This window comes from Actinomadura spongiicola, assembly GCF_003432485.1.
GTDB classification, from domain to species: Bacteria; Actinomycetota; Actinomycetes; order Streptosporangiales; family Streptosporangiaceae; genus Spirillospora; species Spirillospora spongiicola.
Genome location: NZ_QVNQ01000002.1, coordinates 802076 through 858641, shown reverse-complemented (window position 1 = coordinate 858641; position 56566 = coordinate 802076). Strand labels below are relative to the sequence as shown.

The following is a 56566-nucleotide window of genomic DNA, read 5'->3' as shown; positions in this document are numbered from 1 at the left end:
GCGTCCGGATGCCAGATCGTCCGGGTGGCGGTGCCGTCGGCGGACGACGCCGAGGCGCTGCCGCAGATCGCCCGCAAGTCGCAGATCCCGGTGGTGGCCGACATCCACTTCCAGCCCCGGTACGTGTTCGCGGCGATCGACGCCGGTTGCGCGGCGGTGCGGGTGAACCCGGGGAACATCAAGGCGTTCGACGACCGGGTGGCGGAGATCGCGAAGGCGGCGGCCGACGCGCGGGTGCCGATCCGGATCGGGGTGAACGCGGGGTCGCTCGACAAGCGGCTGCTGGCCAAGCACGGCAGCGCGACGCCGGACGCCCTGGTGGAGTCGGCGCTGTGGGAGTGCTCGCTGTTCGAGGAGCACGGCTTCCAGGACCTGAAGATCTCCGTCAAGCACCACGACCCGGTCGTGATGATCGCCGCGTACCGGAAACTGGCGGCGGCGTGCGACTACCCGCTGCACCTGGGGGTGACGGAGGCGGGCCCGCAGTTCCAGGGCACGGTGAAGTCGGCCGTGGCGTTCGGCGCGCTGCTCGCGGAGGGCATCGGCGACACGATCCGGGTGTCGCTGTCGGCGCCGCCCGCCGAGGAGGTCAAGGTCGGCATCGCGATCCTGGAGTCGCTCGCGCTGCGGGAACGCCGCCTGGAGATCGTGTCGTGCCCCTCGTGCGGCCGCGCGCAGGTGGACGTGTACAAGCTCGCGGACGAGGTCACGGCCGGGCTGGACGGTCTGGACGTGCCGCTGCGGGTCGCGGTGATGGGCTGTGTCGTCAACGGCCCCGGCGAGGCCCGCGAGGCCGACCTCGGCGTCGCCTCCGGCAACGGCAAGGGCCAGATCTTCGTGAAGGGCAAGGTCGTCACGACCGTCCCCGAGTCCAAGATCGTCGAGACCCTCATCGACGAGGCCCTGCGCCTCGCCGAGGAGACGACCCGCGACGGCCAGGTCACCACGGGCAAACCGGAAGTCATCACCCTCTGACCGAGGGACGACCCAAAAGGAGAGCAGCCATGTCGAGATACGACTGGGACGACACCGATCCGGCCATCGAAAGGCTCAAGCAGGCCGTGGAGTCGGCCCGCGACAAGGTGATCGGCCACCCGCTGTACCAGCGACTGAACACCCAGGACGCGGTGGTGACGTTCATGGAGCACCACGTCTTCGCCGTCTGGGACTTCATGTCCTTGCTGAAGTCCCTCCAGCGCAGCCTGACCTGCGTCCAGGTGCCCTGGGTGCCCACCGGGCCGACGGTCAGCCGGCGGCTCATCAACGACATCACGCTGGTCGAGGAGAGCGACGAACTCGACGACGGCTTCATCAGCCACTTCGAGCTGTACCTGGACGGCATGCGCCAGGCGGGCGCCGACACCACACGCGTCGACGCCTTCATCGACCTGCTTCGCGGCGGCAGTCCCGTCGCCCCGGCGCTGCGCGAGGCGGGCGTGCCGGAACCGGCCGCCGAGTTCGTCGGCGTGACCTGGGGATTCATCGCCGACGCTCCGGTGCACTGCCAGGCCGCGGCGTTCGCGTTCGGCCGCGAGGACCTGATCCCCGAAATGTTCGACCAGGTGGCGGCCCTGAACGCCGGATCGGGCAATCTGTCGACGTTCGTCGACTACCTCCGGCGCCACATCCAGGTGGACAGCGAGGAGCACACGCCCATGGCGATGCAGATGCTCGTCGACCTGTGCGGTGGCGACGACGCCAAATGGGCGGAGTGCGAGGAGACCGTCGACCTCGCCTTCGCCGCGCGGCTCAGGCTGTGGGACGGCATTCTCGGCGCGATGCCCGAAGCGGCCTGACGCCGCCTTCGCCCACCGGCCCGGACGAGGCCACCTCGATGTCGGCCGCATCGCGAGCGTCGAACCTCGCGATGCGGCTGTCAAGGCCGCCCCTGCTCCGCGCCTCGGGCGGTCAGGCGCCGGCGTAGGACGCGAGGTGCTCGCCGGTGAGGGTGGAGCGGGCGGCCACGAGGTCGGCCGGGGTGCCCTCGAAGACGACCCGGCCGCCGTCGTGACCGGCGCCGGGGCCGATGTCGATGATCCAGTCGGCGTGCGCCATGACCGCCTGGTGGTGCTCGATGACGATGACCGACTTCCCGGCCTCGACGAGCCGGTCGAGCAGCCCGAGCAGTTGCTCCACGTCGGCGAGGTGCAGACCGGTGGTCGGCTCGTCGAGGACGTAGACGCCGCCCTTGTCGGCCATGTGGGTGGCGAGCTTCAGCCGCTGCCGTTCCCCGCCGGACAGCGTGGTCAGCGGCTGGCCGAGCTTGAGATAGCCGAGCCCCACGTCCGAGAGCCGCTGAAGGATCTTGTGTGCGGCGGGGGTGCGGGCGTCGCCGGAACCGAAGAACTCCTCGGCCTCGCTCACCGACATGGCGAGGACCTCGCTGATGTCGCGGCCGCCGAACAGGTACTCCAGCACCGACGCCTGGAACCGCTTGCCGTCGCACTCCTCGCACGTGGTGGCGACGCCCGCCATCATCGCCAGGTCGGTGTAGACGACACCGGCGCCGTTGCAGTTGGGGCAGGCGCCCTCGGAGTTGGCGCTGAACAGCCCGGGCTTCACGCCGTTCGCCTTCGCGAACGCCTTGCGGATCGGGTCGAGCAGCCCGGTGTAGGTCGCCGGGTTGCTGCGCCGCGACCCGCGGATCGGCGTCTGGTCGACCGAGACCAGGCCCGCGCCGGAGGGGACCGAACCGTGGATGAGGGAGCTCTTGCCCGACCCGGCGACGCCGGTGACGACGCACAGCACGCCGAGCGGCACGTCGACGTCGACGTTCTGGAGGTTGTGCGTGTTCGCGCCGCGGATCTCCAGGACGCCGGTGGGCTTGCGGACCTCGTCCTTCAGCGCCGCCCGGTCGTCGAGATGCCGGCCGGTGATGGTGTCGGCGGCCCGCAGCCCCTCGACGGTGCCCTCGAAGCAGATGGTGCCGCCCGCCGTTCCGGCGCCGGGGCCGAGGTCGACGACATGGTCGGCGATCGCGATCGTCTCCGGCTCGTGCTCCACGACCAGCACCGTGTTGCCCTTGTCCCGCAGGCGGAGCAGCAGGTCGTTCATCCGCTGGATGTCGTGGGGGTGCAGGCCCGTGGTGGGCTCGTCGAAGACGTAGGTGACGTCGGTGAGGGAGGAGCCGAGATGGCGGATCATCTTGGTGCGCTGCGCCTCGCCGCCCGACAGCGTCCCGGACGGACGGTCCAGCGACAGGTAGCCGAGCCCGATCTCGACGAACGAGTCGAGGGTGTGCCGGAGCTTGCCGAGCAGCGGCGCCACCGACGGTTCGTCGAGGCCGCGGACCCATTCGGCGAGGTCGCTGATCTGCATCGCGCACGCGTCGGCGATGTTGACACCCGCGATCCTGGACGAGCGGGCCGTCTCGCTGAGCCGGGTGCCGTCACAGTCGGGGCAGGTCGTGAACGTGACCGCGCGGTCCACGAACGCCCGGATGTGCGGCTGCATCGCCTCCCGGTCCTTGGACAGGAACGACTTCTGGATCTTGGGGATCAGGCCCTCGTAGGTGAGGTTGACGCCGTCCACCTTGACCTTGACGGGCTCCTTGTAGAGGAAGTCGTCGAGTTCCTTCTTGGTGAACTCGCGGATCGGCTTGTTCGGGTCGACGAAGCCCGACTCGGCGTAGACGCGGACCGTCCAGAAGCTGTCGGACTTCCAGCCGGGGATGGTGAACGCCCCGTCGGCGAGCGACTTGGAGTCGTCGTAGAGCTGGGAGAGGTCGATGTCGGTGACCGCGCCGCGGCCCTCGCAGCGGGGGCACATGCCGCCGGTGATGCTGAAGGAGCGGCGCTCCTTCACGGTCTTGCCCGCGCGTTCCATGGTGACGGCGCCCGCCCCGCTGATCGAGGCGACGTTGAAGGAGAACGCCTGCGGCGAGCCGATGTGCGGCTGCCCGAGCCTGCTGAACAGGATGCGCAGCATCGCGTTGGCGTCGGTGGCGGTGCCGACCGTGGAGCGGGGGTCGGCGCCCATCCGCTCCTGGTCGACGATGATCGCGGTGGTCAGCCCGTCCAGGACGTCGACCTCCGGCCGCGCCTGGGTCGGCATGAACCCCTGGATGAACGCGCTGTACGTCTCGTTGATCATCCGCTGGGACTCGGCGGCGATCGTGCCGAACACCAGCGAGCTCTTGCCCGAACCGGAGACACCGGTGAACACCGTCAGGCGGCGCTTGGGGATCTCGACGCTGACGTCCTTGAGGTTGTTCACCCGCGCTCCGTGCACGCGGATCAGGTCGTGGCTGTCCGCCACGTGCACAGCGGACGGGTCCGCGGCCATGCTCATTCGTGTGTCTCCATCTACTGCTGGGGGCCCGGTCCGCCCGGGGCGCACGGCCACCGGACGCGGGAGGGGTGAAGGTCAGCCCGACTGCTGGATGCGGATCAGGTTGCCCGCGGGGTCGCGGACGGCGCAGTCGCGGACGCCGTACGGCTGGTCGATCGGCTCCTGGACGACCTCGGCCCCGCTCGCCTGCAACTTGTCGAACGTATCATCGACGTCCTCGGTCGCCAGGTTGATTCCGGCGTAGGTGCCCTTGGCCATCATCTCGGTGATGGTGCGGCCCTCGTCCTCGGTGATGCCGCAGCCCTCGACGACGGGCGGCTCCAGGACGATGGACGTGCCGGGCTGGCCGGGCGGGCCGACCGTGATCCAGCGCATCCCGCCGTAGCCGACGTCGTTGCGGACCTCGAAGCCGAGGACGTCCCGGTAGAAGGCCAGGGACGCGTCGGGGTCGTCGTGCGGAAGGAAGCTCGCGTGAATGGTGAGGTTCATGCCTTTCACGCTAACCGCGGCTCACCAGGGGGAGCTTCTCGATTCCTGATCGGTCTGGTCACCCGTTTCGCCACGCAGGGCGGCATGCCCGCCGTCGCCTGCGCCGCCTCGCGCCGGTAGACGCTGGGCGGCACGCCGACCAGTTCGGTGAAGCGGGTACTGAAGGTGCCGAGCGACGAGCAGCCGACCGCGAAGCACACCTCGGTGACGCTGAGGTCGCCCCGGCGCAGCAGCGCCATCGCGCGTTCGATGCGCCGCGTCATCAGGTACGAGTACGGTGACTCTCCGTAGGCGATCCTGAACTGGCGGCTGAGGTGCCCGGCGGAGATGTTCACGCTCCGGGCGAGCGCTTCGACGTCCAGCGGTCGCGCGTACTCCCGGTCGATCCGGTCGCGGACACGGCGCAGCAGCGCGAGGTCGCGCAACTGCTGCGCCGAGGCGGTTCTGCTGGTCACATGCGCGATTGTACGTCGTCACACGTGCAGCTCCGGCAATCCGTGGGACGGGTCACTTCGTCCGATCGGCTTCTTCCCCATTTCGCCGCGACGGCACCGTCCAATGCTTTGATAAGTGCGTTCCCATTCGCCGTGCGGTCTTCTTACCGACGGACGGCAAGGCATTTATCAACATCCTGGTATACTTCTGGATCAAGCGATCTGGCGGGGGTTCCGCTCCGGCTCTCAAGGTCGGCTCGCCTCTTGATGTTCTCCAGCGATGCGGAGTGAACGCGGATGTCGGAAGCTGAGTCGGCGCGGCGGTCGAGGCGGCGGCAGATGTCAAAGGACGAACGGCGCGCGGAGATCATCCGGGTGGCCGCCGACCTTTTCGAGAAACTGGGCTACGCCCGCGCCTCCATGGACGACATCGCCACCGCGGTCGGCATCGGCAAGCCCACCCTGTACCACTACTTTCGCAGCAAGTCGGAGCTGCTGTGGTACATGCACGAGGAACTGATCGACGGGCTGATCGAATCGCATCTCGCCCGGGTCGAGCGGGGAACCGAACCCGCCGAACTGCTGCGCGGCGTGATCGGTGACTTTCTGCGGAACATCGCGACGCGGCGCGGCCAGTGCCGGGTGTTCTTCGAGAACCACCGCGAGCTGCCGGACGCCGATCTCGCCGTCGCCACCGACAAACGCGCCCGCTACGAGGCGATGGTGGAGGACGTCATCCGGGACGGCATCGCCGCCGGAACGTTCCGCGAGGTCGACACGAAGCTGTTCTGCCTCGCGATATTCGGCATGAGCAACTGGGCGTACCAGTGGTACCACCCGGACGGCAAGCTCACCTACGACGAGATCGCGGACGCCTTCTGGGACTACGCGTATCGCGGTCTGCGGCCCTGACGGAGCCGAGGCCGGGACGTCCCGGCCTCGGCTCCTCGGCTCAGGCGGCGCCGACCGTGTCCGCCTCGTCCGGGCCGGGTGTCGCGGGCTCCTCGATGTCCTTCCGGTACGTCTCCGGCAGCAGTCGCACCGAGACGACGGTGATGAGGCACACCCCCGCCATGTAGACGGCGATGGCGACCCACGTTCCCGTCCAGGCGTACAGGGACGTGGCGATGAGCGGCGCCAGCGCACCGCCGACCACCGACGCGACCTGGATGCTCAGCGACATCGCCGAGTAGCGGGTCGCGGTCGGGAACGTCTCGGCGAAGAAGGCGCCCTGCGGCGCGTACATGGTCGTGTGCAGCAGGCCCAGCCCGACGACGAACGCGAACGCGATGAGGACGGGCGACTCGGTGTTGAGCAGCGGCCAGAACGCGAACGCCCACACCGCGAGCAGCACCGATCCGGCCGTCATCATCGTGCGGCGGCCGACGCGGTCCGACAGCGCCCCCGCGACGGGGAGCATGACGAGCTGGACCGCGGCCCCGAGCAGGACGCCGAGCAGGATCCTGCTCTTCGGCATGTCGAGGATGTCGTCGTTGGTGCCGTAGGCGACGGCGAAGGTCATGAAGAGGTAGTAGGTGACGTTGATCCCGACATAGGCGCCGCCGATGAGCACGATCCGCCTCGGGTAGCGGCTCAGCGCCTCCAGGACCGGGGAACGCCGGGCGGGCGGCGCCGGACGCGTCGGCTCGTCGGCCGTCGCGGCGCGCTTGAGGCGACGGAACGCCTCCGTCTCCTCGATCCGCAGCTGGATGTAGATCGTCAGCCCGAGCAGGGCCACGCTGGCGAGGAACGGCAGCCGCCAGCCCCACGCATCGAACGCGGCCGAGGTGGTGCCGAGGTCGGCGAGCAGGAAGGCGAGGTTGCCGACCAGGATGCCCGCCGGCCCGCCCGCGAGGGCGAAGCTGGAGAAGAACCCGCGGCGGTGGGACGGCGCGCTCTCCAGCGCCAGCAGGATCACCCCGCCCGTCTGCCCGCCGAGCGCGATCCCCTGGACGAGCCGCAGCAGCACCAGCAGCAGCGGCGCCGCGGGGCCGATGGCGTCGTAGGTGGGCAGGACGCCGATGAGCGTGGTGCCGAGGCCCATCGTCAGCAGCACCATGACCAGGGACCGTTTGCGGCCGTGGACGTCGCCGAGATGACCGAAGATCACCGCGCCGAGGGGCCGGGCGACGAACCCGATCGCGAAGGTGGAGAAGGACAGCAGGGCCCCGGCGAGCGGGCTGTGCCCCGGAAAGAACAGGTCCGGGAAGACCAGTGCCGCGGCGGTTCCGTAAATGAAGAAGTCGTAGTTCTCGATGCTCGATGCCGCCAGCGCGGCGGCGGCGATCCGCAGTTTGCCCTTCGCGGGCACGTCTTTCGCGGGTGTCGTTCCGGAGGCCATCCGCGTTTTCCTTTCCCAAACGACGTGGCGGACCGCTCCTCGGCGGTCTCCCGGCCACCTGCCGCGTGCGTGGAAAGCGCGGACGCCGGGGTTTTCACCGGCCGGACCCGACATTTCTCGCCACGGCTCTCGGTGCGCTGGTTCCCCCGGGCAGCGCGTCATGGATCGTCCGCGTCGTCAGTGAAGGGCGGCGATCTCGGGATCGGCTTCATCGCCTTGTGAGCGAGGCGCGCCGACCCTTTCCTTCTTCTCCCGACCGACCGGTCGGGCGTATAATGACAATTACATTGCGAAGAGCGGGTGTCAACCCTATCTTCATGATCCATCAGTGTCGTTCCATGGAAATTGGTGATCCCGTGAAGTTCGGCGTCTACACGCTTTTGACGGCGGAGAGCATCCGTCCGGACGTTCTGGCCCGCGCGGCGGAGGAACGCGGCTTCGACTCCCTCTTCATCGCCGAGCACTCGCACATTCCGGTGCGGCGCGAGACGCCCTGGCAGGGCGGCGCCGAACTGCCGGACGCCTACCACCGGACGCTGGCCCCGTTTCCGGCGCTCGCCGCGGCCGCCGTGGCGTCCACCACCCTGCTGCTCGGCACGGCCATCGCGCTGCTCCCCCAGCGGGACCCGATCCACACCGCCAAGGAGGTCGCGACCCTGGACGTGCTCTCCGGCGGCCGCGTGATCCTCGGGGTCGGCGCCGGGTGGAACCGGGAGGAGATGCGCAACCACGGCGTTGATCCCCGCACCAGAGGCGCGCGGATGGACGAGCAGCTGGCCGCGATGAAGACGATCTGGACCGAGGACGAGCCGGAGTTCCACGGTGACCATGTCGACTTCGACCCCATCCACCTCTGGCCGAAGCCGGTGCGCAGGCCGCATCCGCCGGTCTACATCGGTGGTGAGAGCCCGGCGGCGATCGCCCGGGTCGTCCGCCATGGCGACGGGTGGCTGCCGCGCGCCGCGACGCCGCCGTCCGAGATCAGGCGGGTCGCCGGGCTGCTCGCCGAGCGCGGACGGCCCGACGTTCCGATCACGCTGTGCGGCCTGGGCGCCGACGCCCGCGCGGTCGAGGAGCTCGCGGGCGCGGGCGTGGAGCGCGTGGGGCTCGCGCTCCCCACGGCTCCCGAACCCGACGCCCTCCGCACCCTCGACGACCTCGCGGCGTTCACCTCCCGCCTCCGCTAGCCCGGCCCGGCCCCCGCTCGACCGCGCGGGCCACGGCCAGGACGAGCTCCTCGGCGTGCCGGGGGCCGACGATCTGGAGACCGATCGGCAGCCCGGCGGCGGTGAACCCGACCGGCACGCTGATCGCGGGCTGGTGCGTCATGTTGAACGGGTAGGTGAACGGCGTCCACTCGGGCCAGCCGCTCATGCCGCTGCCGGGCGGCACGTCGTGCCCGGCCGCGAAGGCGGGGATCGGCACCGTCGGGGTGATCAGCACGTCGTGGCGGGTGTGGAACTCGCCCATCCGGACGGCGAGCGCGAGCCGTTCCGCCTCGGCGGCGAGATAGTCGCCCGCCGAGTAGGCGAGCCCCCGCTCGATCACGGCGCGCAGCCCGGGGTCGACGTCGTCGGCGCGGCCGTCGAAGACGTCGAGCCATTTCGCCGCCCCGGCGCACCACAGGACGTCGAACGCGGGCAGCGGATCGGGGAATCCGGGGTCGGCCGCCTCGACCCGCATTCCCGCGTCCCGGAGGGCCTGCGCGGCGGACGCGACGACGGCGGCGACCTCCGGGTCGACGCGGACGTATCCGAGGTCGGCGGAGAAGGCGGCGGTCACGCCCCGGACGTCCCGGTCGGCGGCCCTGCTGTAGGGGCCGTCGTGGGGTCCGAGGTGGTAGGGGTCGCGGTGGTCCGGCAACGCCAGGGCGTCCAGGAGGAGCGCGACGTCGGTCACGGTGCGGGCCATGGGCCCGGCGTGCGCGAGGACCGCGAGGGAACTGAGCGGGTACTGCGGGACGCGTCCGTGGGTCGGTTTGAAGCCGACGACCCCGCAGAACGCGGCGGGGATGCGAATCGAGCCGCCACCGTCGGTGCCGACCGACAGCGGTCCCATGCCGGTGGCGACCGCGACCGCGCTGCCGCCGCTGGACCCGCCGGAGGTGCGGGACGTGTCCCACGGGTTGCGGGTGATCCCGGTCAGCGGGTTGTCGCAGACGCCCTTCCAGCCCATCTCCGGGGTGGTGGTCTTGCCCAGCAGCACCAGGCCGCCCTCCCGCAGCCGCGCGGCCACGGGGCTGTCGACGTCCCAGGGCTGGTCGGGGTCGACGCGCCGAGAACCGCGCAGGGTCGGCCAGCCCCGGGTGAGGAAGAGGTCCTTGATCGACATCGGTACGCCGTCGAGCGGCCCCAGCGGCGCCCTGTCGCGCCAGCGCCGCTCGGCGGCGCGGGCGCTCGCGAGGGCCCGGTCCGGATCGACGAGCACGTAGGCGTTGTAGTCGGCGTCGCGCTCGCGGATCGTCTCCAGTGCCGCGGTCGTCGCCTCGACCGGTGAGAGCGTCCCGGCGGCGTACGCGGTGACGAGCTCGGCCGCCGTCGGCGCATTGTTCAGATCGGCCGCCATCCGTCCTCCTGAGAAATTCGGGCGAGGATATGTATTCCGCCGTGGACGGCGGCGCGGTACGCCGTTCGCAGCCCACGAAACGGGACGAAGATCAATGGAGTGACGGGACCCGAAGATCCGGGTCGACCAGGCGACACAGGCAGACATCTATGCAGCTCAGAGCGGTCAGCTGCTCTCGACCGACCGGTCGGACGATTCACGTTAACTCCCGCTCGGCAAGGCCGTCAACCCCCGCTTCCCGGCAGTGGATGAGCCATTCATCGCGGACCGCCCTAATGTCGATCTTGAAATGCGGAGAGCGGATCGCGCTCCTTTTTCCGGGACGCCGGACCGACCGTTGACAACGGCCGGGCCCCGTGCGAAAGTCGAACCGACCGACTAGTCGGTCGAATGGAGGTCACGGCAGTATGGACTTCACCGTCCCGGCCGAGCTCAGCATGTTCGTCGACTCGGTGCGCCGGTTCCGCGAGCGCGAGCTGATGCCGCTGGAGCCCCGCTTCCTCGCCGAGGGACGGCTCTCCCCCGAGGAGCGCCGCGACCTCCAGGAACGGGCCAGGGACCAGGGGCTGTGGGCCCTGGACGTCCCCGAGGAGTACGGCGGTCAGGGCATGGGCACCCTCGCGTCCTGCCTCGTCGCCGAGGAGCTGTACAAGCATCCGGCGATGTTCGAGTTCGGCGGCAGCCCCGAACCGGTCCTCTACCAGGCCGACGACGAGCAGAAGAAGCGCTACCTGTACCCCGTCATCGCCGGGGAGCGACGCAGCTGCTACGCGTTCACCGAGCCCGGCACCGGCTCCGACTTCGCCCGCATCACCACCACGGCCGTCCGCCACGGCGACGACTGGGTCATCGACGGAACGAAGATCTTCATCTCCGAGGTGGACCGCGCCGACTTCTGCATCCTGTTCGCCAGCACCGACCCGAGCGCCGGAAGCCGTGGCATCACCTGTTTCCTCATCGACATGGGCACGCCCGGCTTCGAGGTGTCCCGGCCGATTCCCACGATGGGCGACGACTGGGAGCCGTACGAGCTGTCGTTCAGCGACTGCGTCGTCCCGGACTCGGCGCGGCTCGGCCCGGTCGGCGGCGGCTGGGCGCTGGCGTCCGAACAGCTCACCCATGGCCGCCTCAAGATCGCCGCCTTCCAGCTCGGCATCGCGCAGCGGTGCGTCGACATGGCCGTCGAGTGGGCCAAGCAGCGGGTGACCTGGGGCAAGCCCATCGCGACACGGCAGGCGGTGCAGTGGATGCTGGCCGACTCCGTCGTCGAACTCGACGCGGCGCGCTTCCTCGTGTACCGGGCCGCGTGGATGGCGGACGAGGGCAGGCCGATCCGCAACGAAGCCTTCATGGCCAAGCTCTACGCGACGGAGATGGCCCAGCGCGTCACCGACCGCTGCCTCCAGATCTTCGGCGGGCTCGGCTACAGCAAGGAGCTGCCGATCCAGAGCTTCTACCGGCAGGTGCGGGTCTGGCGGATCGGGCACGGCTCCTCGGAGATCCACCGCTGGATGATCGCCCGGAACCTGCTCGGCCTGTCCTCGCGGGACTGAGATCACGAGGAGCCGTTCGTGGACCTGATCGGGAACCGCACCCTCGCCGACCTGCTGGTCGAGCGGTGCGACCGGCATCCTGACCGCGCCTGCCTCGTCGTCGAGGACGCGTCGGGCGCCGTCACCGAGTACACCTACCGGGAGACGCTCGACGCCGTCCGCCGCACCGCCGGAGGGTTCGCCGCCCTCGGGGTCGGCCACGGCGACGCGGTCGTGATCCATCTGCGCAACCGCGCCGAGTTCGTGTTCGCGTGGTTCGGGCTGGCGTGGCTCGGCGCGGTCATGGTGCCGTCCAACGTCGCCGCCTCGGCCGCCGAACTGGCGTATCTGGTCGAGCGTTCCGAGGCGGTGGGCGTCCTCACCGAGCCCGACCACGTCCCGACGTTCGCCGGGGTCCTCGCCCGCGCGCCGAAGGTCGCGCACCGGATCGTGGCGCGCGGCGACGACACCCGGGACGGGTTCGTCCCGTTCTCGGACGTGGCGTCCGGCCCGCCCGTCGAACCCGCCCGCGTGGACTCCGAGGACGTCGTGGAGATGCTGTTCACCTCGGGCACCACCGCCCGCCCCAAGGCCGTCATGATCACGCACGCGAACTGCCTGTGGGGCGGTGAGCGGGTGGCGCGCGGCGCCGCGCTGCACGACGGCGACCGGCTGCTGACCGCGCTCCCGCTGTTCCACATCAACGCGCAGGAGATCACGGTGCTGGCGGCGCTGACCGTCGGCGGCACGGCCGTCCTGCTGGAGGAGTACCACGCGAGCGGCTTCTGGTCGCGGGTGCGGCACCACGGCGCGACCTCCGTGAGCCTGGTCGCGATGCAGTTGCGGACGATGCTCGCGCAACCTCCGTCGCCGGACGACGCCGTCCACCGCGTCCACCGGGCCGTCTACGCCATCAACGTCACCGACCGGGAGAAGGACGCGTTCGAGCGCCGCTTCGGCGTCGAACTGATCAACGGCTACGGGCTGTCGGAGGGCGGCACGGTCGTCACGATGTCCCCGGTGTTCGGCGACCGCCGGTGGCCGTCCATCGGGCTGCCCAACTTCGACCGGCGGATCCGGATCGTGGACGAGGACGGACGCGACGTCCCCGCGGGCACGGTCGGCGAGATCCTCGTGTCCGGGGTGCCCGGCAGGACGCTGATGAAGGGCTACTTCAAGGACCCGGAGGCCACCGCGGCGGCGGTCCGGGACGGCTGGCTGCACACCGGCGACAACGGCTACCTCGACGAGCGCGGCTACGTGTACTTCTTCGACCGGAAGAAGGACGTCATCAAACGCGCGGGCGAGAACGTCTCGGCGAGCGAGGTGGAGTTCGCGCTGCTGGCGCATCCGTCGATCGCGGAGGCGGCGGTCGTCGCCGCGCCCGACCCGGTCCGGGACGAGGAGGTGTGCGCTTTCGTGGTGCCCCGCGCGTCCGGCCCGGCGCCGTCCCGCGAGGAGATCGCCGAGCACTGCCGGGCCCGTCTCGCGGCGTTCAAGGTGCCCACGCGGATCGAGGTCGTCGACGCGCTGCCCAAGACGTCGATCGGCAAGGTGGAGAAGAAACTACTGAGGAGGCGGTTGTGAGCACGCTGGAGGAGGTGTGCGAAGACGTACGGAAGCGGATCGGCACGGTAACCCGCGACGACCTCGGGCCCGTGTCCGCGAGGGACTTCCAGCGGTTCGCGGTCGCCGCCGGTGAACCTCCCGGCGCCACGGCGCCGCCGCTGTTCCTCAGCAGCGTGCTCGGCTGGGGCGCCGGTCCCACCGGCGACGCGCTGAGCCCGGACGGCACCGGCGACGAGACGGCCGGGCTCCCCCTGGACGGTCTCCGGCTGATGGGCGCCGGTCAGGACCTCGACTTCCACGCCCCGGTCCGCGACGGCACGCGCGTCGTCCGGGAGACGTCCGTCGAGGACGTGACGCTCAAACAGGGCGGCTCCGGCCCGTTCCTCGTCATCACGATGCTGCGCATGTTCGCGGACGAGTCGGGCACTCCCCTGGTGACCTGCCGGGACAACCTCATCGCACGCCCGGAGGCGCCCCGATGACCCCCGCGACGTTCGAGGACGTCACCGTCGGCACGGCGCTCGACCCGGTGACGATCCGTCCGACCACGATCCAGCTCTTCCGGTTCAGCGCGGCGACCTGGAACGCGCACCGCATCCACTACGACGTCGCCTACGCCGTGCACGAGGGTTACCCGGACGTGCTCGTCCAGTCCCATCTGCACGGCTGCTTCCTGCTGCGGACGGTGCTCGCCTGGGCGGGCCCGCGGGCACGGCTGCGCCGGTTCGGCTGGCGCAACCGCGGCATCGCCGTGCCCGGTGACACGCTGACCTGCACCGGCGTCGTCACCGCCTGCCGGGTGGACGGCTCCGGCGCCGGGCTCGTCGAATGCGCGCTGGAGGAACGCAAGGCGGACGGCACGCTCTGCGCCCCCGGTACCGCCGTCCTGGAATTTCCGAGAACGTCCGGCGACGGAGAGGACGTCCCAGCATGACCGACACGACGGTGGCGCGGCGCCTCTACCGGACGATGGCGCGGATCAGGCACTTCGAGGTCGCGGCGGCCAAGCTGATGGCGTCCGGGCGGCTGCCGGGAACGCTGCACGTCTCGATCGGCCAGGAGGCGGTCGCGGCCGGTGTCTGCGACGTGCTGCGCCGCGACGACCCCATCACCACCACGCACCGGGGCCACGGCCACTGCCTCGCCAAGGGCGGAGAGCCGAAGGCGATGATGGCGGAGCTGCTCGGCCGCGCGACCGGGTACTGCGGGGGACGGTCCGGCTCGATGCACATCGCGGACCCGGCCGTGGGCATCCTCGGCGCGAACGCGATCGTCGGGGCGGGCATCCCGATCGCGCTCGGCGGCGCGTTCGCCGCCGCGCGGCAGGGTCGGGGCGGCGTCGCGGTGGCGTTCTTCGGTGAGGGCGCGGTCGCCCAGGGCGTCTTCCACGAGTCGCTGAACCTGGCGGCCCTGTGGAAGCTGCCGCTCGTGTTCGTGTGCGAGAACAACCAGTACGTCGAGCTGACGCCCGTCTCCGTGCACCTGGCGGCGCGGCACGTCGCCGACCACGCCGCCCCGTACGGCGTCCCGGGCGTCCGGGTGGACGGGAACGACGCGACGGCCGTCCGTAGCGCCGCCGAGGAGGCGGTCACGCGGGCTCGGGACGGCGGCGGCCCGACGCTCCTGGAGTGCGTGACCTACCGCTGGCACGGCCACTTCGAGGGCGACCCGCAGCGATACCGCGACCCCGCGGAGGTCGCCGAGTGGAAGGCGGCGGACCCGCTGAAACGCCTGGCGGCATCGATGTCCGGAGACTCCGCCGAGTTCGCCGCCATCGACGAGCAGGCCCGGGGGGAGATGGCCGACGCCGTCTCCGCCGCCGAGGCCGACCCCGTCGCGTCGCCCGCCTCGATCTCCGCGCACGTCTACCGCCGTCCGGTGGGACGGGAGGTCCTCGCATGAGTTCGGTGAAGTACTGGCAGGCGGTCAACTCCGCGCTGCACGAGGAGCTGGAGCGGGACGAGTCCGTCCACCTGTTCGGCGAGGACGTCGGGGCGCCGGGCGGGCCGTTCGCGGCGACGCGCGGGCTGCGGGACCGGTTCGGCGAATGGCGGGTCCGCGATACCCCGATCAGCGAGGCGACGTTCACCGGCATGGCGGTCGGGGCGGCGATGGCGGGGCTCCGCCCGGTCGCGGAGATCATGTACTTCGACTTCATCACGCTGGCCATGGACCAGCTCGTCAACCAGGCCGCCAAGATGTCGTACATGTCGGACGGAGCGTTCGCGGTGCCGCTGACGATCCGGACCCTGTGCGGCGGCCACCGGGGATCGGGCCCGCAGCATTCACAAGGCCTGGAGGGTTGGCTCGCGTCCGTCCCCGGGCTGAAGGTCGTCTGGGGCGGCACCCCCGCCGACGCGAAGGGCCTGCTCAAGGCCGCGATCAGAGACGACGACCCGGTGATCGTCATCGAGAGCCTGAGCCTGTGGACGCGGCGCGGCGAGGTCCCGGACGACCCCGACCACGTGGTGCCGATCGGCGCCGGGCTGATCCGCCGTCCCGGCGACGACGTGACGCTCGTGTGCTGGGGTGACACCGTGCCGTGCGCGCTGGAGGCCGCCGACGCGCTCGCCGCACGCGGCGTCGACGCCGAGGTGCTCGACCTGCGGACGCTGAGCCCGCTCGACGAGGCGCTGATCCTGCGGTCGCTGGGCAGGACGGGACGGCTCGTCGTCGTCCAGGACGCGCAGGGCCCGTGCAGCGTCGGCTCGGAGGTCGTCCGGCTCGCCGCCACCGACGGCTTCGCGTCCCTGCGCGCCCCGGCCAGGCAGGTGTGCCCGCCGTTCGCCCCGGTGCCGTTCGCGCCGGACCTGGAACACGCCTACTACCCGCGGGCCGACGACGTGGTCCTGGCCGCGTCGGACACGATGGAGAGGACGAGGGTGTGACGGACGTCGTGGTGCCGAAGTGGGGCGCGACCATGGACGAGGCGACCATCGTCCAGTGGTTGAAGAACGTCGGCGACCGGATCGCCGAGGACGAGCCGATCGCCGAGATGGAGACCGACAAGGCGACCGCCGAGATCGTCAGCCCGGCGGCCGGGACGGTCGTCGAACTGCTCGTCGCCCAGGACGCCGACGTCGTCGTCGGCCAGGTCATCGCCAGGATCGCCCCCGACGGGGAGGGGGCCTCGCCGTGACGCTCGCCGAACACGTCGCGGAGTTCACCGCCGGGCTCACCCTTGCCGCCGTCCCGTCCGATGTCGTCGAGAAGGCGAAGGTCACGCTGCTGCACGACCTCGGCGTCGGCCTCGCCGGGCACCGGCTCGCCGACACCGGCTTCGCCTTCGCCAAGGAGCACGGCGCCTGCGACCCGGCGCGCGGCGCGCGGCTCCCGATCGACGGGACGGCCGTGACGGTCGAGTCGTGCGCGCTGGCGACCGGCGCCCTGATCCACGCGCGGACGCAGGACGACACGCAGGTCTCGGTGTCCACCCATCTCGGCTCGACGACGCTGCCCGCGCTGCTCGCCCTCGCCGACCGCGCCGACGCGCACGGCCGCGACCTGCTCACCGCGATGATCGCCGGCTACGAGGCCGCGTCGGTGATCGCGGAGGGGCACGCGGGCCCGTCCACCGCCCGCGGCTTCCGCGCGACCGGCGTCTACGGGCCACTGGCCGCGGCGGCCGGATCAGCGCGCCTCCTCGGCCTCGACACCGCGCAGACCGTGTCCGCGCTCGGCCTCGCCGCCGCGTTCGGCGGCGGAACGAACCAGACATGGCTCGCGGGGACCCAGGAATGGCGCTACCAGGTCGGCGCGGCGAGCCGCAACGGCATGGTGGCGGCGCTGCTCGCCGCTCGCGGCGTGACCGGCGCGCCGGACTCCCTCGACGGCGCCGCCGGGCACCTCCGCGCCTTCTCCGGCGTCCCCACGGCACCCGACCCGGGAACGTTGCGGCTCGGCGACGACTGGCGGATCCGCCGCGTCACCTACAAGCCGTACCCGGTCTGCGCGATCAACCAGGTCCCGGTCACGGTGCTGATCGAACTCGCCCGCCGCCACGGCCTCAAGCAGGACGACGTCGCCTCGGTCACCGTCACGCTGGCACCGGACGACGCCGCCTACCCGGGCATCGACGCGCACGGCCCGTTCCGCGACGTCGGCGGCACCCTGATGAGCCTCCCCTACTGCCTGGCGACGGCGCTCCGGCACGGCGGAATCGCCCTCGACGACCTGTTCGCCTTCGACGACCCCGCCCTCATGGACCTGACCCGCCGGATCACGGTGACCGCCGCCGAGGACGTCCCGCAGGGCGGCTGCCGCGTCGCCGTCCAGACCCGCGACGGCGTCCGCACCGCCGCGTTCGCCCCCGACGCGACCACGTTCAACTGGGACCGTGCCGAGACCGCCGACCGGCTGCGCGCCCTGGTCGCCGACACGCCGCTCTCCCCCGCCCGGCTGGACGGGTTCATCGCGGTCGCTCTCGACCTCGACAATCGTCCGGTACGCGAGCTGATCGACGCCACGATCGTCCACCCGAAGGAGTGATCACCACATGCGAGCCACGCTCATCTACGGCCGGGGCGACGTCCGGGTCGAGGACGTCCCCGATCCGGTCCTGGTCGAGCCGGGCGACGCGCTCGTCCGGGTGACCCGCGCCTGCGTCTGCGGCAGCGACCTGCACCGGTACAGGGGCATGGAGCCCGTCGCCGAGGGCCTGCGCATCGGCCACGAGTTCATGGGCGTCGTCGAGGACACCGGCGCCGACGTGCGGTCGGTGAAACGCGGCGACGTCGTCCTCGTCCCGTTCCTGTGGACCGACAACACCTGCGACTTCTGCCGGGACGGCCTGCACGGCTCCTGCCGCAACGGCGGGCGCTGGGCGGTGAACGGCCTGGACGGCGGGCAGGGCGAGGCGGCCCGCGTCCCCCAGGCGGACGGCACCCTCGTCAAGCTGCCGGTCGGGGTCGACGACCCGCTGATCCCCTCGGTGATGGCCCTGTCGGACGTGCTGCCCACCGGCCACCACGCCGCCGTCACCGCCGCCGTCGGCAAGGGCTCCACGGTCGCCGTCATCGGGGACGGCGCCGTAGGGCTGAGCGCGGTGCTGTCGGCCGCGCGGCTCGGCGCCGAACGGATCGTGCTGCTCGGCCGGCACCGTGCCCGCACCGACCTCGGCCGCCGGTTCGGCGCGACCGATGTGGTGCCGGAGCGGGGCGAGGAGGCGGTGGCGGTCGTGCGGGAACTGACCGGCGGCGACGGCGCGCCGCACGTGCTGGAGTGCGTCGGCACCACGGCCGCGTTCGAGACGGCGCTGGGCGTCGTCCGCGACGGCGGAACGATCAGCCGGGTGGGCGTGCCGCAGTACACCGAGGCGCGCCTGGACTTCGACGTCTTCATGCGCAACCTCACCGTCACCGGTGGCGTCGCGCCCGCGCGGCGCTACATCCCGGAGCTGCTCGGCGAGGTCCTGGACGGCACGATCACGCCGGGTGAGATGTTCGACCTGTCCGTCGATCTCGACGACGTGGCCGCCGGGTTCCGCGCGATGAACGACCGGGAGGCCCTGAAGGTCCTCATCCGCCCCTGAGCACACTCAGCCCTTCGCCAGCAGCCCGCGCATACGGCCGATTTCGGCCAACTGGGTGGACTGGACGTCGCGGGCCAGCTCCTGGACGGTGACGTTGGTGCCCCGGTCGAGGACGTCCTTCACCATGGTGAGCGCGCCCTGATGATGAGTGATCATCAGGTTCAGGTAGAGCCGGTCGAACGCGGTGCCGCGCGCCTCCCGCAACTGCTTGAGCTGCTCCGCCGTGGCCATTCCCGGCATTCCGGTGTGGTGCCCGCCGTGGTTCTTGCCGTACGCCTTCAGAACCGCCTCGGAGTTGTGTTCCAACCATGACCGCATCGCCGCGATCTCGACTTTCTGCGCGGCGTCGATACGGGAGGCCAAAGAACGAACCCGCTGGTCGGACGCCCGTTCCGGAGCCAGCTTGGACATCTCCAACGCCTGCGCGTGATGCGGGATCATCATCTGCACGAACCGGACCTCGGCCGGGGTGGGCAGGGGCGCCCTGCTCGGCCCGGCGACCCGCGTCTTGTTGGGCTCGCCCGGACGACCCGGAACCAGCACCGTCCGCGACGGCGCCGCCTCGGGCTCGTCGCCGCCACAGCCCGTCAGCGTCCCGGCGGCCACCACGACCACCGCGGCCACCGCGGCCGCCCCCGCGATCCGGTGCCTCATCGAACCCTCCCGCATCCACCCGGTAGCCGGACCGTATCCGGAGAACAGGCCGAAACAAAAGTACCCGTCGGCCGCTATAGGCATACATAAGTGCCCAGGTCTATGCAACGACCTCGAAACACTTCATACTCCGGAAGATCAGGAACCTGTTCACGGAACCGTGCAGACAAGGAGTCCCGGGGTGACGTCAGCTCCCCAGCGAAGAACCAGACACAGAACCACTCTGAGCATCCTCTCCGGCCTCATGCTGGTGATCACGTCGCTGTACGTTCCGGCGGCCTCGGCCGACCGCGCGCCCGGCGGCGAAGTGATCACCAAGTCGCCGAACATCCACCTGCTGGCGAACGTCCCCAAGCAGGGGCCGCTCGCCGCCCCCGCCGCCTACGGCTCGGACTGGGCCTTCAAGGGCAACTACGCCTTCGGCGGCAACTACGAGGGCTTCACGGTCTACGACCTCAGCCGCGCGCAGCAGCCCGAGGTCGTCGCGGTCGTGCACTGCCCGGGGTCGCAGAACGACGTGTCGATCGCCGGAGACCTGCTGTTCCTGTCGACCGACAGTTCCCGCAGCGACGACTCGTGCCAGTCCACCCCGAAGCCCGCGACCGAGAAGTCGGCGTGGGAGGGCATCAAGATCTTCGACATCAGCGACGTGCGCAACCCGCGTTACGTCAAGGCCGTCGAGACCAAGTGCGGCTCCCACACGAACACTCTCGTGCCGAGCAAGCACAACGCGTACATCTACGTGTCCTCGTACTCTCCGAACGACACCTACCCCGACTGCAAGCCCCCGCATGACCTCATATCGATCGTGAAGGTCCCGCTGCGGAACCCGGCCCAGGCGCATGTGGCGGCCGAGCCCGTCCTGTTCCCGGACGGCGGCAACCCCGGCGACCCGCCGGACACGCCGTGGCCGGGCCAGACCCGCGCCACCTCGGGCTGCCATGATCTGACCGCCTACCCCGACGAGGACCTGATGGCCGGGGCCTGCATGGGCGACGGCGTGCTGTTCGACATCTCCGACCCGCTGAAGCCGCGCACCATCACCAGCGTGCGCGACGACGAGAACTTCGCGTTCTGGCACTCGGCGACGTTCAACAACGACGCCAACAAGATCGTCTTCACCGACGAGCTGGGCGGCGGCTCCGCGGCCACCTGCAACGCGGAGATCGGCCCGGAGAAGGGCGCCAACGCCATCTACGACATCGTCGGCAAGGGCGACCGCCGCAAGCTGCGGTTCCGCAGCTACTACAAGATCCCTCGGCACAACACCGAGAACGAGAACTGCGTGGCCCACAACGGCTCGCTGATCCCGGTGAAGGGCAAGGACATCATGGTGCAGGCCTGGTACCAGGGCGGCATCTCGGTCATGGACTTCACCAACTCCCGCAAGCCCAAGGAGATCGCCTGGTTCGACCGCGGTCCCTGGGGAGACAACCTGGACACCTTGGCGGGGTCGTGGTCCGCGTACTACTACAACGGCTACATCTACTCCAACGAGATCCAGCGCGGCCTGGACGTCCTCGACCTGCGTGACCCGCTGACCGACAAGGCCAAGCGCGTCAGGCTCGACCTGCTCAACGCCCAATCCCAACCGAACTACTTCGACTGAACCACCCAGACGGCCCTCGGCCTCGCGGCGACGAACCCGCGAGCCCGAGGGCCGTCCCATGCGGCCGCTCCGCTCCGGCCCCTCGAAGTGATGGGCCGACCTTTCTCGAACAGCGCTTCACCCTCGGAACACCGACCCGATATCGCGGCAGCGCGTTCTTCTCATAAGCGAGGTGCCGGAAGACGGGCGCGTCGTGTCGGGAAACCGATCCTGGACGAATCGCGATTTTCGATCGTTCTCAGAACGGGGGAACGCCCCGCCGGTGATACCCGGCCGGCCGTTCCGGGAGGACTGGTCGTTCAGACACCCGCCACCGAACGGATCCAGTCGCGGTTCGCGGCCACGCTCGTGTACTTCTGATTCCACCGGCCGTCCTTCCAGGAGCAAACGCCGACCTGGCGTCCCTCGTAGAACTGCGGGCCGCCGTCATCGCCGCGCCAAGCGACGCCGCGGTCGTTCACGGAGCAGATCGCCGGACCGTCGAACGTGTCGGTGCACGTGCCGGAGACCACGGTCACGCGGACCGTCCCACATCTGAGGTCTTCCGTGGGCGGTATGTTGAAGGAGGGAGCGCCCCACCCGCAGATTTGGTTTATCGAGCCGACCGGCGGATCGTTATCGGCGAGCTGCGCATAGGTCGTCTCATAGGCGGTGGCCAAGCGCAACAGCGCGATATCGGCCATCGGCACCGTTCGGACATCCTCCACCTCGATCTCGGTCGCCTGCTTCCGGATGACATTACCGACACGGACCGTCAGGTTGGCCCCAAGGCACTCGGCGGCGGTGAGGACCCAGGTCGGGGCGATTATGGTGCCGGAGCAGTAGAACTCCCCGTTGAGGTAGACCGCGGCGCCCCAAGGCGCCTGGGCATCGGTTACGGAGCTTCCGCCGATGATGGCAGCGGCGGGTTCGCCGCCGGACGCGCTGGTCGTCGTGGCGGGAAGAGCCGTCCCGGAGACCCCCAGGACCAGCGCGGCACCGACCGTGGTGAGGATGCGTCGGGTGAGCATGAACAGCTCCTTTTCCTTGGAATTCGAAAGCCCCCTTAACGTAAACTGGTCAGCTACTTTGGGACAGATCTGACAGTCATACAACTTTTCAGTGTGAATGCACTTGACATAAAGTACTCGTTCACGGAGCCGCCGGCGCGTGGACCGGTTCGAGAGAGAACGACCGGCGTCGGTGTAGGACCCTCCCTCGCGCCGCGACGAGGGCGGCGGGCGGGGCGTCGTCGAACCCGCTTCCGATCATCGACCGGTCGCCTCTCGGCCACCGGTCGGGCAAGAGGCCGATCTTGGTGCTCGGGTTGTGACGAAAGGCACTCTCCCGGTCGGCCACCCGTCCCATGGCCCACGGGCTCGGCGCGCGAATCATCGACCCGACGTCGCGGGCCCCCGGAAAGCACGTTATCTCTATGCTGATCTGCACGAATTCGGCTAGGTTGCGGCGTATGTGGTCGGCGTTCAGGCTCGCGCGTCTTGTCGCGGTCGTCGTCAGTGTCGGGTTCTCCTATGGCGGTTTCATCGGCATCTCCCGGTCCGACGACCCGGCGCACCTGAAGGCGCTCGGGTGCGGGCTGCTGGCGAGCCTGCTCCTGCTGCACCTGTACAACTGCGTCCGGACGGCCGACGGGCGGCGGCCGAGGGCGTGGCAGTGGACGCTCGCCGCGCAGGCCGTGTTCACCGGCGTCGGGCTGCACCTGTTCGCGAGCACGTGGTACGGGAACACGGGGTTCCTCGCCGCCGCCGTGCTGCTGCTGATCCGCCCGGTCGCGGCGGCGTGGGCCGGGTTCGCGCTCATCGTCGTCGTCCAGTTCGTCTCCGGGCTCGGCGTCCGTCCCACCGTGTGGGAGGCCGCCTACCTGGCCATCGGGCACGCGGCGTTCGTCGGCGTCGCGCTCTACGGGGTCGCGCGGTTCGCGGATCTCGTCGGAGACATGGAGAGGACCAGGACGGCGCTGGCCGACGCCGAGGTCGCCCGGGAGCGGTTGGCGTTCGCGCAGCAGCTCAACGAGCGAGTCGGACACAGCCTGGAGGCGATCGTCCGCGACGGCGAGGCGGCCCGGACGTCTCCCGGGGCGCCGAACGCCCGGGACCTCCTGACCGACCGCCTGGCCCTGGCCAGGTCGGCGCTGAACGAGACCCGGTCGGTCGCCCATTCACACCGGGACGGCGCCCCGGCGCCGCGGCCCGTGGCGTGCGACCTGACGGCGACCGTCGTGACCGGGCTCGGCGTGGCCGCCGTGTCATTGCTGGTGCTCAGCAGCCCGATCAGGTCGATCGCCCAGGCGGACGCGTCCACCGGCGAGATCGCGCTGTACCTGGGTTCGCTGGCCGTCTTCCTGGGGTTGTTCCTGTGGTGCGTCCGGAACGGTGACGACGACGGACGGCCCCGCCTGTGGCGGCCCGCCCTCGCCGCCGCGTTCGTCGTCGCGCTCGCACCGGAGCTCGTGTTCGACCATCAGGTCTGGTACGCGAGCCTCTACCTGCCCGCGCTGACGCTCGTCCTGCTGCGCGGCTGGGTGCGCTGGGCCGTGACCGTCCCGCTGATCGCCCAGGATCTGCTGACCCTCCTGCTCCTGGACTTCACGATCGAGGGCGCCACGGTCGTCGACCAGACGTACGGGATGGTGTGGATGGCCGAACGCGCCCTGGTCATCTACGGTTTCGCGCGGATGGGACGGCTCGTCCGGGAGCTGCGCGACGCCCGCCTGCGCCTGGCGACCGTGGAGGTCGCCCGCGAACGCCTCCGGTTCGCCCGCGACCTGCACGACCTTCTCGGGTTCACCCTGTCGGTCATCGTCCTGAAGAGCGAGCTGGCGCTGCGCATGCTCGACCGGGACGAGGCGCGGGCCCTCCAGGAACTGGACGACGGGCTCGCGGCGGCCCGCCAGGCGCTCGCCGACATCGAGATCGTCGCGACCGGGTACCGCGAGGTGGCCCTGGAGGACGAGGTCGCGTCGGCCAGGGCCATCCTCGCGACCGCGGGTTTCGCCGTGGACGGGACCGTGGACACGCCACGGCTCACCACCGAGCAGAGCACCGTGCTCGCGACCGTGCTGCGGGAGGGCGTCACCAACGTCCTGCGGCACAGCGACGGGGACCACTGCGCCCTCGACGTGGCCGTCATCGGTTCCCGGGTGCGGCTGCGGCTGCGGAACGACGGCGTCCGGCCGACCGCGCTGCCGCCGGGCGCGGGACTCGACAACCTCGCCTTCCGCGTCCGGGCCGTGGGCGGGTTCCTCAAGGGCGAGACACTGGACGACTCGTACGTGCTCACCGCCGAGATCCCGCTCACCGTCGAGGAGCCGCCGGCTCGGGTCGAGCCGGTCCGCGCCCCCGAACTCAGCCCCGGGACGGCCGCGGCGTCACCGTAGTCGGCAGGGCGGTGAAGCCCCGCACGGTCGGCGTCCGCGCCCGGCGGGCCCCGGACTCGTCGATGTCGTAGTCGGCGACCCGGGCGGTGAGCTCCTCCAACGCGACCCGCGCCTCCAGCCGCGCCAGGTTCGCGCCGATGCAGTAGTGCCGCCCCGACCCGAAGCTGATCTTGGACGTGTTGTCGCGGCCGAGGTCGAAGCGATCCGGGTCCGCGAACACGCGCGGGTCGCGGTTGGCTGACCCGATCAGCAACTGCATCCGGGCGTTCGCCGGGACGGTCACGCCGTGCAGCGTGAACTCCTCCGTCACCGTGCGCGCGGTGCCCTGCGCGGGCGACTCCAGCCGCAGGGTCTCCTCGATCCACGGGCCGATCCGGTCGAACGCGGCGGACGGACGGTCCAGATGCCGCCAGGCGCAGTACCACGCGCCGGAGAGCAGGTGGGTGGTCGTCTCGTTCCCGGCACCGGCGATCAGGGCCAGCACCCCGACGATCTCGGCCTCGGTCAGGTGGTCGTCGCCCTCGGCGGCCGTCAGCAGCGCCGACGCCAGGTCGTCGCGCCGCTCGCGGCGGCGTTCCACGACCAGGTCACGGAAGTAGGCGATCTGCGCGCCGATCGCCTCGCGTCCGGCGACCGTCATGTCGTGGACGCCCTCCTCGTGCTGGAGGACCAGGTGCGCGAGCCGCCGGACCTCGGCGCGGTCGGCCTCGGGGACGCCGACGAGTTCGGAGATGACGTCCATCGGGAGCAGCGCGGCGAAGTCCTCGACGAAGTCGAAGGAGGTCTTCTCCAGCGCCCGGTCGAGGTGCCCACGGGCGATCTTCCGGATCTGAGTTTCCAGCGCGGCGATGCGCCGTGGCGTGAACGCCCGGAACACCAGACCCCGGACGCGGGTGTGCTCCGGCGGGTCCATCGCCAAGAAGGACTCGTGCTCGCGGGCCTGCGGACCCCACGCCGACGGGTCGATCAGGATCCCGTTGGCGTTGGAGAACCGCCGGAAGTCGCGGTACGCCGTGACCACGTCCTCGTGCCGGGACAGGGCCCAGAAGTCCTCGGCGTCGTTGCGGTAGACGGGAGCGTGGTCCCGTAACTGCTCGTACACCGGGTAGGGGTCGTCGTGTGTGGCGTAGTCGTACAGGCTGTACCGAATGCCCATCGGACCTCCTCGCCGTTCTCACCGCGCTCTCCGGCATGCCGCCGCGGTTGAGCCCGGTCCGCGCACGGCCCCCGTTCCAGCCCAGCACAGGAACGCCCTCCGATGGGTGGCCGCTTACGGCCAACCGTCACCGGACGTCAATCGTCGACGTGACCGGCGTCACTTCTCCCGGATCGCCCGCAGCGACTCCTTCAGGGAGCCGATGGTGCTGAACACGGCCGTGGGTTCGTAGCCGCAGTGCGCCATGCAGTTGGCGCAGCGCGGGTCTCGGCCCCGGCCGTAGGCGTCCCAGTCGGTCTCGTCCAGAAGCTCCCGGTAGCTCTGGGCGTAGCCGTCCGACATCAGGTAGCAGGGACGCTGCCAGCCGAACAGGGAGTACGACGGGATCGCCCAGGCCGTGCACGGGAAGTCGACCTTGCCTTCCAGGAAGTCCAGGAAAAGCGGCGAGTGGTTGAACCGCCAGCGTTTCCGGTTCCCGTCGCCGAACGCCTTCCGGAACAGTTCCCGGGTCTCCTGGACGCCGAGGAAGTGCTCCTGGTCGGGCGCCTTCTCGTACGCGTACGCGGGCGAGATCATCATCTCGTCGACCTTGAGGTCGTCGTTGAGATAGTTGAGGACGTCGATGACCGTCTGCGGCGTGTCGGTGTTGAAGAACGTCGTGTTGGTGGTGACGCGGAATCCGCGCCGCTGGCATTCCTTGATGGCGGCGACCGCGTCGTCGAAGACGCCCTCCTTGCAGACGGATTCGTCGTGCCGTTCCTTCAACCCGTCGATGTGCACCGCCCACGCGAAATACGGCGACGGCTTGAACTTGTCGAGCTTCCTGGGGATGAGCAGCGCGTTCGTGCACAGGAACACGAACTTCCTCATCTTGATCAGCTCGTTGACGAGTACGTCGATCTGCGGATGCATGAGCGGTTCGCCGCCCGCGATCGACACCATCGGGGCACCGCATTCCTTGAGGGCGGCGACGGCCTGCTCGACGGGCATCCGCCTTTTCAGCACGTCGTGCGGATGCTGGATCTTGCCGCAGCCCGCGCAGGCGAGGTTGCACGCGAAGAGCGGTTCGAGTTCGACGATGAGGGGGAACTTGTCCCTGCCGCGCAGCTTGTTGCGGAGAATGTAGCTTCCGATGCGTACGCTCTGGCGTATCGGCATGCTCATGGTGTTCTGACCTCCTTGGGCCTTGCCAATTCGGTGGTCCCATTCGTCTGGACGGACGAGAGGTAGCGCCCGAGGGCGCTGATCGGGAAGACCAGCCGGTAGAGGTGATAGTTGATGTAGAAGTCGCCGGGGAATCCGGTGCCGGTGAACCGGTCCTCGTCCCAGGTGCCGTCCGGGCGCTGGTGGTCGACGAGCCACCGGATCCCGGCGTCCACGGCCGGGGAGCGTTCCCCGGCGGCGAGCAGCGCCAGCAGCGCCCACGCCGTCTGCGACGCCGTGGACTCGCCCCGCCCGATCCAGGCGGGGTCGTCGTAGGAGCGCAGGTCCTCGCCCCAGCCGCCGTCGTCGTTCTGGTGCCGTTCCAGCCACGCCACCGCGCGGCGGATCGGGGGCCCGTCCCGGCGGACGCCCGCCGCGACCAGCGCCGGGACGACGCTGCCCGTCCCGTACACGTGGTTGGCGCCCCAGCGTCCGAACCACGAGCCGTCGCCCTCCTGGACCCTCAGCAGCCACACGACGGCGCGTTTGACGACGGCCGACTCGGCGAGCCCCTCCCCGCAGAGCGCCTCGACGACGTGCGCGGTGACGTCCGCGGACGGCGGGTCGATGACGGCGCCGAAGTCGCAGAACGGCAGCTTCGTGCACAGTTCCCGGGTGTTGTCGGCGTCGAAGGCGCCGTAGCCGCCGTCGCGGGACGCCATGCCCTCCAACCACCGGACGGCCCGTTCGACCGGCTCCTTCGCGTCCGGGAAGTCGACCTTCCGCAGCGCGAGGATCACCTCAGCGGTGTCGTCGGTGTCGGGGTAGACGTCGTTGTCGAACTCGAACGCCCAGCCGCCCGGCGGGACGCCCGGCCGCCGCACCGACCAGTCACCCGGCCCGCGGACCTCCTCCCCGGCGAGCCAGGCGGCGGCGCGGAGCAGGGCGGGATCGTCCGCCGGGACGCCCGCGTCGCCGAGCGCGTTCACGGCCAGTGCCGTGTCCCAGACCGGGGACTGGCACGCCTCCAGGCGCCGCCCCCGCTCGTCCCGGATCGTGAACCGTTCCAACCCGTCGAGTCCGCGCCGGATGATCGGATGATCGAGGCCGTAGCCGAGTTCGTGCAGCGCCATCAGCGAGTACACCCACGGCGGCTGGATCCCGCCCCAGCAGCCGTCCGCCTCCTGCCGCGCGATGATCCAGTCGGCGGCCCGGCGGATCGCCGCCGCCCGCAGCGCCCGCACCGGACGCTTCTGGTAGACGTGCAGAACCCGGTCGAGCCCCTCGAAGAACCGGCCCCAGCCTCTTTCCTTCTTCACCGGCCGGACGCCGCCGCGCAGCTCCGGCAGGTCGAACGGCAACGCCCGCACGGGCCGCAACGCCCCCAGCACCGTCAGCGGCACGATCGTCTGCCGCGCCCAGCAGGCCCAGTCGTACACGTTCAGCGGGAACCGCGCCGGCAGGTAGATCATCTCGGGGGGCATGACGGGCAGGTCGTCCCACGACCACTGCCCGAACAGCGCCAGCCACACCCGCGTGAACACGCGCGTCCCCTCGATGCCGCCCGCGTCCCGCGCGTACGCCGCGGCCCGGCGCATGTGGTCGGCGTCGACGGGATCGCCGGCGAGGCGCAACGCGATGTACGCCTCGACCGTCGTGCTCAGCTCGGGCGGCCCGCCGTGGAAGTTCGCCCAGGTCCCGTCGGGCCGCTGCTGCGACCGGATCCAGCGCGCCGCGTCCCGGGTCTCGTCGTCCGAGCGGATTCCGAGGAACTGGCGGAGGAGGAGGTCCTCGGCGTCCATCGTCACGTTCGTCTGCAACTCGCCGCGCCACCAGCCCTCGGGTGACTGGAGGCCGAGCAGATGGGCGCGGGCCGCGCCGGCGGCGGCAGCGGCGGCACCGGCGAGACCTGACATCTCGGTCGTGGTCATCGATACCTCCGATCTCAGTGGTCCCGGGACGTGACGAAGCGCGCGACGTCGCGGAACTCGGCGCGGACGGCGTCGTCCATGCCGGAGTCGGCGAGATGCTTCTCCGCCGACGCGACACGGCGGTCGGCCTCCGCCGCGGCCCAGTCCCGTCCCCCGGCGGCCTCGACGAGCCGCGCCATCTCCCGCAGGTCGTCCTCGGACGGCGGCTCCGGCGCCGCGTACAGTTCGGCGAGACGGTCCGACTCGGCGGTCCCGGCGGTCAGCGCGTACACGGCGGGCAGCGACTTCTTGCGGGCCCGAAGGTCCGACAGCACCGGTTTGCCGGTCGTGCCGGGGCTGCCCCAGATGCCGAGCAGGTCGTCCACGAGCTGGAACGCCAAACCCATCTCCGCGCCGAACTCGGCGAGCGCGGTGACCAGCCGGGTCGGGCCCTCGCCGAGCATCGCGCCGATCGAGCAGGCGCAGGCGAGCAGCGCGCCGGTCTTGTCGGCCGCCATCGTCAGGCACTCGTCGAGGGTGACGTCGCCCCGCTGCTCGAACCCGAGGTCGAACGCCTGGCCGGAGATGAGCCGCTGCGTCGCGGCGGTCAGGGCCCGCGCCGCCCAGTGCGCGCCCCGGGTCTGCTCGTCCAGCAGCAGTTCCTCCGACAGGGCCAGCAGCGCGTCACCGCCGAGGATGGCGGCGGACGGGCCGAACACCGTCCACGCGGCGGGACGGTGCCTACGGGTCCGGTCGCCGTCCATGATGTCGTCGTGCAGCAGCGAGAACGCGTGCACGAACTCGACGGCGACCGCGCCGGGCAGCGCCGTCTCCTGCGGGGTGGCGGCGGCGCGGGCCGACAGCAGCGCCAGCGCGGGACGCAGCGCCTTCCCGCCCGCGGCGGCCGGACGGCCGTGCTCGTCGGTCCAGCCGAGGTGGTAGGCGACGACGCGGCGGGTCCACGGGTCGAGCCGTTCGGCGGACGCGCGCATCGCCGCGTCCACCAGCGCCCGCCCGTCGGTGATCGAGGCCGGGACGGCGGTCATCGCGGCGTCACCCCCGCGCCGCCCGGGGGCCGTTTCGTCTCGTCCAGGTGCCGCCGGACCAGCCGGGCGGCGCTGAGACCACTGCGCACTGCTCCCTCCATCGTGTCGGGCCAGCCCGTTTCGGTCCACGCGCCGGCGAGGAACAGCCACGGCAGCCGGGTCGCGGACGCGGGACGCAGCGCGCCGGTGCCGGGGCTCTGACGGAAAGTGGCGTGCCGTTCCCGTGTCACGAAGAAGTCGGTGACGCGGGCGCGGCGGGCGGCGGGGAGCAGCCGCGCCAGCTCGGGAACGTAGACCTCGCGCAGTTCCGCGGTCGGCGTGTCGATCCAGCGGTCCGCCGCAGACACCGACACCGCCAGGTACTGGCCGCCGGCGCGTCCGGCGCCGAGGCCGCTGATCGCCGTCCGGTCGAAGACCCATTGCACGGGCGAGTCGACGGCCGCGACGAACGGCTCCTCCAGGACGGGCCGGTCGTAGACGACGTGGACGTTCACGATCGGGCTGGAGCCGAGACCCGCCCAGCCCGCCCGGTCGGGGCACGCCTCGGCCGGGACGAGGGACGACGCCACCCGGTGCGGCACCGCGACGACGACGGCGTCCGCGCCGACCGGGGAGCCGTTCACCACGAGCTTCGGCCCGTCCTCGATCGCCGTGACCTTCGCGCCGAGCCGGACCCGGCCCCCGCCCTCCTCGATCCTCGCCGCCGCGATCGTGCCGTGCAGCTCGCCGAGCGGAACGGTCGGGACGCCGATGTCCGCCGCGTCCGACCGGCCGAGCAGCGCCGTCTGGCACACCATCGCGGCGGGTCCGAGCGCGGCCTCGTCCAGCCGGATGTTGAGCGCGGCGGTGACGAACAGTTCCCACAGCGCGTGCCGGGCCCGGGGCGACTGGCCGTGGTCGGCGAGCCAGTCGCCCATCGCGACCCGGTCGAGCGCCGGGTCATCCGGATCGAGCCGGTCGAGGGCCAGCGACGCGGCGACGGCGCGGAGCCGTTCGGACGGGCTGAGCGGCGCGTAGCGGGCGAGCGCGGGCAGCAGGTGCAGCGGCCCCGGGGCCTTGGCGCGGCGGAGCCGCCCGCCACGGCCGTCAGGGGTGAGGACGCGGACGTCGAAGCGGTCCTGGACGCGGACGCGGTCCGTCGCGCCGAGCCTGCGCAGCAACCCCTGGTAGGCGGTGCAGCATCGCAGGAAGACGTGCTGCCCGTTGTCGACGGTGAGTTCACGACCGTCGACGGCGCGGTCGAAGGAGTGCGTGGCGCCGCCGAGCCGGGGACGCGCCTCGTAGATCGTCGCTCGCAGCCCGGCCTCCTGGAGGGCCAGCGCCGCCGTGATCCCGGCGAGACCGCCGCCGACGATCGCGACGTGCCCCGGGCTTCCTTCGGTCCCGTCCGTTCCCCCGGCGGCCGTCATCGGTGGAGCCCCGACATCGCGATGGCGGACACGGCGGCCTTCTCCCATGTCGGCAGCGACGTCCTGGAGCCCAGTGCCGCGAGCGGATCCGCCGTGATGCGTTTCAGCAGTTGCCGGTAGATGCCCGCCATCGCACCCGCGCAGGCGGCGCTGCGCCGGTCCAGCATCGGCAACAGCTTCAGCCCGGTCTCGTACCATTCGGAAGCGCGGGACGCCTGGAACCGGACGAGCGAGACGAGGTGCTCGGGCGGGTCGGTGAACCGCCCGGACTCGTCCAGCCGCAGCGTGCACCCGAACCGAGCGAGGTCTTTGGCGGGCAGGTAGACGCGGCCGTTGAGCGCGTCCTCTCGGACGTCCCGCAGGATGTTCGTGAGCTGGAGCGCGACGCCGAGCGCGTCCGCGCGGGGAACGGCCGTGTCCGGGTCGGACGTGCCGAACACGCCGAGCGACAGGCGTCCGACGGCACCGGCGACGCACCGGCAGTACCAGAGCAGGTCGTCGAACGTGTCGTAGGTCGCGCCGCGGACGTCGGCCTCGCAGCCGTCGATGAGCTCGCCGAACGCGTCCAGCGGGATCGGGTGGTGGCGTGCCGCGTCCGCCAGCGCCACCAGCACGGGGTCGGACGGATGGGCGTCCGGGTCGTCGAGCAGGTCGGTGAGCCGGGCGCGCTCGTCCGCGAGTCTCGCGAGCCGGGTCTCGGCCGGGGCGTCATGGTCGTCGCCGATGTCGTCGATCCGCCGGGCGAACGCGTAGACCGCGCTCAGCGCGCGCCGCTTGGGCGTGGGAAGCAGCCGGATTCCGTACGAGAAGTTACGCGCCTGCGAACGGACAACGCTCTCGCAGTGCCGATATGCGCTGGCTTCGTCCATTAGGACTGCTCATCTCCTTCTCAGTGCAGAGCCCTTCGTCCGGAGTGTCCGGGCGGGGGCCTGGTCTGTGCGCGCCCACCGAGTCTGAGAAACACCCATTGTCCGCGACCACTCCACGAACAGTCGCGTCTTTTTCGGCCGTGACGCCCTCGCCAGGACGTCGTAGGCGCCACGGTCCAGTGCCGCCAGTGCCGCGAGACCACCGGCGACGTAACCGGCGACGGCGACCCGCGCGAATCCGTGCAGCCGGGGAGCGAGCGCCGCGCCCTCGTTCAGCATCTCCCTCGCCCGCGCCGCCTGGAGTGCCACGACTCCGCGCAGCCGCGTCGGGGTGACGGAGCGGGCGAGGTCGCTCTCGACGCAGCCGAACCGGCGCAGGTCGTCCTGCGGCAGGTAGATCCTGCCATTGCGGTGGTCCTCGCCGACGTCCTGGCAGTGCTCGATGATCTGGAGGGCCGTGCAGACCTTGTCGGAGAGGGGGAGCCGGTCCGGGGTGGCGGCCCCGAACACGTGCAGGACGATGTGCCCGACCGGGTCGGCGGACAGGGTGCAGTACGCGAGCAGGTCGTCGAACGTCTCGTACCGGAAGACCTCCTGGTCCTGGCGGTTGGCCCGCAGGAGGCGTCGGAACGGTCCCGCCGGAATGTCGAGGCCGGTGACCGTGGCGGCGAGGTCGCGCATCGCGGGAAGTTCGGGCTCCTCGCCCGCGTAGATCCGGTCGAGGTCACGTTCGACGAGGTCGAGCAGTGCCGTCCGCTCGCCGGGCGGCGCCTCGTCGCCGATGTCGTCCACGAGCCGGGCGTAGCCGTACACGTTCAGCAGATGCGCGCGGTGACGTGCGGGCAACAGGCGGGAGGCGACGGGGAAGTTCTCCCCCGTCTGCCGTTCGTCGCGGGACCGGCGTTCCTCTTTTTCGTTCCACAAACGGTCGCTGACGGACATGGCTTCCTTTGAGGACAGCGGCGTACGAGGCGTTCGAACCTGCCCGGTAACCAGGTGACCGCCCGGCGACCACGGGCAACGAGGGTCATGCGGCGTGCGTCCCCTGTCAACCGCGCCGACCCTGGCGAATATCCGTCGTTATCGAATATAGACCGGATGTGGTCAGACGTGAATATGTGATCGTCGCCATCCGTGATCGGCGTTCGCCGCCGGTCTTCCCCGAACGGCGGCTCACCGACTTCGGGTTACGACCGAAAAGGGCCGGTGACCGGCGGAAACGGTCAGTAGTGGTAGTGGCCGAGGATCCCGGCCAGGATCCGGGAGGTGCGATCGGGCGGTGCCGCCTCGGTGACCAGGGTGTTGAAGACGTGCCAGTGCCGTTCGACCTCGGAGCGGCGGACCGGGTACACCGCGGTGTCGGCGCGTTCCAGGTAGACCATGTCCTGGAGGCCCTGCTGCGGGAACCGGACGAGGGTGAGCGGCCCGCCGCCCCCGACCCGTCCGCAGATGCCTTGCGGCGCGATCTGGACGGTGACGTTCGGCCGCTTGCACACCTCGATGATGTGCCGGATCTGCGCGCGCATCGTGGCCGGGCCGCCGATGGGGCGCCACAGCGCCCGTTCGTCCAGCACGACCCACAGGTTGAGCGGACGCGGACGGCGGCGCAGGACGCGCTGCCGCCGCATCCGGAGCTCGACGCGCCGCTCGGCCTCCTCCTCGGGGAAGTGGGAGCGGATCAGCGCGCGGGCGTAGTTCTCTTCCTGGAGCAGGCCGGGGACGTACTGCGGTTCGAACGTGCGGACGAGCTTGGCGGCCTGCTCGGCGGTGAAGTAGGACCGGGCCCACGCCGGGATTATGTCGCCGTCGGCGTGCCACCACGGCCGCGCCGTCGTCTGTTCCGCGAGCGCCAGCAGGGTCGTGCGTTCGTCGTCGTCCGCGCCGTAGAGGGTGAGAAGCGCCGCCACGTCGCGTGCCGAGACCCCGGAGCGGCCGAGTTCCAGCCGCCCGACCTTGGAGTTGGTGCCGCCGAGCACCTTCGCCGCGTCCCGCCGGGTGATCCCGGCCTCGTCCCGCATCGCGCGAAGAGCCCGTCCCAGCAACAACCTGGGGACGAGCGGATCACCGTGGACGGCGATCGACTGCATGGTGCCGGTGACGGAGGCCAAGGGGGGACTCCCATTCAGGGGCGACATGAACAAGAAATCGATTATACCTGCGCGTAACGCACCGGCAACGAATGGTGAGCGGTGTTCCGGGAAAGGTCTTTCATATAATGAAATCTGGTACGGCGCGCCATTGCGGCGTCTCGGGTACGCCGTGGTGATCAGGGTTTGCGGCCCACTCCGCACAGGGTCGGAAGCTCCGTGACCTCGACGCCCACCTCCGGACGCCAGGCACCGCTCGTGACGAGTCCCGGCTTCACTATCTCCAGGCCGTCGAAGTACCCGGCGATGTAGTCGGGGCTCCGCAGCCGGAAGGGGGTGGCGCCGGTCTCGTCGTAGGCGCGCTGGGCAGCGTTGAACGCGTCGTTCTGGTCGGTGGAGTCGTGCAGGATGAGGAAGCTGCCGGGCGCCAGCGGCGCCATCAGCCCGTGGACGACCGCGTACGCCTCCTCCGGATCGACGATGTGCCCCATCACTCCGATGATCATGAGTCCGACGGGCCGGTCGAGGTCCAGGATGCTGGAGGCCTCCTGCATGATCGTTTTCGGGTCGTGCAGATCGCAGTCGATGTAGGCGGTGCTGCCCTCGGCCATCAGGGCGCGGGCGTGCGCGAGGACGAGCGGGTCGTTGTCGACGTAGACGACCCTGGCGTCGGGGGCGGCGCGCTGGGCCATCTCGTGGGTGTTGTCGAGAGTCGGCAGGCCGGTCCCGCAGTCCATGAACTGGCGGATGCCGTGCTCGGAGGCGAGGAAGCGGATCGCACGGTCCATGAAGTAGCGTCCGGCGCGAGCGATGTCCACGATGCCGGGATACAGCGCGACGTACTGGTCACCGGCGAGCCGGTCGACCTCGTAGTTGTCGGTGCCGCCGAGCCAGTAGTTCCAGATTCGGGCGGACTGCGGAATGTCAGTATTGATCTTCGTTTCAGGCCCCTGTACCGGACCGGGCATGCCATCCGTCATCGGCCTGTCTCTCCTTTCGGCGGAACGACTCTTTTCACTCCCCTTGGCGACTGGCACGCGCGCTGGGGCGCGTGCCAGCAAACCTAGACCCGGTCTTCGTCGCGCGCCATAGGCATGAAATTAGGGCCTGTCCGGATTGGGGTTGAGGACATTAGCGACCACGCAGAGTGGGCAGAACTCCGAGGTTGGGCGGTCGGCGGTCACGAGGGGTGAGTCCCGCAAGGACGGCGCCCGCCGCGCCGCATCGGCCGAACCCGCCGTCCGCCTTGATCGAGTAACGGCCCGGCCATGATCTCCTGGCTCGTCCGCACGAGATTCACACCTCACGGCACGCGTGTCACCATCGAACCTTCAACAACACCGGACACTAGACCCGATACGCCCCTTTACCTCGCAATTGCTTTCAATTCAGACCGCCTGCCCCTCCATCGAGCGGGCGACGGGGACTCTGCACTCAGCTAAAGCCCTGCGGCTCAAAGTGATCTGAAATGGCGCAGTGGAGCCCCTCGCCCCGTTTTCCGGCCGCCCATCTGACAGTTCCGAAACTGTAGAGAAGAACGCAGACGCCAGGCCTCCGGCGTCTCCCCGACCAGAAGAGCACAAAGCCGGGACGGCCACGGTACGCGAATTCGCGTACCGTGGCCGTCCCGGCTTCGATCGGCCTCAGCGGGCCTCTTCGTACTCTTCCTTCTCCTTGCGGTCGCGCTTGTCGTCGTCCAGCGCCTCTTCGTGCGTCCGGACGACCTCGCTGTCGCGGATCTCGCCGCGCCAGCCCTCGACCTCGTCCGGGCGGGCCAGCGACCGCGTCATCACGTACCGGCGGAAGTGCTTCAGCTCAAGCCGGACGCGACGGCCCTGGGCACGCCACAGGTTCCCGGTCCGCTCGAAGAGTCCCTGCGGGTGGTATTCGAGGACGAGCAGCACGCGGGTCAGGTTCGGCGACAGCTCGTGGAAGCTGACCGTCCCGTCCACGTGGCCCTTCGAGCCCTTGGACCGCCACACGATGTGCTCGTCGGGGGCCTGCTCGATGATCGTCGACTCCCACGTCCGGCTGGACCAGAAGACCTTCGCCTTCCAGTTCAGCTTCTCGTCCGTCGGCTGTTCGACGCTCTCGACCTTCTTCATGAAGGACGGGTAGTCCTGGAACTGCGTCCACTGGTCGTAGACGAGGCGGCGCGGCGCACCGATGTCGATGTGCTCGACGATGTTGGTGACCTTCACCTTCTTGCCGCCGCCCTGGCCACGGCCCTTCTGCGCGTCCTGACCGTTCTGGCCGGTGCCGGGAACGGCGTCCTTCAGGCGCTCCAGCAGTCCTGGCCCGGACTCCTCGGCGGACTGGTCCTTGTCGGCGTCCTTCTTGGAGTTCTTGGCGTTCTTGGAGTTCTTCGAGTTCTTGGCGCCCTTGTCCTCTTTCGCGTCGGCGTCGGAGGGACCGTGACCGTTGCGACGCTCGTTGAGCGCGCGGCCCGCGGCGACGGCCGCGCCGACGCCCAGCAGGACGCCGCCGGTGGTGCCGACGGCCCGACCTGCGGGCACGTTCTTCGCGACGCCGCCGATGCCTGGCAGCCGCTTCTTACGACCGCCCGGCAGCCGCTTCGTGATGGTGTTGACGGGCGACCGACTTCCACGTTTCATGTTCCGCTTCCTCACTCCGATGTTGTGACGATCTCGCCGTCGCGAATCTCGCCGCGCCAGCCCTCGACCTCGTCCGGCCGGGCCAGCGACTGCGTCATCACATGACGGCGGAAATGCTTCAGCTCAAGCCGGACGCGACGACCCTGGGCCCGCCACAGGTTTCCGACCCGCTCGAAGAGACCCCGGGGGTGATATTCGAGGACGAGCAGCACGCGGGTCAGGTCCGGTGACAGCTCGTGGAAGCTGACCGTCCCGTCCACATGCCCCTTCGAGCCCTTCGACCGCCACACGATGTGCTCGTCGGGGACCTGCTCGACGATCGTCGACTCCCACGTCCGGCTCGACCAGAAGACCTTCGCCTTCCAGTTCAACTTCTCGTCCGACACCTGCTCGACGCTCTCGACCTTCTTCATGAAGGACGGGAAGTCCTCGAACCGCGTCCACTGGTCGTAGACGAGCCGGCAGGGGGCGCCCACGTCGATCTGCTCCACGATGTTGGTCGGCTTGCGGTTCCGCCCGAAGATCCGGGCGAGGACCTCCTTGAGGGCCGTCCATCCGAAGCTCAGCAGCGCACGGAGGGGGGACTTGCCCCCGTACAGCGCCCTGACTCCGGCCAGCACACCCTTCAGGAGCGGTCCGCCCCGCTCCTCGACCCTGGCCACCAGACGCCGGACGGCGCGTTCCAGCCGCCGGACGATCCGCCGGATCGTCCACGCGGCGATGGCCTTGCGCAGCCCCAACCGAAAGCTCATGTCCCCTTCACCTCGTCGTCCGGCTCGGTACGGCGCCGGGTTACCCGGTCAAGCAGCGGCAAAACAGGTCGCAGGCCAGACGTGGGGATGGCCACATCGGGCCACGCCCTCCGACAACCGCCCAGGACCGCGTTTCGACACGTCCGCCACAGGGGTCGAACCAGCCCAGGATGGACACCAGACCACCCCACCCCCTCACCGACCACACAGGCCACGACGCGGCCGCCCGGTAAATCGGGTACTTGAACTGGTACGGACCAGTTGCATATCTTCATCACCACACCGGGCGTTTATGTCGTTGAGCGATCAGGTAGCGCACTTCCTTTGAACGCGCACAGAACCATTGGGGCGGACGGGGGTTGCGATGCCGTGTGAACGATTCCCGACCATGGGAACCGCTGTGAAACGCCGTCCCTTGGGCGTTCGGCAGCCAGGCGCCGCCACATGACGGTGATCGGCCTGGACGTCGGCGGCACCACAATGAAGGCCGCGCTGACCGACGACTCCAAAACCCTCGTGACGGAATTCCGCCCCACCGACCGGACCGACCCGGTGGGCGGAATCCTCGACTTCGCCGCCGACCTCGCCGTCCACGCGACCACCCTCGGCTCCCCCGCCCGCGCCGCCGGAATCGTCGTCCCCGGCATCGTGGACGAACCGACCGGCACCGCCCTCCACTCCGCGAATCTGGGCTGGCGGAACGTCCCGATGCGGGCCCTGGCGGAGGAACGCCTGGGCATCCCCGTGGCCATCGGCCACGACGTCCGCACCGGCGCCCTCGCGGAAGCCGTCCTCGGCGCGGGCCGCGACGCGCACGATTTCGTTTTCATGGCCATAGGCACCGGCATTGCCGCCGCCCTCGTCATCAACAACACTCCGTATCCGGGTGTCGCGGGATGGAGCGGCGAAATAGGCCATGTCGTCGTCCGCCCGAATGGCGAGGACTGCGCCTGCGGCAACCGGGGCTGCCTGGAAACCTACGCCTCCGCCGCCGCCATCTCCCGCCGCTACGGTGAGAACGTCCCGGCGGAAGAGGTCATTTCCCGCGCCGAGAACAACGAGGAAAAGGCGCGGCGGATCTGGTCAGAGGCCCTGGACGCCCTCGCGGACGGCCTGGCCGCCACGACCCTCCTCCTGGACCCGGACCTCGTCGTCCTGGGCGGCGGCCTCGCCAAAGCCGGAACGGCCCTCCTCACCCCGCTGGAAACCCGCCTGGTCGTCCGCCTGAAGTTCCGCCCGTCCCCCCGCCTCCTGTTCTCGAACCTGGAGGACGCAGCGGTGAAGGGCGCCACGATTCTGGCCCGCCGCCTCCTCGACTGAACCGACGAGCGTCACCGGGCGGTGAGGCGTCGTAGTGCTGCTTGAGCGGGCGGCCCCCACGTGGGTTTACCGCCGGGTCGGCCGCGAACACCGGCGTCTGCGATGAGGATGCAAGCAAGCGCGCGACCTACGGCCCACCCGCGGGCGCGGCGCAGCGTCGCGGTGTCCGGTGTCGGCTGGTAGGCGGCGTGGAAACGGTCGGCGGCGCCGTCCGGCAGCAGAGTCCACGCGGCGGCGAGATCGACGGCGGGGTCGCCCGCGAGAAGGTCACCGAAGTCGACGACCCCGCAGAGGGCGCCGCCCTCGGTGAGGACGTTGGCCACATGTAGGTCACCATGAAGCCAGACCTGCGGCCCGTCCCAGCCAGGCGCAGCAACCGCGTCCTCCCAAACCGCGCGAACGGCGTCAGGGTCGGGGACCAGCCCGAGTTCGGTGGCCGACGCGAGCTGCCGGACGAACCCTTCGGAGTGATCGACCAGCGGCCCCCCACGTCCCCGACCAGCAGGGGCCCGCTCCGGAGCGGGCCGGTGCAGCGCCGTCAGAAACGCGGCCAACGCGACGGCCGCTTCCTCGCCCCGCGTGACGGGCGCCCGGTCAGCGGGGATCCCCGGCACCCAGGTGGTAACAATCCAGGGACGCGGAAACAGCGCGGAAGGCTCACCGAGCCGCTGCGGGACAGGAATCGGCAACGGAAGGTGAGACGCCAGAACGGGCAGCCAGGCGTGCTCCTTGCGCAGCAACTCGTCCGCGGATTCCGTCGCCCAGGGCAACCGGACGGCGAGGTCGTCCCCGAGCCGCCACAACTGGTTGTCCCAGCCCCGCGCGCCGAGCCGCACCGGAAGATCGGCCAGGTCGGGATGCTGGGCACGAAGCAGATCCCGTACCAACTCCGCGGTGATCTCAACCTGCGCATGCGTCATGCAAGGCCACAGTAACCAGGCCCCGAAGTTACGCCCCTCATGCCCACCGGGGGTGAACTGATCGACAACCGCCGCCACGACCCGCGCCACGCCACGTGTCACGGACGCAGCGTCCACCGCTGCCCACTGGCGGTAGGACGGTCAACGCGGCGGGGACCAGACGAAGGGGGTCGTGGTGGTGACGGCGGTGAAGTTGAGGCCCTCCAAGATGGGACGGCTGTCGTCGGACGCGTCGACCTGCAAATACTGGTAGCCGTGTTCGGCGGCCAGACGCGCTCGGACGGCCACGAGTGCCCGGTAAATGCCGCGCCCCCGCCACGCCTTCAGCGTCGACCCACCCCAAAGTGACGCGAAGATCCCGTCCTCACCGAGCTTCACCCATGCCGCGGCGACGACCTGCCCCGCGGCCTCCGCCGTGAAGATGGCCAAGCGATCGGGCTCGACCGCCAGCAGTCCCCGTAGATGGTCACCGACGTAGCCACAGTCGCGGTTCCACACCTGCGACTTCATCGCCACGATGGCGGGGATCGCCTCGGCGCCGACCCGGCGAATCACCACGCCTTCGGGGTCGTCCTGAACGGGCGGCATCTCGACCATACGCCCGATCACGACGGTCTCGGTCGGCTCGGCGACGAATCCGGCGGCTCGCAGCCGGACCGGGAGGTCACCGGGCAGATCGTGACCACGGGCCTTCCACTCCACGCCCTCGCCGCGGGCGCCGAAGAAGGCGATCTGCGCGGCGATCAGAGCGTCGACGTCATACCCGGACAGGTCACGCGGCCCGGTAACGAACCCGCGATACTCGCCGACGACCCGCAACAGCGGACCGTCCTGTTCGACCCATGCACCCTGCGCTGGCACACCCGTCCCACGCAGATACTCGTCATAGGCGGCCAGAAGATCTTCAGTCATCCGGGTGAGAGTAAACGCGCCCACACCCGCGTGGCGACGCATTATCCGCGCCCTCCACCGACCGGAACCGAAGCGAAGCCGCAGCTCCCCGCATCCAGAGCCGCGAGGCGAGGACCAGCCGGAAGGGCAGACCTTCAGAAGGAATACCCCCCAGAGCGGTTGTCACCGAAGCGACAACGCCGGGGCCAGATAAAAGAAGATCGCCAGAAACCAGCGGCGGACGCGGCTGGGCCGCCTCTTCCGACGCGTGGTCCTCCGGATCGGGAGTCTGGGTGCGGTCCAGGTGCCGTCCGGGCGGCGGGACGACGGGACAGGGCGGTACACGACGAGTCCGGGTTCGGGCCGTCTGAGGGCATCCTGGAGCTGGCAGGCCAGCTCAGCAGCAGTCCTGGCATCAAGAAGACGGTTCGGGAGCAGCGCCCATAACGAACCGCGGTGAAGGTCCTCCAATGCCTGATCGATGTCGAGGTCCAGTTCCAAGCGGCTTGCCGGACGCATATGCGGCTCGGGACCGCAGGTCATCGTGATCCCCCCAACTACCAGGTGGACGGATACATGCGGTGTTTGAGGAGCCCGTCCACCTGGTCGGCGGCGTGCTTGACGTCACCGCAGGGACAGAGGTAGCCGTACCTACCGCGCCCGGCCTCGTAGTAGGCCCAGCTCCCACCCGGTACGGCGCGAACGGTCACGGCGACGCGGACGTGGTCGTCCGGGCTGAACGCGAAGACCCACAGGAGCGGCGGACTGCCGGGGAACTCGGCGGCCTGGTAAAGCTTGACGTGCCGGTAGCCCCTCGGGGCGATGGCGGACGCAAGCAGATCGAGGTACCGGATGCCCGTGGCGCGGCCCAGGCGGGTCCGCCACCGCAGGAGGTGGCGGCCCACCGGGACGTTCAGCGGGCGCAACGGGCCCATACGATCTTGCCCTCCTCGTTGAGCGGCCGGACGCCCCAGTCGTGGACGAGCTCCGCCAACAGCAGAAGGCCGCGCCCGCACTCGGCCTCCTCGCCCTCCTCCTGGACGACGGGAACCGCGGCGCTCTTGTCCCAGACCTCGATCACGATCATGGGCAGGTGCGCGTCCGGAAAGACGCGGACAATGATGTGCCCGATACCGACGTGCTTGTAGGCGTTGGTCACCAATTCGGTAACCACGAGCCGCCCGACGAAGTCATCGGTGTGCCCCAGCTCCCGGAATCGCTCGGTGAGGTGGCGCCGCGCTTGCGCAGGCGCTTGGTCGGACGGTTCCAGCACGATCGCCGGTGTCTCAGGCGCAAGAAGTACCGCTGACATCGGTAAACCCCTCCAGCTTGAACGGCAGGCTGATCGCAAACGGGCCCAACCCACCAAACCGGAAGTACCCGCCACTATCACCCTCTGTCATCGAACGAACACCATCAGGCCACAGGAAGTCTTAAAATCTCAGGAGAGTCGTGCATTAGACACTTCCGAGTAGCGGCAACTAAACCGCTACTAGCATCGAGAAGGAGAGCAGCAATGCCCCCATCTGGTAGCGGACGCCCAAAGATCGACCCTGAGCTCGTGGGATTCGGAACCGTCGTCAAACGATGCCGCGAGGCCGCTGGCCTGAAGCAAGGCCAGCTAGCGGATCTGGTCAATGTCGCGCGGTCCTACGTCAGCCACGTCGAGTGTGGGCGGACGAAGTGCCGCCGAGACTTCGCCGAGCGCGTCGACCACGTCCTCAATGCCAGTGGCAAGATCGTCGAAGCATGGGACGACCTCTTGGAGCAGATCAAGCAGGTCAGGTACCCAACCCACTTCGTGGCGTTCCCGAAGGCAGAGGCATCGGCCGACCAAATCCGAGTGTATGAGACACATCTCGTCTATGGCCTGTTCCAGACGGAGGCGTATGCTCGTGTCGTACTCATCGACGACGAGGCGCTTGCCACCAGGATGGGGCGTCAGAAGCTTTTGTGTCGACAGCCACGTCCGATGATTAGCGTGGTCTTGGAGGAGAGCATACTCTATCGGCAGATTGGATCGAAAGAGATTATGCGCGAGCAACTCAAGTACCTGATCGAGTTGTCACTCCAAGAAGGAATATTTATACAGATAGCCATGACGGCTCACTTTCGAGACGCACGGGCATCATTCTGTATTGCCACCTTGCCAGACCGAAGCGAGGTGGCCTACATCGTCAAGGCGACTGGAGGTGAGATAACTCGCGATCCATCCGACCTAACAAGAATAAGCACGGTGATGCATACATTGAACGCGAAGGCACTTAATACCGCGGACTCGCGAACATTAATCAGAAAGGTAATTGCAGAAAAATGGAGCTGACGGGCGAAATCTGGCGCAAAGCCTCAAGGAGTCACGAGGAGGGAGATGCGTGCATTGAGCTAGCATCTATCAATGCCGTCATCGTTATCCGTGACAGCAAGGACCCCAACGGCCCCACGCTCGCTCTCAGCGTCAGCGCATTCCAGCACTTCACAAGCGCCCTAAAGACCCTCTAGCCAGGAAAATCGATTACCCAGCGGAGCAGTTGGAAGCTTGAACATCAACGAAGCAGCGTGGCGTAAGGCTTCGCGCAGCACGGTTCAGAATGACAACTGCGTCGAGGTAGCCGGAGCCCCGAGCGCTGTGGCGCTCCGTGATAACAAGGACCCAGAAGGTCCCAAGCTCATTATCAACAAGAGCGACTTCCAGCACTTCGCGCGCACCCTCAAGGAACTCTAATTCCATGGGTCGCTGATCAGTGGGTGGTGAAACGACGTGAACGAAGCACAATGGCGGAAATCATCTCGCAGCAATGAAAGCGGCGATGCCTGCGTAGAAATCGCCGGCACTCTGAAAACCATAGCCATCCGTGACAGCAAGGACCCGGATGGCGCCAACCTCATCATGAGCCATCGCGACTTCCAACGACTCATCGATAGGCTCAAGTACCACTGAAAGTCGCGTACGGCGGATGGCCCGGCAGAGCCCGTCCACCGCTCCCCGCCCGCGGGGTGTCGGCCAGGGGTCCTGGCCGACACCCGTTGGGCCACTGTCAGGTGCGGAATGGCCCGGTCACGCAATAGGTGATACCTCCCGAGGACGAGCCTGTCGTGCCCCGCTGCGAGGAGAAGTACAGGCGGTTGCCCGCGGGATTGAAGGCCGGTCCGCAGATTTCCGAGGACGACTGGCCGTTGATGCGCAGGAACACCGAGATCCCGTCATCCGGGGTGATAATGCAGATCTCCATGTTGCCCCCGTCCTCGGCCACGTACAGATCGCCGAAGGTCGAGCCGGTGATGTTGTCGACGCCGGTGAGCGGGGCCGTGCCATTGGTGACGAGGCTGTCGTCATAGGCCAGCTCATAGGTGGAGTTGGCCAGGTTGAGCTGCCAGACCCGATTGTCGCCCTTGGTGGTGAACCAGACGGTGTCGTTGGCGTAGTGGCACCCCTCGCCGCCGTTGAAGACCTTCATGCCCGCCACCTGCTTGCGGGTGGTTGTGGGCTGCCCGTCCGGGTCGGGCACCGTCCCCCAGGTGAACGAGCCACTGGTGCCGGTTCCCGCCTTGAGGACCTGCAACGTCCCCGATGACAGGTTGCCCCAGGTCACCGGGATGAAGCGGTACAGCCCGCCGTCGCTCTTGTCCTCGGTGAGGTAGATGACCTGGCGGACCGGGTCGGCCGCGGCGGCCTCGTGGTTGAAGCGGCCCATGGCGCTGCGCCGGACGGCGGCGGTGCCACCGAACGGGTAGGTCTCGTAGACATACCCGGTGTCGACTTCCTCGCACGACAGCCAGGTGTTCCATGGCGTCTTGCCACCGGCGCAGTTGCGGTTGGTACCCGACAGAATCGAGTAGGCGGACGTGACGCTGCCGCCGGAGTTGAAGCGCAGCGCCGAACAGCCCCCTCCGCCACTGCCGATCTCGGCGTTGGACACGTAGATCCAGCCGCTGCCGTCGGCGAAGCAGGCGCCGCCGTCGGGCGCGTTGTGCCAGGTGTAGGGGGTACCGGCCACCGTCTGACCGGACCGGGCGACGATCTGGCTGGTGAAGCCGGAGGGCAGTTGGATGCCGTGGGCATTGGCGGCCTGGAGCGGGCCGTACGGACTGGGGCTGAGCTGCGCCGGTGCCGCCAGGGCGGCGTTCTGCCAGAGGCTCCCGGAGAACGCGATGGCTCCGGCCCCGGCGACCGAGGTGCGGAGGAAGGTGCGACGTTTCATCGGTGCTGTCTCCAAACAGGGGGTCGAGACGGTCCGTTGCCGCGGCATCGCCCACTGTAAGTATGCGGAACGAAATTCACGCCACTTTTACAGTGAACGCAAGTTGGACTGATTATGGACGGTTGTCACGCAATAATCCGGCAGGCAATCGTTCAAACGGCACACCCTCATGTCTCCACTCTCGTGAAAAGGGAAATGTCTCCAGTGAATGGATGCCAGATGGGTAGCCATCCTGAGCGCCTGTAGCGGACCACAACCCGACATTCAACGCACAGCGAGACATCCTTCCGCAATTCTCGATCATTTTCGGCGGCTGGAGGCAGAGCCCTCACCGAGCTCGGCGGCGAACGAGACGACGGAGGGCGCCATCGAGCTGCCGGAGCCAGAAGACCCCACGAGTCGACCGAAGATGACGGCGGCGCGGCAGTACAGAGAGCGCTTGGAGCTGACGATGCCCCTGGCCTAGGCGAAGTTGAACGATGAGCCTGCTACGGCTTGAGCGGTTGTTCGAAGTTCACCCGTACGCGGACACCGCTCGAGAATCGAGGGCGGTTGCATAGCTGATCGGCTCGGCGAAGGGCGTGGATGGCCCCGCGACCTCCCAACGCGCGGCGAGCCGGTTAGTGAGCGCTTGCGTATTCGGGGGATATTTTCGGGTCGGCGCGCAGTTCGTCGGCGTGTCCGGCGTCTGTGGACGAAGGAGCGCGCTCGCAGGGTGCTGTGGCGTGGATCCGTATGATCGATTTCGGTGGATTGGTCGGGTGGGGTGCAATTCCCGGTCGGGTTCGGTTTCATTGACGGGCGGCGTTACCCGAGCGTTGGCCCCGCGCGTTCGGTAGGGCGTCTGACCTTTGCCGGGCCGGTGTGGCGAGAACCGGCCTGGCGCCGTCCGGCGGAAGGGCTGAGGGTGGGCGTCGACCACACCAGCGGGACCGACACCAAAGCGGACACGACCGACAAGTCCCAGGCGCCCGACGACACCAACCGTCCACCCGCGGACCGGCCAGGTTCACCAGGCCAGCCGTCCCGGCTGGAAAGCAGAGCCGCCGCCCAGGCCCCCGCCGAGGGCGACTCCAAGGCCGAGGAGCAGGAGCGGGACGCGACACGGCCCCGTGAGTCCGGCACGGAGAAGACCGACAAGCCGGACGCCGCGACACGTCAAGACTCGGAGCGTTCCGGCGACCCCAATGACGACCCCAACACAGTCGGCCGTCCACGCGCCGAATCCTGGGCCCGCGCGATGCAGACATCCCAGGACTCTGCTCTCCAGGACCAGCGGGAGGACAGCGACCAGACTGGCGACCCACGGGCCGAGGACGACGAAACTCGCGCACAGGACGACGACAACAGCACCGAAGCGTCCGACGCACGAGCCGACGACACGGCAGAACCGGGTAAGCCCGACATCGAGCGCCCACAGGACTCTGGGGGCCGAAGCGAGCCGGTGAACGACGGCCAGACGGACAACCGACGTGCCGATGTCAATGAGACCGGCACACGGGCCGACGACAGGAGCGAACGAGACAGGCCCGACACCGAGCCTTCGAGGGGGCCACGGGCCGAGTCATGGGCGCGGGCGATCGAGGCGCAGAAGGCCGCGTTAGAAGCCAGACAGACACCTGAAACGGAAGACCGGCAGGACAGCCCAGAAACGCCGGGCCAGGACGCCGAACCGGTCGCGGCACAGCCCGCCGACCGCGAGCCCGCCACCGACGAGCAGGCCAGCGGAAGAGACGCTCCCGCCCAGGGCGCCGCTCCCGAAGACAGCGAACCGACGTCCGACAACACCGGAGCGGAAAGGCCGGACACCGCACCGGTGGCAGCGCGACCCGCTGACCGCGAACCACCCATCGACCACGGCACCGTAACCGAAGGCGCCGAACCACTGCACACCGACCGTGCCTCCTCACCCGAAGACGGCACGGAACCCACGCCTGGCACCACCGAGGCCGAGAAGCCGGATACCGAACCGGTGGCAGCGCAGCCCGCCGATCGCGAGCCCGCGACCTACGACCAGACCGGCGGCAGAGACGTCCCCGACGACGGCGCCGAGCCGACGTCCGGGCCCGCCGAGACAGAAAGACCGGACGTCGAACCGGTTGCGGCACAGGCCGGCGACCGCGAACCCACCACCGACGACCAGACCGGCGGAAGGGACTTTCCCGACGCGGAACCAAGCGCCGATGATGGCCCCGCGACCAGAGGCGCCGAACCGCTGGACACCGATCGTGAGCCCGGTGCCGCCGAGTCCGAGCGACCGGAGGAGCCAGCCGGTCGGACAGGCGAGTCCACCAGCCCCGACCGTGAGGACGCACCGGATCCCGGACAACAGCCCGCCGATCGTGACGACCCCCGACCATTGCCGGACGGTGAAGAGGAACGGCCGGACGGAAACGCCGACGAGGACGGCAACGACGACGCCGACCGTGGTAGAACCGCAGGCGATCAGCCTGAATCCCCGGCCTCGCAGGAGCCCGAAACCGACCAATTCGCCGGACTTCCCACCCGCGCCGACCTCGACCCCGCCTCGGCGGGAGAACTCACCGCCGAACGCGGCGAACCCCTCTCTCCGGTCGATGAGGAGCAGGATCTGTCCGAACCCGAGGACGCGGATAGGGTAAGCCGCATTCTGCGTCGCGGTCGGGACAATCCAGATGATGCGGAGAAGAACCTCGATAATTGGATTTCGAATATTGACCAGGTCTTGAAAAAGCCGCCATCTGGGAAGCCGATCAGCAGTCAGGACACCAGCAATCGCGGCGACCCGGTTGAAGGGCCCAACCAGGCGGACGGCGTGCAGGGTGCGAGCGCGTTCGTCGGCGCCGCCGTCCTTGCCATGATGGCGTTGAAAGTCCACGAGAAAGTGGCGGGAAGAATAAGGGTACAGAGAGGAAGAGAATGATGGTGGACATCGATAAGCAGGTCGCTGCTCTGCACGCGCTGCTTGCGGGGCGCACTGACGAGAACAGGCGGATTCTTCATGCCTTGAGTCACGAGGAGTTGAACGTTGGTTACGCGGCTGTGGTGTCCGCTGCGTTCTTCGAACTCGCTCGGCGACGCTTCATCAAGGACGGCAAGCCCGCCGGGGACGCCGAGGTCATCGCGTTCGTCGCCGATGCGCGTGGGAGGACCTCGGACGCAGCGGAGATCATCGATCCAGAGGTCGCCGAGGTCGCCATCAACTTCGTCCTCGGCAAGCTGCCGCTGGATGCGTATGACAACGTTGACGACAATGCCGCTTTCCGAGCAAAAGGCCTGCTGGTGGGCATCATGGTCGCAGATGAAGACCTCAGCGAGGCCGAACTCGACGCGTTTATGCTCAAGGTGCGAGGGTTGACGGAAGAGTCGCTCCGGTGACCGACTACTCGGGCGCCGAGATACGGGACGAGCATGTTAAAGCGCTGAGGTTGCTCATCGAAGGTCATCGCGAGGCCGCCAAGTACCTTGAGAGCGCGAAAGATGACATTGACGCTGTCGCCTATACAGCGGTTGTCTACTCCGCGTTCACCGTAGCGGTACGTCGAAGATTCTCACCAACGTACACGAAGTCACAAGTAATCAACTATGTCGCAGACTTGCGGGCATCTCTGGACGAGAACGCCTCTCAGATCAGTCCGCGTGTTGCCGAGAGCATGATTCTTGCTGCGCTTGGCGACGAGAAACACAAAGAGCGCGAACCATACGGGGCTGATCTATCGATCTTGGTGACCACGGAACTCAGCGTCCTCATCGATCTTGTCTACGGTGCCGGACTCGATGAGGTTGGGTTGGAGGGCTTCTTGCGGGAAGCGGCGGAGCATGCGCGGGGGTGGCTGGAAGCTCGGCAGGGAGCCGCTGGGTGAGGCGAGCTCGGGGGATTGGTCTAGGGTGCGTGAGGGTGATTGGCCCTGTTGGGTAGACCATGCCGGTCGTTAGTTTGCTTGGGTGACTAATCCGCTGTTGTTTCTGCTGGCCGTGTTGACGTTGGTCGCCATCCCAGGGCCGAACCATCTGTACATCACCGCGCGCAGCGTGAGTGAAGGGCGCCGGGCCGGGATCGCGTCGGCGCTCGGGGTCGAGACCGGGACGGTCGTGCACATCGCGGCGGCAGCGGCGGGGTTGTCGGCGGTCATCGCCGCGTCCGCGACGGCGTTCAGTTTCCTGCGCTATGCGGGCGCCGCCTACCTGGTCTTTCTCGCCTACCGGACGTTCCGCGGACGGCACGAGGCAAGCGAGCTGGAGCTCGAACCACGGCCGCTGCGGCGCGTGTACCTGGACGGCGTGCTCGTCAACGTCCTCAACCCGAAGGTCGTGCTGTTCTTCCTGGCGTTCCTGCCGCAGTTCGTCGACCAGGACGCGGGCGCGGTGCCGTTGCAGTTCGTCGTGCTGGGTCTCGTCACCGCGCTGTTCGGGCTGGCTAGCGACATCGTGTACGCGGTCGCGGCGGGCTCGATCGGCTCGTGGCTGCGCAGTCGGCCCGTCTTCCAGCGGCGGCAGCGCTACGCGACCGGGCTCATCTACCTCGGCCTGGGGGCCGCCGCCGTCTTCGCCGGTCCCAGCAGCCGCCGCTCCTGAATCGCGGGCTCATCGTGCGCTGATCGCGCCGCGCGGGGTCCGGCGGATGAGGTCGTCGACGCCGTGTCGTGCGACGAGCCCGTCGCCGACGGCGTGGAGGCCCGTGTAGACGGTGCTCCACACCATGCGTTCGAGCCACTGTGCCGGGACCGCCGCGTCGAGCGCACCGTCAGGGTTCCTACCTCACACTGGCGCAAGTCCTTGGTCGTCCCGCGCGCTCCTACGCGCAGGGCTCGGGACCACGTCGGCGACTTCACCGGGTAACCCGCGAGGTGATTCAGGGCAGGCGGGTCAGGCGGTTGAGGAGGGACGGGTCGTTCAGGGGGCGGGCCAGTTCAAGGGGGACGTGGGCGGCACCGGCCTTGACGGTCGCGATGCGGTCGCCGTTCGGGGCCTGGTGGGGTGGGTCGCCTGTGACGCCGACGCGGACGGTCAGGCCCGGCCAGCCGATCACGGTGACGGGGGACGCGGCGCGCAGGGGCGTCGTGGTGCCTAGGCCGTCGTCGACGCGGGCCACCCGGGCGCCCTTCGGGGCGAGGTCCTTCGCGACCAGCGCTGATCCGGCGGCGACGACGAGGCTTTCCGCCGTGTTGACGGCGCCCGCCGCCGTGGGCGAGTCCTGGCCCATGACGGCGCCCACGATCAGGGTGTTGACGCCCCGGACGGTCTTGCGGGCGGCGAACACGAAGTTTCCGCCCGCCGCGTCCGTGTAGCCGGTCTTGCCGCCGACGACGCCGTTGCGGCCGAGGATGAAGTTGCCGCCCTCGCGGGACGGGCCGCCGTCGTCCGGGACGTAGGCGCGGGTGTTCACGATCTCGGCGAAGGCCGCGATGTTCATCGCGGCCTGGAGAAGTTTGACCTGGTCCGCCGCGGTGCTGACCGTCTGCGAGTCGTATCCGCTGGGGTCGGTGTAGCGGGTGCCGGTCATTCCCAGCGACTTCGCCGTGGCGTTCATCTTCGCCACGAACGCCGGCGTGCTCCCGGCGTCCCAGCGCGCCAGCTCGTGCGCCACGTCGTTCGCCGAGATGACCAGGAGGGCTTCGAGGGCCTTGCGTTGGGTCAGCCGCTGGTTCGCGGTGACGCCGAGGAGCGACTCGCCGCGCTGCTTGCGCATCGGGATCTGCGCCGCCGCCTGCGGCGACACCGTGAGAACCGGCCCCGCCTCGCCCGGCTTCAGCGGATGGCCGAGCAGGTACACGTACGCCGTCATCACCTTGGCGACGCTCGCCGTCGGGATCGGGACGGCCCCGCCCGACGAGCCCATGGTGCCGAGGCCGTCCACCTGGACGACGGACTGGCCCGCCGAAGGCCACGGCAACGTGGGGGCCTGTCCGGGGAACGCGTGGCTGGACGCCAAGGTCAGTTCGACCGTCGGTTCGGGGACGGGGCGCGCGAGTTGACCGACGACGAGACCCGCGATCAACACGAACGCCGCCAGAACCACGATCAGGGCGCGGCGTCCTCGTTTGGACTTCGTCCGCGGTTCTGGTTCCGAGGGGGGTGTCGGTCCTTCCCAGGGGACGCTCCACTGGCCCGATGACCGCGCCGCCGGGTACTGCGGCGGTGCGGCGTTCTGGGGAGGCTGCGGGGGAAGTGTCGGCAGGGGCTCGACCCGTGTGGGGCCTGCGGGGGACGGTTCCTCCTGCGGTTCGGAAGCCGCCGGGGCCTCCTCCTCGTCCGGCGGGGCGGTGTCGTCGCGCGGTTCGGTGGGGCGGCGAACGGGGATGTCCGGCCTGGTCAGCGACACCTTCTTCGGAACGCTGAACTCGGCGGTGGCGGTGCGGTCGGGGTCGCGCTCGTCCTGCGGGCCGGACGTCACCGGCTCCTTCTGGGCGTCGTCGTCCACGGCCGACCCTCCTTTGCTGGTGCTTCCAGGCGGACGGAGCGGCCCTCCCCGACAACCCCCGTGCATCTTGAAGGATGCGCAGTTTATCGAGAAGGTTCGCGTGAATCTTCCAGACGGCGGGTGGTGTCGTGGTCCAGCGTGAACCCGGGCGGGGCGTTGTGGAGATACATCGCTGACAGACGTTCCCCCACGGAAGGCCCGGTGCGCATGCCCTGGCGGTGTTCTGCGATGACTCGGTGGGTGCGATGACGACACCCACGACGGCTCAACAATGCGACGCGGATCTCATCGAGAGTTCGCTGGCCGACCCGGAGGCGTTCGCCGCGCTGTTCGACCGTTACGCCGCGATGCTCTTCCGGTACGTCTCGCGCAGGCTCGGACCCGAGGCGGCGGAGGACGTCGTCGGCGAGACGTTCCTGGCCGCCTTCAGCGGGCGGCGCCGCTACGACCTGGCGCAACGTGACGCGCGGCCGTGGCTGTTCGGCATCGCGACGAAGCAGGTCGCGCGGCATCACCGGGCGGAGGCGGCGCGGTACCGGGCGCTGCGCAGAACCCCGGTGGACGGTCCCGTCGAGGGGCCCGCCGACCGGGTCGCCGCCGGGGTGACCGCGTCGGCGTCGCGGCCGGTGCTGGCGGAGGCGCTCGCGGGCCTGCCGCGCCGGGACCTGGACGTCCTGCTGCTGGTGGCGTGGGGCGACCTGGCGTACGAGGAGGTGGCGCGGGCCCTCGACATTCCCGTCGGCACCGTCCGTTCCCGGCTGAACCGGGCCCGGCGCAAGGTGCGCGCGGCGCTCGGCGACACCGACCCCACGGAGGAGGCGTGACCATGGACGATCTCGAACTGATCCGCGACCTCGGCCGGGAGCTGGAGCACGAGCCGGCGCCGTCGCTCCTGCGGCAGCGTGAGCGGCTGATGGACGCGGCGGCGGCCGGGTGGCGGCGCGGACCGGGGCGGTGGACGCTGTTCGGCGCCGTGGCGGCGGTGGCCGCGGCGGCGGTGACGGCCGTGGCGATCGTCGTCCCGGCGGCGCTGACCGGCGGGGACGCGCGGCCCGCGGGGATGGACATCACCGCGCGGAACCCGGGGAACGCGCTCAACCTGCTGGTCATCGGCTCGGACACGCGGCCCCGCGTGAACGAGGCGCGGTCCGACACCATCGTGATGGTGCATGTGCCGGCCGACCGGAAGAACATTCGGGCGGTCAGCGTCCCCCGCGACCTCCTGGTCGACGACATCCCGTGCCGGGGCGTCCGCGGGAAGGGACGCGCGCCGATCAACACCTCGTTCTCGCTGGGCGGCGCCGCCTGCACGCGGATGGCGCTGGAGTCACTGACCAAGGCCCGGTTCGACCAGACGGTCGTGGTCGACTTCAACGGGTTCAAGGGCATGGTGGACGCGCTCGGCGGCGTCGACATCACCCTCCCCCAGGCGGTGAGCGACCCGGCGGCGAAGCTGAAACTGCCCCGGGGGAAGCAGCGGCTGGACGGGACGCAGGCCCTCGCGTACGTCCGGGCCCGCCGCAGTCTCGGTGGCGGCTCGGATATCGTCCGCGTCCGACGTCAACTTCAGTTCATGGAGGCGCTGACGCAGCGGGCCAGGGAACAGCAGCGACGGAACCCTGTGCGGTTCGGCCGGTTCCTCACCGTGGCGGCGGGCTCGGTCGAGGCCACGCCGCGCTGGGACCTGCGGAGTCTGCGGGCGCTCGCCGGCACGTTCAGGGACACGGGCGCGGAGGACGTCGAGTTCGCCATGCTGCCTGTCCGTGCGGCGCCGGAGGACTCGAACCGGCTGGCTCTGGACCCGGCGGCGGCCGAGCGGACGTTCGCGCCGTTCCGCAGGTGACCGTCCACCCGCGCGTTGTGCGTGATTCCGATTTCGTCGGGTAAGGCCCGCTTTGTCCATGGGCGAAGCTGCCCGCGAGGCTTCAGGGAGGGAGCGATGGCTACCAAGGTGCGCGAGATCATGACGGGTTCCCCGACGTCGGTGTCCCCGGAACTCGACATCGTGACCGTGGCGCGAGCGATGCGCGACGAGGGCATCGGGACCGTGCTGGTCGCCGAGGGAGACGACCTGATCGGGCTCGTCACCGACCGCGACCTGGTCGTCCGGGGGCTCGCCGCCGGAGGCGACCCGACGCGGGCGACGGTCGGCGGCCTCGCCAGCACCGCCACCGCGACGGTCGGGCCGGACGACTCCCTGGACAAGGCCGTCCGGCTCATGCGGGAACGGTCCGTGCGGCGGCTTCCCGTCGTCGAGAACGGCCGTCCGGTCGGCATCGTGTCCATCGGCGACCTGGCGATGGAGAAGGACGCCGAGTCGGCGCTCGCCGACATCAGCGCGGCCCGTCCCAACACCTGACGCGCCGCTGGAAGCCTGGGAGCACCGCATGCCGCGCGGCTCAGCCGTGCGGACCAAGCTGCTTGAGGACGGAAAGCAGGCGGTCCAGGTCTTCATCGTTGTTGTAGTAGTGGACGGAGGCGCGCACGGCCGACGGTAGGGCGTGGGTGTCGTATCCGTGGTCGAGCGGGTGCGTGACGTTGATGTTGACGTCACGCACCCGTGCGGCCTGTGTAATGGCGGAAGGGTCGTGACCGTCCACGGTGAAGGTGACGATGCCGGACGGTCGCGTCCCCCTGTCGAGGACGGTCGTGCCGGGGAGGGCGGCCAGTTCGGCGCGGAGCCGTTGCGCGAGGTCTGTCACTCGCGCCTCGATCGCCCGCAATCCCAGGTCGGACGCGTAGTCGGCGGCGACGCCCAGGCCGATCTGCCCGGCGACGTACCGTTCCCACGTCTCGAAGCGGATGGCGTCGTCGCGCACGTCGTAGCCGTCCGGGGCCTTCCAGGTGGCGGCGTGGAGGTCGAGGAAGGGCGGCTCCAGCGTCCGGACGATCCCGCGCCGCACGTAGAGGAATCCCGTGCCGCGCGGGCCGCGCAGGAACTTGCGGCCGGTCGCTGACAGTAGGTCGCAGCCGATGTCCGTGACGTCCACAGGTATCTGGCCGACCGACTGGCACGCGTCCAGCAGGTACAGGACGCCGTGCTCCCGGCACAGCCGCCCGACCTCCGCGACCGGGTTGACGAGCCCGTTGTGCGTGGGGATGTGGTTGAGCGACACCAGCCGGACGTTGCCTTTGACCAGTTCGGCCTCCAGCGCGTCCAGGGAGAGGGTCCCGTCGGGCTCGTCCTGGACGACCTCCACGCTCACGCCCTTGGCCGCGGCCACCTGTCGGTAGGCGATCGCGTTGCTGGAGTATTCGCTCGTCGTGGTGAGAATACGGTCGCCCTCGGCGAACGGGACGGCATAGAACGCCATGTCCCATGCGCGGGTCGCGTTCTCCACGTACGCGATCTCGTCCGCACGCGCGCCGATCAGCCGTGCCACGGCCTCGTAGAAGTGGTCGACGGCGGCCGCGTTCCGTTCGGCCGCCTCGTATCCGCCGATCGTCGACTCCAGCGTGAAGTGCTCCGTCACCGCGTCGATGACGGGACGCGGCGGCAGGGCGGCCCCGGCGTTGTTGAGGTGCGCGACCTTCACGCAGCCGGGGGTGTCGGACCGAATCTCGTCGATGTTCACGCGCCGCCTTCCCTCAGAGATCTTTTCCATGGTGCCTCGAAAATGTCGGACCCGTCCGTCACCGTTGTTCCCGGACGGCGGGGTCGACGCGACCGCGCTTGACCTCAACCAACGTTGAGGTCACATGCTCGTCCCAGACCAACGAGTGACGGGGTGCGTCATGGACATGGAAGTCACCGCGTGGATGTCGCTGCACCACGCGATGAACGCGCGGGACAGCAGACCCTTCTCTAAGGCGACCCTGCGCCGCATCGGCCGCTTCGCCCGCCCGCACCTGCGGGCGCTGACCGCGTTCCTCGTGCTCAGCGTCGCCCTGGCCGTCCTCACGGTCGCGACGCCCGTGCTGGCCGGACGGGTCGTCGACGCCATCGTCGACCGGGCGGCCACGTCCACGGTCGTGTGGCTCGCCGTGCTCATCGCCGTCCTCGCGCTCGCCGAGGGCGGGCTCGGGCTCCTCAACCGGTGGCTGTCGGCCCGCATCGGCGAGGAACTGATCCTCGACCTGCGCACCACCGTGTTCGACCACGTCCAGCGCATGCCCGTCGCGTTCTTCACCCGGACCCGCACCGGCGCCCTCGTCAGCCGCCTCAACAACGACGTGATCGGGGCGCAGCGCGCGTTCAGCGACACCCTCTCCGGCGTCGTCAGCAACCTCGTGACCGTGCTGCTCACGTTCGGCGTGATGGTGCGGATCTCCTGGCAGATCACGCTGCTCGCCCTGGTCCTGCTACCGGTGTTCGTGCTCCCGGCCCGCCGGATGGGCAGCCGCCTCGCGCGCCTCGAACGCGAGGCCGCCGGGCACGACGCCGCGATGAGCACACAGATGACCGAGCGCTTCTCCGCGCCGGGCGCGACGCTGGTGAAGCTGTTCGGCCGCCCGGCCCGCGAGTCGGCCGAGTTCGCCGCGCGGGCGCGCCGCGTCCGCGACATCGGCGTCCGCACCGCGATGGTGCAGCACATCTTCATCACGGCCCTGACCATGGTGTCGGCGCTGGCGCTCGCGCTCGTCTACGGGCTCGGCGGGTTCCTGTCCCTGCGCGGCGAACTCGAGGCCGGCGCCGTCGTCGCCCTCGCCCTCCTGCTGACCCGCCTGTACGCGCCGCTGACCGCCCTGGCCAGCGCCCGCGTCGAGGTGATGAGCGCCCTCGTCAGCTTCGAGCGCGTCTTCGAGGTCCTCGACATGCGGCCGCTCGTCGAGGAGAAGCCCGAGACCCGGCCCGTCCCGGACGGCCCGGTGTCCGTCGAGTTCGAAGACGTCCGGTTCGCCTACCCGTCCGCCGACAAGGTCTCCCTGGCCTCGCTCGAAGAGGTCGCCACCCTCGACACCCGCGGCGGCGTCGAGGTGCTGCACGGCATCTCGTTCCGCGCCGAACCCGGCCAGATGGTCGCGCTCGTCGGGTCGTCCGGCGCCGGGAAGTCGACGATCGCGCAGCTCCTCCCCCGCCTGTACGACGTCGACTCCGGCGCGGTCCGGCTGGGTGGCGTCGACGTCCGCGACCTGTCGTTCCAGACCATCCGCGACACGCTCGGCATGGTCACGCAGGACGGTCACCTGTTCCACGACTCGATCCGCGAGAACCTCCTGCTCGCCCGTCCCGAGGCCACCGACGACGAACTGTGGGACGTCCTGCGCCGCGCCCGCCTCGACACCCTCATCGAGGGCCTTCCCGACGGGCTCGACACCGTCGTCGGCGAACGCGGCTACCGGCTGTCCGGCGGCGAGCGCCAACGCCTCACCATCGCCCGCCTTCTCCTGGCCCGCCCCCGCGTCGTCATCCTCGACGAGGCCACCGCCCACCTCGACTCGACGTCCGAGGCCGCCGTCCAGGAGGCCCTCACCGAGGCCCTCGAAGGCCGCACCGCCGTCGTCATCGCGCACCGCCTC

General features: G+C 69.6%; 53 protein-coding genes (2 of these 53 cut by a window edge). 28 read left to right on the top strand and 25 right to left on the bottom strand.

Annotated elements, in window-relative coordinates; genetic code table 11:
- Both ispG and D0T12_RS08495 read left to right on the top strand, forming a co-directional pair.
- Positions 1-975, top strand: partial view of a flavodoxin-dependent (E)-4-hydroxy-3-methylbut-2-enyl-diphosphate synthase gene (gene ispG, locus D0T12_RS08500; RefSeq protein ID WP_407642051.1) — the 3' portion only. It extends 210 nt beyond the left edge of the window; only the last 975 of its 1185 coding nucleotides appear in the window; its start codon lies off the left edge, out of view; its stop codon occupies positions 973-975.
- 29 nt (positions 976-1004) lie between these two features.
- On the top strand, positions 1005-1796 hold the full coding sequence (locus D0T12_RS08495; RefSeq protein ID WP_117398873.1) for a DUF3050 domain-containing protein: 792 nt from the start codon (positions 1005-1007) through the stop codon (positions 1794-1796).
- Positions 1797-1908: 112 nt separating this feature from the next.
- Here the strand turns inward: D0T12_RS08495 and D0T12_RS08490 are convergent, their stop codons facing one another.
- From D0T12_RS08490 to D0T12_RS08480, 3 genes are all read right to left on the bottom strand, one after another.
- A complete protein-coding gene (locus tag D0T12_RS08490; RefSeq protein WP_117398872.1) occupies positions 1909-4290 on the bottom strand; it encodes an ATP-binding cassette domain-containing protein in 2382 nt (793 codons plus the stop codon).
- A gap of 75 nt (positions 4291-4365) precedes the next feature.
- Complete coding sequence (locus D0T12_RS08485) at positions 4366-4779, bottom strand: VOC family protein (protein ID WP_117399006.1); 414 nt, start codon at positions 4777-4779, stop codon at positions 4366-4368.
- A 5-nt stretch (positions 4780-4784) separates the two neighbouring features.
- Positions 4785-5234, bottom strand: a complete 450-nt coding sequence (locus tag D0T12_RS08480) for a helix-turn-helix transcriptional regulator (RefSeq protein ID WP_117398871.1) — start codon at positions 5232-5234, stop codon at positions 4785-4787.
- Between the two features lie 318 nt (positions 5235-5552).
- Here D0T12_RS08480 and D0T12_RS08475 point away from each other — a divergent pair, with 318 nt between their 5' ends.
- Positions 5553-6125 carry a TetR/AcrR family transcriptional regulator gene (locus D0T12_RS08475; RefSeq protein ID WP_199487349.1) on the top strand — a complete coding sequence of 191 codons (573 nt, stop codon included), beginning with the start codon at positions 5553-5555 and terminating at the stop codon, positions 6123-6125.
- A gap of 40 nt (positions 6126-6165) precedes the next feature.
- On the opposite strand, the gene D0T12_RS08470 is transcribed toward D0T12_RS08475, so the two are convergent.
- The gene (locus D0T12_RS08470; protein WP_117398869.1) at positions 6166-7554 is read right to left on the bottom strand and encodes an MFS transporter; all 1389 of its coding nucleotides are present in this window, start codon (positions 7552-7554) and stop codon (positions 6166-6168) included.
- Between the two features lie 338 nt (positions 7555-7892).
- Between D0T12_RS08470 and D0T12_RS08465 the strand changes: the two genes are divergently transcribed.
- The gene (locus tag D0T12_RS08465; RefSeq protein WP_233525908.1) at positions 7893-8741 is read left to right on the top strand and encodes an LLM class F420-dependent oxidoreductase; all 849 of its coding nucleotides are present in this window, start codon (positions 7893-7895) and stop codon (positions 8739-8741) included.
- Here D0T12_RS08465 and D0T12_RS08460 read toward each other — a convergent pair.
- A complete protein-coding gene (locus D0T12_RS08460; protein WP_117398867.1) occupies positions 8722-10119 on the bottom strand; it encodes an amidase in 1398 nt (465 codons plus the stop codon). The genes D0T12_RS08465 and D0T12_RS08460 overlap by 20 nt on opposite strands.
- 407 nt (positions 10120-10526) lie before the next feature.
- On the opposite strand from D0T12_RS08460, the gene D0T12_RS08455 reads away from it, so the two are divergent.
- The 9 genes from D0T12_RS08455 to D0T12_RS08415 are packed head-to-tail and all read left to right on the top strand — an operon-like array spanning position 10527 to position 18750.
- Positions 10527-11672 carry an acyl-CoA dehydrogenase family protein gene (locus D0T12_RS08455; protein WP_117398866.1) on the top strand — a complete coding sequence of 382 codons (1146 nt, stop codon included), beginning with the start codon at positions 10527-10529 and terminating at the stop codon, positions 11670-11672.
- Positions 11673-11690: 18 nt separating this feature from the next.
- Complete coding sequence (locus tag D0T12_RS08450; protein ID WP_117398865.1) at positions 11691-13238, top strand: AMP-binding protein; 1548 nt, start codon at positions 11691-11693, stop codon at positions 13236-13238.
- A complete protein-coding gene (locus tag D0T12_RS08445) occupies positions 13235-13702 on the top strand; it encodes an FAS1-like dehydratase domain-containing protein (RefSeq protein WP_158581449.1) in 468 nt (155 codons plus the stop codon). The genes D0T12_RS08450 and D0T12_RS08445 overlap by 4 nt, the downstream gene beginning before the upstream one ends.
- The gene (locus D0T12_RS08440) at positions 13699-14154 is read left to right on the top strand and encodes a hotdog family protein (RefSeq protein WP_117398863.1); all 456 of its coding nucleotides are present in this window, start codon (positions 13699-13701) and stop codon (positions 14152-14154) included. The genes D0T12_RS08445 and D0T12_RS08440 overlap by 4 nt, the downstream gene beginning before the upstream one ends.
- Positions 14151-15122 (top strand): thiamine pyrophosphate-dependent dehydrogenase E1 component subunit alpha, encoded by a 972-nt coding sequence (locus tag D0T12_RS08435; protein ID WP_117398862.1) that lies wholly within the window; start codon positions 14151-14153, stop codon positions 15120-15122. Before D0T12_RS08440 ends, D0T12_RS08435 begins: the two co-directional genes overlap by 4 nt.
- On the top strand, positions 15119-16108 hold the full coding sequence (locus D0T12_RS08430; protein ID WP_117398861.1) for an alpha-ketoacid dehydrogenase subunit beta: 990 nt from the start codon (positions 15119-15121) through the stop codon (positions 16106-16108). Before D0T12_RS08435 ends, D0T12_RS08430 begins: the two co-directional genes overlap by 4 nt.
- Entirely contained in the window at positions 16105-16359 is a 255-nt protein-coding gene (locus D0T12_RS08425; RefSeq protein ID WP_117398860.1) for a biotin/lipoyl-containing protein, read from the top strand. Before D0T12_RS08430 ends, D0T12_RS08425 begins: the two co-directional genes overlap by 4 nt.
- Positions 16356-17708: an MmgE/PrpD family protein gene (locus D0T12_RS08420; RefSeq protein ID WP_117398859.1), complete on the top strand. Its 1353-nt coding sequence runs from the start codon at positions 16356-16358 to the stop codon at positions 17706-17708. Before D0T12_RS08425 ends, D0T12_RS08420 begins: the two co-directional genes overlap by 4 nt.
- A gap of 7 nt (positions 17709-17715) precedes the next feature.
- Entirely contained in the window at positions 17716-18750 is a 1035-nt protein-coding gene (locus tag D0T12_RS08415; RefSeq protein ID WP_117398858.1) for a zinc-binding dehydrogenase, read from the top strand.
- A gap of 6 nt (positions 18751-18756) precedes the next feature.
- On the opposite strand, the gene D0T12_RS08410 is transcribed toward D0T12_RS08415, so the two are convergent.
- A complete protein-coding gene (locus tag D0T12_RS08410) occupies positions 18757-19404 on the bottom strand; it encodes a DUF305 domain-containing protein (protein WP_117398857.1) in 648 nt (215 codons plus the stop codon).
- Between the two features lie 244 nt (positions 19405-19648).
- Between D0T12_RS08410 and D0T12_RS08405 the strand changes: the two genes are divergently transcribed.
- Positions 19649-21013 (top strand): LVIVD repeat-containing protein, encoded by a 1365-nt coding sequence (locus tag D0T12_RS08405; RefSeq protein WP_117398856.1) that lies wholly within the window; start codon positions 19649-19651, stop codon positions 21011-21013.
- 299 nt (positions 21014-21312) lie between these two features.
- On the opposite strand, the gene D0T12_RS08400 is transcribed toward D0T12_RS08405, so the two are convergent.
- Positions 21313-22023 (bottom strand): S1 family peptidase, encoded by a 711-nt coding sequence (locus D0T12_RS08400; RefSeq protein ID WP_117398855.1) that lies wholly within the window; start codon positions 22021-22023, stop codon positions 21313-21315.
- Between the two features lie 440 nt (positions 22024-22463).
- Here D0T12_RS08400 and D0T12_RS08390 point away from each other — a divergent pair, with 440 nt between their 5' ends.
- A complete protein-coding gene (locus tag D0T12_RS08390) occupies positions 22464-24389 on the top strand; it encodes a sensor histidine kinase (protein WP_158581448.1) in 1926 nt (641 codons plus the stop codon).
- Here the strand turns inward: D0T12_RS08390 and D0T12_RS08385 are convergent.
- From D0T12_RS08385 to D0T12_RS08335, 11 genes are all read right to left on the bottom strand, one after another.
- Entirely contained in the window at positions 24358-25545 is a 1188-nt protein-coding gene (locus D0T12_RS08385) for a cytochrome P450 (RefSeq protein WP_117398852.1), read from the bottom strand. The two genes, D0T12_RS08390 and D0T12_RS08385, sit on opposite strands and share 32 nt — an antisense overlap.
- A 159-nt stretch (positions 25546-25704) precedes the next feature.
- Complete coding sequence (gene hpnH / locus D0T12_RS08380; protein ID WP_117398851.1) at positions 25705-26709, bottom strand: adenosyl-hopene transferase HpnH; 1005 nt, start codon at positions 26707-26709, stop codon at positions 25705-25707.
- A complete protein-coding gene (shc, locus tag D0T12_RS08375) occupies positions 26706-28619 on the bottom strand; it encodes a squalene--hopene cyclase (RefSeq protein ID WP_117398850.1) in 1914 nt (637 codons plus the stop codon). The genes hpnH and shc overlap by 4 nt, the downstream gene beginning before the upstream one ends.
- A 14-nt stretch (positions 28620-28633) precedes the next feature.
- Positions 28634-29644, bottom strand: coding sequence for a polyprenyl synthetase family protein (locus D0T12_RS08370; protein WP_117398849.1), 1011 nt, complete (start codon positions 29642-29644; stop codon positions 28634-28636).
- Positions 29641-31053 (bottom strand): hydroxysqualene dehydroxylase HpnE, encoded by a 1413-nt coding sequence (gene hpnE, locus D0T12_RS08365; RefSeq protein ID WP_117398848.1) that lies wholly within the window; start codon positions 31051-31053, stop codon positions 29641-29643. The genes D0T12_RS08370 and hpnE overlap by 4 nt, the downstream gene beginning before the upstream one ends.
- Positions 31050-31922, bottom strand: a complete 873-nt coding sequence (hpnD, locus tag D0T12_RS08360; protein ID WP_117398847.1) for a presqualene diphosphate synthase HpnD — start codon at positions 31920-31922, stop codon at positions 31050-31052. The genes hpnE and hpnD overlap by 4 nt, the downstream gene beginning before the upstream one ends.
- Before the next feature lie 9 nt (positions 31923-31931).
- The gene (hpnC, locus tag D0T12_RS08355; RefSeq protein WP_117398846.1) at positions 31932-32864 is read right to left on the bottom strand and encodes a squalene synthase HpnC; all 933 of its coding nucleotides are present in this window, start codon (positions 32862-32864) and stop codon (positions 31932-31934) included.
- Positions 32865-33145: 281 nt separating this feature from the next.
- The gene (locus D0T12_RS08350; protein ID WP_233525907.1) at positions 33146-34030 is read right to left on the bottom strand and encodes a helix-turn-helix domain-containing protein; all 885 of its coding nucleotides are present in this window, start codon (positions 34028-34030) and stop codon (positions 33146-33148) included.
- A 158-nt stretch (positions 34031-34188) separates the two neighbouring features.
- Positions 34189-34989: an SAM-dependent methyltransferase gene (locus D0T12_RS08345; protein WP_117398845.1), complete on the bottom strand. Its 801-nt coding sequence runs from the start codon at positions 34987-34989 to the stop codon at positions 34189-34191.
- Positions 34990-35652: 663 nt separating this feature from the next.
- Positions 35653-36624, bottom strand: coding sequence for an SRPBCC family protein (locus tag D0T12_RS08340; RefSeq protein ID WP_199487348.1), 972 nt, complete (start codon positions 36622-36624; stop codon positions 35653-35655).
- Between the two features lie 11 nt (positions 36625-36635).
- Positions 36636-37376 (bottom strand): SRPBCC family protein, encoded by a 741-nt coding sequence (locus D0T12_RS08335; RefSeq protein ID WP_199487347.1) that lies wholly within the window; start codon positions 37374-37376, stop codon positions 36636-36638.
- 444 nt (positions 37377-37820) lie between these two features.
- Between D0T12_RS08335 and D0T12_RS08330 the strand changes: the two genes are divergently transcribed.
- Positions 37821-38696 carry an ROK family protein gene (locus D0T12_RS08330; RefSeq protein ID WP_117398844.1) on the top strand — a complete coding sequence of 292 codons (876 nt, stop codon included), beginning with the start codon at positions 37821-37823 and terminating at the stop codon, positions 38694-38696.
- 11 nt (positions 38697-38707) lie between these two features.
- Here D0T12_RS08330 and D0T12_RS08325 read toward each other — a convergent pair whose 3' ends face one another.
- The 4 genes from D0T12_RS08325 to D0T12_RS08310 all read right to left on the bottom strand — a co-directional run bounded on the left by D0T12_RS08325 (position 38708) and on the right by D0T12_RS08310 (position 41819).
- Positions 38708-39616, bottom strand: a complete 909-nt coding sequence (locus D0T12_RS08325; protein WP_117399003.1) for an aminoglycoside phosphotransferase family protein — start codon at positions 39614-39616, stop codon at positions 38708-38710.
- A gap of 141 nt (positions 39617-39757) precedes the next feature.
- Positions 39758-40528, bottom strand: coding sequence for a GNAT family N-acetyltransferase (locus tag D0T12_RS08320; protein WP_117398843.1), 771 nt, complete (start codon positions 40526-40528; stop codon positions 39758-39760).
- Positions 40529-41064: 536 nt separating this feature from the next.
- The gene (locus tag D0T12_RS08315) at positions 41065-41442 is read right to left on the bottom strand and encodes a hypothetical protein (protein WP_117398842.1); all 378 of its coding nucleotides are present in this window, start codon (positions 41440-41442) and stop codon (positions 41065-41067) included.
- Positions 41421-41819, bottom strand: a complete 399-nt coding sequence (locus D0T12_RS08310) for an ATP-binding protein (protein WP_117398841.1) — start codon at positions 41817-41819, stop codon at positions 41421-41423. The genes D0T12_RS08315 and D0T12_RS08310 overlap by 22 nt, the downstream gene beginning before the upstream one ends.
- 249 nt (positions 41820-42068) lie before the next feature.
- Here D0T12_RS08310 and D0T12_RS08305 point away from each other — a divergent pair, with 249 nt between their 5' ends.
- Genes D0T12_RS08305 through D0T12_RS08290 form a run of 4 tightly spaced genes read left to right on the top strand, consistent with a single transcriptional unit; the run spans position 42069 to position 43445 of the window.
- Positions 42069-42830, top strand: coding sequence for a helix-turn-helix domain-containing protein (locus D0T12_RS08305; RefSeq protein WP_158581447.1), 762 nt, complete (start codon positions 42069-42071; stop codon positions 42828-42830).
- Positions 42821-43006, top strand: a complete 186-nt coding sequence (locus D0T12_RS08300) for a DUF397 domain-containing protein (protein WP_117398839.1) — start codon at positions 42821-42823, stop codon at positions 43004-43006. The genes D0T12_RS08305 and D0T12_RS08300 overlap by 10 nt, the downstream gene beginning before the upstream one ends.
- Positions 43007-43043: 37 nt before the next feature.
- Entirely contained in the window at positions 43044-43229 is a 186-nt protein-coding gene (locus D0T12_RS08295; RefSeq protein ID WP_117398838.1) for a DUF397 domain-containing protein, read from the top strand.
- Between the two features lie 36 nt (positions 43230-43265).
- Positions 43266-43445 (top strand): DUF397 domain-containing protein, encoded by a 180-nt coding sequence (locus D0T12_RS08290; RefSeq protein WP_117398837.1) that lies wholly within the window; start codon positions 43266-43268, stop codon positions 43443-43445.
- Between the two features lie 97 nt (positions 43446-43542).
- On the opposite strand, the gene D0T12_RS08285 is transcribed toward D0T12_RS08290, so the two are convergent.
- A complete protein-coding gene (locus D0T12_RS08285; protein WP_117398836.1) occupies positions 43543-44706 on the bottom strand; it encodes an alkaline phosphatase PhoX in 1164 nt (387 codons plus the stop codon).
- Positions 44707-45613: 907 nt separating this feature from the next.
- Here D0T12_RS08285 and D0T12_RS34815 point away from each other — a divergent pair.
- The 4 genes from D0T12_RS34815 to D0T12_RS08260 all read left to right on the top strand — a co-directional run bounded on the left by D0T12_RS34815 (position 45614) and on the right by D0T12_RS08260 (position 49260).
- Positions 45614-47608, top strand: coding sequence for a hypothetical protein (locus D0T12_RS34815; RefSeq protein ID WP_147339440.1), 1995 nt, complete (start codon positions 45614-45616; stop codon positions 47606-47608).
- Entirely contained in the window at positions 47605-48063 is a 459-nt protein-coding gene (locus tag D0T12_RS08270; protein ID WP_117398833.1) for a hypothetical protein, read from the top strand. The genes D0T12_RS34815 and D0T12_RS08270 overlap by 4 nt, the downstream gene beginning before the upstream one ends.
- Entirely contained in the window at positions 48060-48548 is a 489-nt protein-coding gene (locus D0T12_RS08265; RefSeq protein WP_117398832.1) for a hypothetical protein, read from the top strand. Before D0T12_RS08270 ends, D0T12_RS08265 begins: the two co-directional genes overlap by 4 nt.
- Before the next feature lie 82 nt (positions 48549-48630).
- On the top strand, positions 48631-49260 hold the full coding sequence (locus tag D0T12_RS08260; protein WP_117398831.1) for a LysE family translocator: 630 nt from the start codon (positions 48631-48633) through the stop codon (positions 49258-49260).
- A gap of 277 nt (positions 49261-49537) precedes the next feature.
- Here the strand turns inward: D0T12_RS08260 and D0T12_RS08250 are convergent, their stop codons facing one another.
- The gene (locus D0T12_RS08250) at positions 49538-51106 is read right to left on the bottom strand and encodes a D-alanyl-D-alanine carboxypeptidase family protein (RefSeq protein ID WP_233525906.1); all 1569 of its coding nucleotides are present in this window, start codon (positions 51104-51106) and stop codon (positions 49538-49540) included.
- 245 nt (positions 51107-51351) lie between these two features.
- On the opposite strand from D0T12_RS08250, the gene D0T12_RS08245 reads away from it, so the two are divergent.
- The 3 genes from D0T12_RS08245 (at position 51352) to D0T12_RS08235 (ending at position 53465) form a co-directional block, all read left to right on the top strand.
- Entirely contained in the window at positions 51352-51930 is a 579-nt protein-coding gene (locus tag D0T12_RS08245; protein ID WP_117398830.1) for an RNA polymerase sigma factor, read from the top strand.
- A 2-nt stretch (positions 51931-51932) separates the two neighbouring features.
- The gene (locus D0T12_RS08240; protein ID WP_117398829.1) at positions 51933-52949 is read left to right on the top strand and encodes an LCP family protein; all 1017 of its coding nucleotides are present in this window, start codon (positions 51933-51935) and stop codon (positions 52947-52949) included.
- 96 nt (positions 52950-53045) lie between these two features.
- The gene (locus D0T12_RS08235; RefSeq protein ID WP_117398828.1) at positions 53046-53465 is read left to right on the top strand and encodes a CBS domain-containing protein; all 420 of its coding nucleotides are present in this window, start codon (positions 53046-53048) and stop codon (positions 53463-53465) included.
- Positions 53466-53505: 40 nt separating this feature from the next.
- On the opposite strand, the gene D0T12_RS08230 is transcribed toward D0T12_RS08235, so the two are convergent.
- Positions 53506-54681, bottom strand: coding sequence for an aminotransferase class V-fold PLP-dependent enzyme (locus D0T12_RS08230; protein ID WP_233525905.1), 1176 nt, complete (start codon positions 54679-54681; stop codon positions 53506-53508).
- Between the two features lie 160 nt (positions 54682-54841).
- Between D0T12_RS08230 and D0T12_RS08225 the strand changes: the two genes are divergently transcribed.
- Positions 54842-56566: the 5' portion of an ABC transporter ATP-binding protein gene (locus D0T12_RS08225; protein WP_117398826.1), read on the top strand. The gene runs 156 nt beyond the window's last position; 1725 of the gene's 1881 nt are visible here — the first part of the coding sequence; its start codon is at positions 54842-54844; the stop codon falls past the right edge of the window.

Coding starts and splice junctions, on each gene's coding strand:
- D0T12_RS08465 (WP_233525908.1), top strand. CDS start 7,893: ATGGAAATTGGTGATCCCGTGAAGTTCGGCGTCTACACGCTTTTGACG.
- D0T12_RS08240 (WP_117398829.1), top strand. CDS start 51,933: ATGGACGATCTCGAACTGATCCGCGACCTCGGCCGGGAGCTGGAGCAC.
- D0T12_RS08335 (WP_199487347.1), bottom strand. CDS start 37,376: ATGAGCTTTCGGTTGGGGCTGCGCAAGGCCATCGCCGCGTGGACGATC.
- D0T12_RS08345 (WP_117398845.1), bottom strand. CDS start 34,989: ATGACGGATGGCATGCCCGGTCCGGTACAGGGGCCTGAAACGAAGATC.
- D0T12_RS08455 (WP_117398866.1), top strand. CDS start 10,527: ATGGACTTCACCGTCCCGGCCGAGCTCAGCATGTTCGTCGACTCGGTG.
- D0T12_RS08490 (WP_117398872.1), bottom strand. CDS start 4,290: ATGAGCATGGCCGCGGACCCGTCCGCTGTGCACGTGGCGGACAGCCAC.
- D0T12_RS08325 (WP_117399003.1), bottom strand. CDS start 39,616: ATGACGCATGCGCAGGTTGAGATCACCGCGGAGTTGGTACGGGATCTG.
- hpnD (WP_117398847.1), bottom strand. CDS start 31,922: ATGGACGAAGCCAGCGCATATCGGCACTGCGAGAGCGTTGTCCGTTCG.
- D0T12_RS08340 (WP_199487348.1), bottom strand. CDS start 36,624: ATGAAACGTGGAAGTCGGTCGCCCGTCAACACCATCACGAAGCGGCTG.
- D0T12_RS08320 (WP_117398843.1), bottom strand. CDS start 40,528: ATGACTGAAGATCTTCTGGCCGCCTATGACGAGTATCTGCGTGGGACG.
- D0T12_RS08245 (WP_117398830.1), top strand. CDS start 51,352: ATGACGACACCCACGACGGCTCAACAATGCGACGCGGATCTCATCGAG.
- D0T12_RS08285 (WP_117398836.1), bottom strand. CDS start 44,706: ATGAAACGTCGCACCTTCCTCCGCACCTCGGTCGCCGGGGCCGGAGCC.
- D0T12_RS08270 (WP_117398833.1), top strand. CDS start 47,605: ATGATGGTGGACATCGATAAGCAGGTCGCTGCTCTGCACGCGCTGCTT.
- D0T12_RS08370 (WP_117398849.1), bottom strand. CDS start 29,644: ATGACCGCCGTCCCGGCCTCGATCACCGACGGGCGGGCGCTGGTGGAC.
- D0T12_RS08310 (WP_117398841.1), bottom strand. CDS start 41,819: ATGTCAGCGGTACTTCTTGCGCCTGAGACACCGGCGATCGTGCTGGAA.
- D0T12_RS08390 (WP_158581448.1), top strand. CDS start 22,464: ATGTGGTCGGCGTTCAGGCTCGCGCGTCTTGTCGCGGTCGTCGTCAGT.
- D0T12_RS08300 (WP_117398839.1), top strand. CDS start 42,821: ATGGAGCTGACGGGCGAAATCTGGCGCAAAGCCTCAAGGAGTCACGAG.
- D0T12_RS08485 (WP_117399006.1), bottom strand. CDS start 4,779: ATGAACCTCACCATTCACGCGAGCTTCCTTCCGCACGACGACCCCGAC.
- hpnC (WP_117398846.1), bottom strand. CDS start 32,864: ATGTCCGTCAGCGACCGTTTGTGGAACGAAAAAGAGGAACGCCGGTCC.
- D0T12_RS08410 (WP_117398857.1), bottom strand. CDS start 19,404: ATGAGGCACCGGATCGCGGGGGCGGCCGCGGTGGCCGCGGTGGTCGTG.
- D0T12_RS08440 (WP_117398863.1), top strand. CDS start 13,699: ATGACCCCCGCGACGTTCGAGGACGTCACCGTCGGCACGGCGCTCGAC.
- D0T12_RS08460 (WP_117398867.1), bottom strand. CDS start 10,119: ATGGCGGCCGATCTGAACAATGCGCCGACGGCGGCCGAGCTCGTCACC.
- D0T12_RS08470 (WP_117398869.1), bottom strand. CDS start 7,554: ATGGCCTCCGGAACGACACCCGCGAAAGACGTGCCCGCGAAGGGCAAA.
- hpnH (WP_117398851.1), bottom strand. CDS start 26,709: ATGAGCATGCCGATACGCCAGAGCGTACGCATCGGAAGCTACATTCTC.
- shc (WP_117398850.1), bottom strand. CDS start 28,619: ATGACCACGACCGAGATGTCAGGTCTCGCCGGTGCCGCCGCTGCCGCC.
- D0T12_RS08330 (WP_117398844.1), top strand. CDS start 37,821: ATGACGGTGATCGGCCTGGACGTCGGCGGCACCACAATGAAGGCCGCG.
- D0T12_RS08430 (WP_117398861.1), top strand. CDS start 15,119: ATGAGTTCGGTGAAGTACTGGCAGGCGGTCAACTCCGCGCTGCACGAG.
- D0T12_RS08405 (WP_117398856.1), top strand. CDS start 19,649: ATGCTGGTGATCACGTCGCTGTACGTTCCGGCGGCCTCGGCCGACCGC.
- D0T12_RS08385 (WP_117398852.1), bottom strand. CDS start 25,545: ATGGGCATTCGGTACAGCCTGTACGACTACGCCACACACGACGACCCC.
- D0T12_RS08315 (WP_117398842.1), bottom strand. CDS start 41,442: ATGGGCCCGTTGCGCCCGCTGAACGTCCCGGTGGGCCGCCACCTCCTG.
- D0T12_RS08495 (WP_117398873.1), top strand. CDS start 1,005: ATGTCGAGATACGACTGGGACGACACCGATCCGGCCATCGAAAGGCTC.
- D0T12_RS08400 (WP_117398855.1), bottom strand. CDS start 22,023: ATGCTCACCCGACGCATCCTCACCACGGTCGGTGCCGCGCTGGTCCTG.
- D0T12_RS08435 (WP_117398862.1), top strand. CDS start 14,151: ATGACCGACACGACGGTGGCGCGGCGCCTCTACCGGACGATGGCGCGG.
- D0T12_RS08415 (WP_117398858.1), top strand. CDS start 17,716: ATGCGAGCCACGCTCATCTACGGCCGGGGCGACGTCCGGGTCGAGGAC.
- D0T12_RS08235 (WP_117398828.1), top strand. CDS start 53,046: ATGGCTACCAAGGTGCGCGAGATCATGACGGGTTCCCCGACGTCGGTG.
- hpnE (WP_117398848.1), bottom strand. CDS start 31,053: ATGACGGCCGCCGGGGGAACGGACGGGACCGAAGGAAGCCCGGGGCAC.
- D0T12_RS08475 (WP_199487349.1), top strand. CDS start 5,553: ATGTCAAAGGACGAACGGCGCGCGGAGATCATCCGGGTGGCCGCCGAC.